At 72.3% G+C, this 50,276-nt stretch carries 49 protein-coding genes and 2 pseudogenes; 20 read left to right on the top strand and 31 right to left on the bottom strand.

Annotation, left to right across the window (positions count from 1 at the left end; translation table 11 throughout):
- From AC5P09_RS39005 to AC5P09_RS38990, 4 genes are all read left to right on the top strand, one after another.
- A partial coding sequence (locus tag AC5P09_RS39005; protein ID WP_493878433.1) for an IS6 family transposase occupies positions 1-543 on the top strand: 543 nt, incomplete at its 5' end.
- A gap of 385 nt (positions 544-928) precedes the next feature.
- Positions 929-1,921, top strand: a complete 993-nt coding sequence (dhaK, locus tag AC5P09_RS39000; protein ID WP_307672755.1) for a dihydroxyacetone kinase subunit DhaK — start codon at positions 929-931, stop codon at positions 1,919-1,921.
- Positions 1,922-1,971: 50 nt separating this feature from the next.
- Positions 1,972-2,571 (top strand): dihydroxyacetone kinase subunit DhaL, encoded by a 600-nt coding sequence (gene dhaL, locus AC5P09_RS38995; RefSeq protein WP_493878432.1) that lies wholly within the window; start codon positions 1,972-1,974, stop codon positions 2,569-2,571.
- Positions 2,564-2,974, top strand: coding sequence for a PTS-dependent dihydroxyacetone kinase phosphotransferase subunit DhaM (locus tag AC5P09_RS38990; protein ID WP_493878431.1), 411 nt, complete (start codon positions 2,564-2,566; stop codon positions 2,972-2,974). Before dhaL ends, AC5P09_RS38990 begins: the two co-directional genes overlap by 8 nt.
- 15 nt (positions 2,975-2,989) lie before the next feature.
- On the opposite strand, the gene AC5P09_RS38985 is transcribed toward AC5P09_RS38990, so the two are convergent.
- The gene (locus tag AC5P09_RS38985; protein ID WP_493878430.1) at positions 2,990-3,628 is read right to left on the bottom strand and encodes a TetR/AcrR family transcriptional regulator; all 639 of its coding nucleotides are present in this window, start codon (positions 3,626-3,628) and stop codon (positions 2,990-2,992) included.
- A gap of 134 nt (positions 3,629-3,762) precedes the next feature.
- Here AC5P09_RS38985 and AC5P09_RS38980 point away from each other — a divergent pair, with 134 nt between their 5' ends.
- Complete coding sequence (locus AC5P09_RS38980; protein ID WP_493878429.1) at positions 3,763-4,524, top strand: SDR family NAD(P)-dependent oxidoreductase; 762 nt, start codon at positions 3,763-3,765, stop codon at positions 4,522-4,524.
- 224 nt (positions 4,525-4,748) lie between these two features.
- Here the strand turns inward: AC5P09_RS38980 and AC5P09_RS38975 are convergent, their stop codons facing one another.
- Complete coding sequence (locus tag AC5P09_RS38975; protein WP_493878428.1) at positions 4,749-5,471, bottom strand: glycoside hydrolase family 75 protein; 723 nt, start codon at positions 5,469-5,471, stop codon at positions 4,749-4,751.
- Between the two features lie 400 nt (positions 5,472-5,871).
- Here AC5P09_RS38975 and AC5P09_RS38970 point away from each other — a divergent pair, with 400 nt between their 5' ends.
- Both AC5P09_RS38970 and AC5P09_RS38965 read left to right on the top strand, forming a co-directional pair.
- Complete coding sequence (locus AC5P09_RS38970; protein ID WP_493878427.1) at positions 5,872-6,876, top strand: fibronectin type III domain-containing protein; 1,005 nt, start codon at positions 5,872-5,874, stop codon at positions 6,874-6,876.
- A 170-nt stretch (positions 6,877-7,046) separates the two neighbouring features.
- Entirely contained in the window at positions 7,047-7,580 is a 534-nt protein-coding gene (locus AC5P09_RS38965; RefSeq protein ID WP_307672762.1) for a hypothetical protein, read from the top strand.
- On the opposite strand, the gene AC5P09_RS38960 is transcribed toward AC5P09_RS38965, so the two are convergent.
- Together AC5P09_RS38960 and AC5P09_RS38955 are read right to left on the bottom strand one after the other, a co-directional pair.
- Positions 7,577-8,128 carry a PadR family transcriptional regulator gene (locus AC5P09_RS38960; RefSeq protein WP_493878426.1) on the bottom strand — a complete coding sequence of 184 codons (552 nt, stop codon included), beginning with the start codon at positions 8,126-8,128 and terminating at the stop codon, positions 7,577-7,579. The genes AC5P09_RS38965 and AC5P09_RS38960 overlap by 4 nt on opposite strands.
- Positions 8,129-8,160: 32 nt before the next feature.
- Positions 8,161-10,176 carry an NADPH-dependent 2,4-dienoyl-CoA reductase gene (locus AC5P09_RS38955; RefSeq protein ID WP_493878425.1) on the bottom strand — a complete coding sequence of 672 codons (2,016 nt, stop codon included), beginning with the start codon at positions 10,174-10,176 and terminating at the stop codon, positions 8,161-8,163.
- A gap of 122 nt (positions 10,177-10,298) precedes the next feature.
- Between AC5P09_RS38955 and AC5P09_RS38950 the strand changes: the two are divergent.
- A pseudogene (locus tag AC5P09_RS38950) lies at positions 10,299-10,541 on the top strand (peptidase dimerization domain-containing protein); the annotation flags it as partial.
- A 377-nt stretch (positions 10,542-10,918) separates the two neighbouring features.
- Here the strand turns inward: AC5P09_RS38950 and AC5P09_RS38945 are convergent.
- From AC5P09_RS38945 to AC5P09_RS38930, 4 genes are all read right to left on the bottom strand, one after another.
- Positions 10,919-11,287: a hypothetical protein gene (locus AC5P09_RS38945; RefSeq protein WP_493878424.1), complete on the bottom strand. Its 369-nt coding sequence runs from the start codon at positions 11,285-11,287 to the stop codon at positions 10,919-10,921.
- 165 nt (positions 11,288-11,452) lie between these two features.
- The gene (locus AC5P09_RS38940; RefSeq protein WP_493878423.1) at positions 11,453-11,722 is read right to left on the bottom strand and encodes a DUF3040 domain-containing protein; all 270 of its coding nucleotides are present in this window, start codon (positions 11,720-11,722) and stop codon (positions 11,453-11,455) included.
- Between the two features lie 251 nt (positions 11,723-11,973).
- A complete protein-coding gene (locus tag AC5P09_RS38935; RefSeq protein ID WP_493878422.1) occupies positions 11,974-13,281 on the bottom strand; it encodes a cation:proton antiporter in 1,308 nt (435 codons plus the stop codon).
- 233 nt (positions 13,282-13,514) lie between these two features.
- Positions 13,515-14,387, bottom strand: coding sequence for a hypothetical protein (locus AC5P09_RS38930; protein WP_493878421.1), 873 nt, complete (start codon positions 14,385-14,387; stop codon positions 13,515-13,517).
- Between the two features lie 293 nt (positions 14,388-14,680).
- On the opposite strand from AC5P09_RS38930, the gene AC5P09_RS38925 reads away from it, so the two are divergent.
- On the top strand, positions 14,681-16,771 hold the full coding sequence (locus tag AC5P09_RS38925) for a SpoIIE family protein phosphatase (protein ID WP_493878420.1): 2,091 nt from the start codon (positions 14,681-14,683) through the stop codon (positions 16,769-16,771).
- Positions 16,772-16,843: 72 nt separating this feature from the next.
- Here AC5P09_RS38925 and AC5P09_RS38920 read toward each other — a convergent pair whose 3' ends face one another.
- A complete protein-coding gene (locus AC5P09_RS38920) occupies positions 16,844-17,668 on the bottom strand; it encodes a putative protein N(5)-glutamine methyltransferase (protein WP_493878419.1) in 825 nt (274 codons plus the stop codon).
- Positions 17,669-17,895: 227 nt separating this feature from the next.
- On the opposite strand from AC5P09_RS38920, the gene AC5P09_RS38915 reads away from it, so the two are divergent.
- A complete protein-coding gene (locus AC5P09_RS38915) occupies positions 17,896-18,354 on the top strand; it encodes a MarR family winged helix-turn-helix transcriptional regulator (RefSeq protein ID WP_266445154.1) in 459 nt (152 codons plus the stop codon).
- Between the two features lie 21 nt (positions 18,355-18,375).
- Here the strand turns inward: AC5P09_RS38915 and AC5P09_RS38910 are convergent, their stop codons facing one another.
- The gene (locus AC5P09_RS38910) at positions 18,376-19,212 is read right to left on the bottom strand and encodes a GNAT family N-acetyltransferase (RefSeq protein ID WP_493878418.1); all 837 of its coding nucleotides are present in this window, start codon (positions 19,210-19,212) and stop codon (positions 18,376-18,378) included.
- Positions 19,209-20,135 (bottom strand): NADP-dependent oxidoreductase, encoded by a 927-nt coding sequence (locus AC5P09_RS38905; protein WP_493878417.1) that lies wholly within the window; start codon positions 20,133-20,135, stop codon positions 19,209-19,211. The genes AC5P09_RS38910 and AC5P09_RS38905 overlap by 4 nt, the downstream gene beginning before the upstream one ends.
- A 216-nt stretch (positions 20,136-20,351) precedes the next feature.
- Here AC5P09_RS38905 and AC5P09_RS38900 point away from each other — a divergent pair, with 216 nt between their 5' ends.
- The 3 genes from AC5P09_RS38900 (at position 20,352) to AC5P09_RS38890 (ending at position 22,535) form a co-directional block, all read left to right on the top strand.
- Entirely contained in the window at positions 20,352-20,957 is a 606-nt protein-coding gene (locus AC5P09_RS38900) for a sulfite oxidase-like oxidoreductase (protein WP_493878416.1), read from the top strand.
- An 88-nt stretch (positions 20,958-21,045) separates the two neighbouring features.
- Positions 21,046-21,765 carry a ferredoxin reductase gene (locus AC5P09_RS38895; RefSeq protein WP_493878436.1) on the top strand — a complete coding sequence of 240 codons (720 nt, stop codon included), beginning with the start codon at positions 21,046-21,048 and terminating at the stop codon, positions 21,763-21,765.
- 185 nt (positions 21,766-21,950) lie between these two features.
- Complete coding sequence (locus tag AC5P09_RS38890; RefSeq protein ID WP_493878415.1) at positions 21,951-22,535, top strand: Rv1733c family protein; 585 nt, start codon at positions 21,951-21,953, stop codon at positions 22,533-22,535.
- Here AC5P09_RS38890 and AC5P09_RS38885 read toward each other — a convergent pair.
- On the bottom strand, positions 22,501-23,931 hold the full coding sequence (locus AC5P09_RS38885; protein WP_493878414.1) for an 8-oxoguanine deaminase: 1,431 nt from the start codon (positions 23,929-23,931) through the stop codon (positions 22,501-22,503). The two genes, AC5P09_RS38890 and AC5P09_RS38885, sit on opposite strands and share 35 nt — an antisense overlap.
- Positions 23,932-24,034: 103 nt before the next feature.
- Here AC5P09_RS38885 and AC5P09_RS38880 point away from each other — a divergent pair, with 103 nt between their 5' ends.
- The 3 genes from AC5P09_RS38880 (at position 24,035) to AC5P09_RS38870 (ending at position 26,677) form a co-directional block, all read left to right on the top strand.
- The gene (locus AC5P09_RS38880) at positions 24,035-25,003 is read left to right on the top strand and encodes an acetylxylan esterase (protein ID WP_493878413.1); all 969 of its coding nucleotides are present in this window, start codon (positions 24,035-24,037) and stop codon (positions 25,001-25,003) included.
- Positions 25,004-25,013: 10 nt separating this feature from the next.
- Positions 25,014-25,418, top strand: a complete 405-nt coding sequence (locus AC5P09_RS38875; protein ID WP_493878412.1) for a nuclear transport factor 2 family protein — start codon at positions 25,014-25,016, stop codon at positions 25,416-25,418.
- A gap of 92 nt (positions 25,419-25,510) precedes the next feature.
- Positions 25,511-26,677, top strand: coding sequence for a serine hydrolase domain-containing protein (locus AC5P09_RS38870; protein WP_493878411.1), 1,167 nt, complete (start codon positions 25,511-25,513; stop codon positions 26,675-26,677).
- Positions 26,678-26,983: 306 nt separating this feature from the next.
- Here the strand turns inward: AC5P09_RS38870 and AC5P09_RS38865 are convergent, their stop codons facing one another.
- From AC5P09_RS38865 to AC5P09_RS38840, 6 genes are all read right to left on the bottom strand, one after another.
- Positions 26,984-27,709, bottom strand: a complete 726-nt coding sequence (locus tag AC5P09_RS38865) for a class I SAM-dependent methyltransferase (protein ID WP_493878410.1) — start codon at positions 27,707-27,709, stop codon at positions 26,984-26,986.
- 68 nt (positions 27,710-27,777) lie between these two features.
- Positions 27,778-30,774, bottom strand: a complete 2,997-nt coding sequence (locus AC5P09_RS38860) for a SpoIIE family protein phosphatase (RefSeq protein ID WP_493878409.1) — start codon at positions 30,772-30,774, stop codon at positions 27,778-27,780.
- Between the two features lie 119 nt (positions 30,775-30,893).
- Entirely contained in the window at positions 30,894-31,061 is a 168-nt protein-coding gene (locus AC5P09_RS38855; RefSeq protein WP_493878408.1) for a hypothetical protein, read from the bottom strand.
- A 51-nt stretch (positions 31,062-31,112) separates the two neighbouring features.
- Complete coding sequence (locus AC5P09_RS38850; RefSeq protein ID WP_493878407.1) at positions 31,113-32,375, bottom strand: RNA polymerase sigma factor; 1,263 nt, start codon at positions 32,373-32,375, stop codon at positions 31,113-31,115.
- Positions 32,372-32,653: a YciI family protein gene (locus AC5P09_RS38845; RefSeq protein ID WP_493878406.1), complete on the bottom strand. Its 282-nt coding sequence runs from the start codon at positions 32,651-32,653 to the stop codon at positions 32,372-32,374. Before AC5P09_RS38845 ends, AC5P09_RS38850 begins: the two co-directional genes overlap by 4 nt.
- On the bottom strand, positions 32,650-33,369 hold the full coding sequence (locus tag AC5P09_RS38840; RefSeq protein WP_493878405.1) for a nuclear transport factor 2 family protein: 720 nt from the start codon (positions 33,367-33,369) through the stop codon (positions 32,650-32,652). Before AC5P09_RS38840 ends, AC5P09_RS38845 begins: the two co-directional genes overlap by 4 nt.
- 109 nt (positions 33,370-33,478) lie before the next feature.
- Here AC5P09_RS38840 and AC5P09_RS38835 point away from each other — a divergent pair, with 109 nt between their 5' ends.
- The 3 genes from AC5P09_RS38835 to AC5P09_RS38825 all read left to right on the top strand — a co-directional run bounded on the left by AC5P09_RS38835 (position 33,479) and on the right by AC5P09_RS38825 (position 37,087).
- Positions 33,479-34,306, top strand: coding sequence for a class I SAM-dependent methyltransferase (locus AC5P09_RS38835; RefSeq protein ID WP_493878404.1), 828 nt, complete (start codon positions 33,479-33,481; stop codon positions 34,304-34,306).
- A gap of 304 nt (positions 34,307-34,610) precedes the next feature.
- A complete protein-coding gene (gene rho / locus AC5P09_RS38830) occupies positions 34,611-35,753 on the top strand; it encodes a transcription termination factor Rho (protein WP_493878403.1) in 1,143 nt (380 codons plus the stop codon).
- A gap of 146 nt (positions 35,754-35,899) precedes the next feature.
- Positions 35,900-37,087: a D-alanyl-D-alanine carboxypeptidase family protein gene (locus AC5P09_RS38825; RefSeq protein ID WP_493878402.1), complete on the top strand. Its 1,188-nt coding sequence runs from the start codon at positions 35,900-35,902 to the stop codon at positions 37,085-37,087.
- 272 nt (positions 37,088-37,359) lie between these two features.
- On the opposite strand, the pseudogene AC5P09_RS38820 reads toward AC5P09_RS38825, so the two are convergent.
- Positions 37,360-37,953, bottom strand: a pseudogene (locus AC5P09_RS38820) (glycosyltransferase family 87 protein); the annotation flags it as partial.
- Between the two features lie 217 nt (positions 37,954-38,170).
- Positions 38,171-39,565, bottom strand: coding sequence for a polyprenol phosphomannose-dependent alpha 1,6 mannosyltransferase MptB (gene mptB / locus AC5P09_RS38815; protein ID WP_493878401.1), 1,395 nt, complete (start codon positions 39,563-39,565; stop codon positions 38,171-38,173).
- Positions 39,566-39,727: 162 nt separating this feature from the next.
- Between mptB and AC5P09_RS38810 the strand changes: the two genes are divergently transcribed.
- A complete protein-coding gene (locus AC5P09_RS38810; RefSeq protein ID WP_493878400.1) occupies positions 39,728-40,498 on the top strand; it encodes an alpha/beta fold hydrolase in 771 nt (256 codons plus the stop codon).
- Between the two features lie 36 nt (positions 40,499-40,534).
- On the opposite strand, the gene AC5P09_RS38805 is transcribed toward AC5P09_RS38810, so the two are convergent.
- From AC5P09_RS38805 to AC5P09_RS38755, 11 genes are all read right to left on the bottom strand, one after another.
- Positions 40,535-41,458: a glutaminase gene (locus AC5P09_RS38805; RefSeq protein WP_493878399.1), complete on the bottom strand. Its 924-nt coding sequence runs from the start codon at positions 41,456-41,458 to the stop codon at positions 40,535-40,537.
- Positions 41,459-41,504: 46 nt separating this feature from the next.
- Positions 41,505-42,914, bottom strand: coding sequence for an aspartate ammonia-lyase (gene aspA / locus AC5P09_RS38800; protein ID WP_493878398.1), 1,410 nt, complete (start codon positions 42,912-42,914; stop codon positions 41,505-41,507).
- A gap of 158 nt (positions 42,915-43,072) precedes the next feature.
- Entirely contained in the window at positions 43,073-44,089 is a 1,017-nt protein-coding gene (locus AC5P09_RS38795) for an asparaginase (RefSeq protein WP_493878435.1), read from the bottom strand.
- A gap of 32 nt (positions 44,090-44,121) precedes the next feature.
- On the bottom strand, positions 44,122-45,576 hold the full coding sequence (locus AC5P09_RS38790; protein WP_493878397.1) for an amino acid permease: 1,455 nt from the start codon (positions 45,574-45,576) through the stop codon (positions 44,122-44,124).
- Positions 45,573-46,250, bottom strand: coding sequence for a FadR/GntR family transcriptional regulator (locus AC5P09_RS38785; RefSeq protein ID WP_493878434.1), 678 nt, complete (start codon positions 46,248-46,250; stop codon positions 45,573-45,575). The genes AC5P09_RS38790 and AC5P09_RS38785 overlap by 4 nt, the downstream gene beginning before the upstream one ends.
- Before the next feature lie 175 nt (positions 46,251-46,425).
- Entirely contained in the window at positions 46,426-47,262 is an 837-nt protein-coding gene (locus AC5P09_RS38780; RefSeq protein WP_329343866.1) for an undecaprenyl-diphosphate phosphatase, read from the bottom strand.
- Positions 47,263-47,369: 107 nt separating this feature from the next.
- Positions 47,370-47,744: a fluoride efflux transporter CrcB gene (gene crcB / locus AC5P09_RS38775; protein ID WP_493878396.1), complete on the bottom strand. Its 375-nt coding sequence runs from the start codon at positions 47,742-47,744 to the stop codon at positions 47,370-47,372.
- Positions 47,741-48,121, bottom strand: coding sequence for a DUF190 domain-containing protein (locus AC5P09_RS38770; RefSeq protein ID WP_493878395.1), 381 nt, complete (start codon positions 48,119-48,121; stop codon positions 47,741-47,743). The genes crcB (AC5P09_RS38775) and AC5P09_RS38770 overlap by 4 nt, the downstream gene beginning before the upstream one ends.
- Positions 48,118-48,573, bottom strand: coding sequence for a fluoride efflux transporter CrcB (crcB, locus tag AC5P09_RS38765; RefSeq protein ID WP_493878394.1), 456 nt, complete (start codon positions 48,571-48,573; stop codon positions 48,118-48,120). The genes AC5P09_RS38770 and crcB (AC5P09_RS38765) overlap by 4 nt, the downstream gene beginning before the upstream one ends.
- A 165-nt stretch (positions 48,574-48,738) precedes the next feature.
- A complete protein-coding gene (locus tag AC5P09_RS38760; protein WP_493878393.1) occupies positions 48,739-49,701 on the bottom strand; it encodes an SMP-30/gluconolactonase/LRE family protein in 963 nt (320 codons plus the stop codon).
- 67 nt (positions 49,702-49,768) lie between these two features.
- Positions 49,769-50,056 carry an ArsR family transcriptional regulator gene (locus AC5P09_RS38755; protein WP_493878392.1) on the bottom strand — a complete coding sequence of 96 codons (288 nt, stop codon included), beginning with the start codon at positions 50,054-50,056 and terminating at the stop codon, positions 49,769-49,771.
- Between the last annotated feature and the right edge of the window lie 220 nt (positions 50,057-50,276).

Here is a 50,276-nt window from a genome sequence, read left to right as displayed (position 1 = left end):
GCTACCAGGTCACACCCCCAGCCACAGCCGCGGCTTGACATCAGCATTGGGAAGCACCTGGACGAGGTCTTCATCAAAATCAATGGGGAGCAGAAGTACCTGTGGCGAGCTGTCGACCAAGACGGCAACGTCCTGGACATCCTCGTGCAGGACCGCCGGGACAAGGCCGCGGCCAAGCGCTTCCTGCACCGCCTCCTGAAGAAGACCCGCACGGTGCCGCGGGTGCTCATCACCGACAAGCTCCGCTCCTACGGCGCGGCCCACCGCGAGGTCATGTCCTCCGTCGAGCACCGTCAGTCGAAGTACCTCAACAACCGGGCGGAGAACAGCCACCAGCCCACCGGGCAACGCGAACGCGCGATGAAAGGCTTCCGCTCCGTGGGCGGAGCACAACGGTTTCTGTCCGCGTTCAGCGGCCTCTCACCCCACTTCCGACCCCACCGCCACCTGCTCACCGCCCCCGACTACCGAGCCGAGATGACCGTCCGCTTCGCGATCTGGGAGCAGATCACCGGCGTCGCCGGCCTACCCACCGCGCCGTGAGCACCCAGCCCGAACCCGACTCCACCACGCCCCGGCACACCGTCCGACACCCCCACACCCAACAACAACGTGACAACGCCGATCCCTTCGATGAATCGCCGCATGGCGCAGCGGTGCGACTCGCACGCGCCCGTTGGCGTCCGCACACGTGACCCCGCGCCCGGTCAGCGTCGATACTTCCGAGAGCAAGCATCTGGAACTGTCAACCCGTGCGTCAACCGCATCTGACATCCCGTCATCAAAGTCAGCATTGAGTCAGCATCACCCCCGCCGGGGCCCGCCCCCGACCGCCATGGACCGCCAAGATCGACAACTGCCGTAACTCACTCTGACCAGCAAAGACACAGGCCAGAGACTCATCTGCTAATCTCCCCAGGAGGTACCCATGAGGATGCTCATCAACGTCCCCGAGACCGTGGTCACCGATGCGCTGCGTGGCCTGGCGGTCGCCCACCCCGAGTTGACCGTCGATGTCGAGAACCGGGTGATCGTACGGCGGGACGCTCCCGTGGCCGGGAAGGTCGCCCTGGTCTCCGGCGGGGGTTCGGGGCACGAGCCGCTGCACGGTGGGTTCGTGGGGCCCGGGATGCTCTCGGCGGCCTGCCCGGGTGAGGTGTTCACCTCGCCGGTGCCGGATCAGATGGTGCGGGCGGCGGCGGCCGTGGACAGTGGTGCGGGGGTGCTGTTCATCGTGAAGAACTACACGGGGGACGTGCTCAACTTCGACATGGCGGCCGAACTCGCCGAGGACGAGGGCATCCAGGTCGCCAGGGTGCTGGTCGACGACGACGTGGCGGTCACCGACAGTCTCTACACGGCCGGGCGGCGCGGCACGGGTGCGACGCTGTTCGTGGAGAAGATCGCGGGCGCGGCGGCCGACGAGGGGCAGCCCTTGGAGCGGGTGGAGGCGGTGGCCCGGCAGGTCAACGAGAACTCCCGCAGCTTCGGAGTCGCGCTCAGCGCGGTCACCACGCCGGCCAAGGGCAGCCCGACCTTCGATCTGCCGCCGGGCGAGCTGGAGTTGGGCATCGGCATCCACGGCGAGCCCGGCCGGGAGCGGCGGGCGATGATGACCTCGCGGGAGATCGCCGACTTCGCGGTCGGCGCGATCCTGGACGACATGACCCCGCGCAATCCCGTCCTCGTCCTGGTCAACGGCATGGGCGCGACCCCGCTGCTGGAGTTGTACGGATTCAACGCCGAGGTGCATCGGGTGCTCGCCGAGCGCGGTGTCGCCGTCGCCCGCACCCTGGTCGGCAACTACGTCACCTCCCTCGACATGGCCGGCGCCTCGGTCACCCTGTGCCAGATCGACGAGGAGCTGCTGCGTCTGTGGGACGCGCCGGTGAAGACGGCGGGGCTGCGCTGGGGAGTGTGAGCAGGACGCGGCTCAGGGGTCACAACGTACCGACCACGCAAGGAGATCCAGTGCTCGACGCCGATTTCTTCCGCCGTTGGATGACGGCGACCGCCGCCATGGTCGACCGCGAGGCGGACCGGCTCACCGCCCTCGACTCGCCGATCGGAGACGCCGATCACGGCAGCAATCTGCAGCGCGGGTTCACCGCGGTCACCGCGTCCCTGGAGAAGGAGGCGCCCGACACCCCGGGTGCGGTCCTCATGCTCGCCGGTCGCACGCTCATCTCGACCGTCGGCGGCGCGTCGGGACCGCTCTACGGCACGTTGCTGCGCCGCACCGGCAAGTCGCTCGGGGACGCCGGCGAGGTCAGTGAGGAGCAGTTCGCCGCGGCGTTGCGCGAGGGCGTGGACGCGGTCAGGACGCTCGGCGGTGCCGCGCCCGGCGACAAGACCATGATCGATGCCCTGGTGCCGGCCCTCGACGCGCTAGGCGACGGCTTCGCGGCGGCCCGGACGGCCGCCGAGGAAGGTGCCCTGGCGACCACGCCGTTGCAGGCCCGCAAGGGCCGGGCGAGTTACCTCGGGGAGCGCAGTATCGGGCACCAGGATCCCGGTGCCACGTCGGCGTCGCTGCTCGTCGCGGGACTTGTGGAGGCGGCCGGTGAGTGACGGGAAGCTGGTCGGGATCGTCCTGGTGTCGCACAGCGCGGCGGTCGCCGAGTCGGTGGCCGAGCTGGCCAAGGGGCTGGCGGGCGGCGGCACCGAGGTGCCCGTCGCGTCGGCGGGCGGCACCGAGGGCGGCGGGCTCGGCACGAGCGCGGAGCTGATCGCCGCCGCGGCCGGCGCCGTGGACCGGGGTGCCGGGGTGGCCGTCCTCACCGACCTCGGCAGCGCGGTCCTCACCGTGAAGGCGCTGCTGGCCGAGGGCGACGAACTCCCGGGCAACACCCGCCTGGTGGACGCCCCGTTCGTCGAAGGGGCGGTGGCCGCGGTCGTCACGGCGGCGACGGGAGCCGACCTCGCGGCGGTGGAGGCCGCGGCGGTGGAGGCGTACTCCTACCGAAAGGTATGACGCCCCCTCGGGCAGCTAGATGACCCCTTCCGCCGCGACGGCGAGGGCCGAGCGCAGGGTTGCCTCCAGCTCGGTCTCCGCCGTCGCGCGGTCGGGCGACGCGTCGGCGCTGCGCCAGGCGTAGTGCTCGACGGCGGCGCGCAGGGCGGCGTTGAACATCGCCGCGCGGATCGTCGGCCGCAGGTCCTCGGCGGGCAGCCCGACCCGGTCGGCCAGGGCGCGGGCGAACGCCGGCTCGGCCTCGTCGTACGTCTGGAGCCAGACGGCGCGCAGTCCCGGCTCGGTGCGGGTCAGCCGGACCAGCGCGCCGACGGTGGCCCGGTCGGGACCGCCGACGACACTGAGCCCTCTCGCGAGCGTCCGGTCGAAGAGCTGCCCCAGGGGCTGCCCCGGGGCCCAGTCACGCAGACAGGCGGCGATCACGTCGATGCCCTCCGAGAACAGCGGCCGTACGCAGCTCTCCTTGCTCGGGAAGTAGCGCCACACGGTCCGTGCCGAGACGCCGACCGCCTGTCCTATCTGCTCGCCGGTGGTCGCCGTGACGCCCTGGGCGACAAACAGGTCGACCGCGGCCCGGGCGATCTCCAGCCTGATCTCGGCCTTGCGCTCCTCGGTGAGGGGCGGTCGTCCCGTACGTCCGCGCAGTGCGGTCATCGAATTCCTCCGGCTGGGCGGCGATCATTCTCCCGGAATTCTCCATCAAGAGTTTATGTCACTCAAGGACATTAAGTCGTAAGGTGTGGGGATACCGGGCACCTCGCCTCCGGAGACACGGACAGGAGCACCTCATGGCCAGCGGACTCGACGGACACAGCGTCATCGTCACGGGAGCGGGATCGGGCATCGGTCGGGCGGCCGCCCTGGCCTTCGCCGCGGAGGGTGCGCGCGTGGTGGTGGCGGATCTCAACGCCGACGGCGCGGCGGCGGTCGTCAAGGAGATCGAGCAGGCGGGCGGGACCGCTGTCGCCGTGACCGGCGATCTGAGCGAGCAGGCCGTCGTCGACCAGGTGACCGCGACCGCCGTGGAGCGCTTCGGCGGGGTGGACGTCCTGGTGAACAACGCCGGGATCATGGACCGCATGTCGGCGCCGGCGGACGTGAGCGACGCGGAGTGGGAGCGGGTCATCCGGGTCAACCTCACCGCGCCGTTCCTGCTCACGCGGGCGGTGCTGCCGCACATGCTCGAGGCGGGCAGGGGCGCCATCGTGAACACCGCGTCCGAGGCGGGACTGCGCGGCAGTGCGGCGGGCGCCGCGTACACGGCCTCCAAGCACGGGGTGGTGGGGCTGACGAAGAACCTCGCGGTGATGTACCGCAAGCAGGGCATCCGGGCCAACGCCATCGCCCCGGGCGGTACGGCCACCTCCATCGTCGTGGACGCCGACCGGGAGGCGCACGGCCCGGCGGCGCTCGGACCGCACTTCGTCAACGTCGGCCGCGTCGCCCAGCCCGAGGAGCAGGCCGCCGCCATCGTGTTCCTCGCCTCGGACGCGGCGAGCAACATCAACGGCGTGGTCCTGCCGGTCGACGACGGCTGGTCGGCGGTCTGACGCAGGCCAGGCGTCGTCGACCGGCTCGCACCAACGGCCTTGCCGGGCAAGCCCGGCGGCTCTGCACCAACTGCCCTGCCAGCCGCGCTCAGCGGCTCTGCCCGAAGGGCCTTGCCAGGCGCTCAGCGACCCCGTACCACCTGCCACGCCAAGCGCTCAGCGACCCCATACCGCCTGCCACGCCAGGCGTTCCGCGGCCCCGTACCACCTGCCACGCCAGGTGTTCACCGGCTCCGCACGAACTGCCTCGCCAGCCGCTCCCCGACCATCACGGCGGCCGCATGGTCCTCGATGGGCGCCACCCGCGTGTCCTTGAAGACGATGTAGGTGACGCCGGAGGCCGTGCCGCCGCCGCGCGGGTCGGGGCGGATGCCGAGGGCCTCGGCGGTGGCGTAGGACGCCTCGCCGATGAGGTCGTGCGGGCCGACGTCGCCGACGACCGCGTACCGCACCCGGTCGCGGTGGACGACGGCCGCCACCGATCCGCCGAGCACACCGTCGTCGCCGTGGTCCCAGATGCGGCTCGGGCCGGGAACGACGACGTACGGGAGGCGTTCGGCGTCCAACTGGCGGCCGTCGGACTGCTGGTAGGCCGTGGTGCCCGAGAAGAGCGGGTCGGTGCGGTCGTTGCAGCGGCGGCCGGGGCGGCCGTCGCAGTCGATGTCCAGGTCGGCCTTCCAGAACACGGCGTCCCGGGTGCCGCAGACCGGGGTCGTCGCGGGCGCGCCGTCGTCGTTGCGGTACCGCCCGCGGGATACGGGGGCACAGTCACGCGCCTTGGCCAGCAGGTCGGCCGCACGGACGTCGGCCACGCGCCGCGGCACCGAATCCTGCCGGACGACCTGAGGCCCGGCGGCGGACGCGGCGACCGGCGTGATGCCGGGCGGTGTCGTCGGGGCGAGCAGGGCGGCTCCTGCCGCGGCCACGGTCAGCGACTGGGCACGCACGATAAGGGACCCTCTCCTGGGGGACAGGTGACGCACTCCCAGCCCAATCTGGCGCGGTACCAACCGTGCGGCCACCACTGGAGGGCCGGACGGTACACGTCCCCAGGTTCCCGACGGGGGGCGGGAGCCCGGGCCCGTGAGGGACTCCGGCCTCCCGGCCACCCGCGCCGGCGCGGGATCAGCGACGACAGCGGCCCGCGCGGCGGCGTGAACTCCCCATTCGTCCGGGTGAGTTCGGCCGCGAGGGATTCAGCATACGAAAGCCCGGACGGGCACCGACCCCATACCCCGACAACGGTCCTCGACCGGCAGGCACCACGGAACGCCCTCTTGATGTGATCGCGTCACCCGCGTCATATTGGTCCGGACCAATATGACGCGGGTCCTGAGGGAGGCAGTCGTGCGACGCGTTCCCGTCCCCGCTTCCCTGCCCCGCCGCCTCGCGCTCTGCGGAGCGCTCACTCTGATTGCCTCCTGCGGAGGGGGCGGGACGGACGACGGCCAGAGCGGCCGGCTCCCCGCCAAGCCGACGGGCGTCACCGCCACCGCGGGGAGCGCGACGAGCGTGCACGTCATGTGGAACGCGGTGTCCGCCGACATCGACGCCTACGAGGTGTATCGGGGCACCACCAAGGTCGAGGAGGTGCCGGGTTCGCGGCACATGGTGGATGTCACCAGGCTCAGCCCGTCCACCAGGTACGTCTTCACCGTGCGGGCACGCGACACCGGGGGACGCCTCGGGCCACCCAGCCGTGAGGTACGGGCGAAGACTCCGGCGGCCGTGGCGGCGGACCACTCGGCCCCGACCCGGCCGGGCAGGCTGCGCGGCCGAACGGCCGGAAGCCGGGCGGTCCAGCTGTCCTGGGACGCCTCGACGGACGACCGGGACGTGGCGTCGTACGACATCCACCAGGGCGCCACGAAGATCCACAGTGTGGGCGGCGACCAGAGGGCGGCCGTGGTCACGGGGCTGCGTCCGGGCACCCGCTACTCCTTCACCGTGCGGGCGAGGGACACGGCCGACAACCTCTCGCCGGCCGGCGGCCCCGTCCGCCTCACGACTCCGGGCACGGACGACGGACGCGACACCGCTCCCACCGGCTTCCGCGCGAGCACCCACCGCGCCGACGGGGCGTACCACCTCGACCTCGCCTGGATTCCGCCGCGCACGGACGGGGTGGTCACGGAGTACCAGGTCCACCTGGACGGCCGCCCGGCCACCTCGCTGGTGTTCGGCGGGACCGCGCCGCGCGACCGGGCGACGTACAGCTTCTACCTGGGACGGGACGCCGGGGTCACCCACCGGGTGCGGATCCGGGCGAAGCTGCCGGACGGCACCTGGGGCGGGTTCTCGACGGAGCGGACGGTGACCACGGGGGCGAGCCCGCAGCCGGAACGGCCCTGACGACCGCTCCCGCTTCCCCCGGACGACGGAATCCGTCACCTGCACGGGGGCCGTCCGCATGCGGGAATCGCCGGGTGCACGTTGGCTTCCCCTGAGGGCAGCACGGTCCTTCCCCGATCCTCGGCGGCGCAAGGGATGTACCGCCGACCGTGCCGCCGGAGGACAGGTCCATGCACACTACTCAGCTACTCCTCCGCTCCGGCCTGACCGTGGCAGCCGCCGCGCTGCCGCTCGCCCTGACCGCCACACCGGCCGCCGCCGTTTCGGGGATCTCCGTGAGCACCACCGGCTCCACGGTCTCCGTCACGACCAGCGCCTGCACCCAGGTCAACGGCAGCTGGGGCACCGCCTCGCTCCTGAACAGCAGTCAGGCGAACTTCTCCCAGGGCCGCCAGGTGGCGCTGTCCGGGACGAGCAACCTCCAGTCGGCGGCCTGGTCGAGCGTGAGCGCGGGTACCTACACCGTCATCGTCCAGTGCGCGAACAACACCACGGCGGGCACCCAGTCGGTCATCGTGACCCCCGTGTCCACTCCCACGGTCTCCCCCACGGCCTCGCCGTCGCGCGGCGTCATGGGCGGCATGGGCGGCACCACGAAGGACTACGGCACGCTCACCCTGGTGGCGGGCGGGACACTGGTGGGAGCGGGCGCCCTGGCCACCGCCTGGTTCCTGCGCCGCCGCTCGAAGCCGTACCGGCTCTAGCCGGGCCCTTCCTCGAGGACGGGCAGCTCTTCCAGGGCCTCGGTGAGCCACTGCGTCCAGAAGGTCTCCAGTTCGATGCCCGCGCGCAGGACCAGGTGCTGGAGCCTGGCCTGCGCGCTGTCGTTGCCGGGCGGGAAGTCGCGCTTCTCGATCTCCTTGTACTCGGCCAACTGCAGCCGGTGCAGATCCAGATGGCGGCGCAGGTCGGCCTCCAGGCCCGCGGTGCCGACGACGGCCGCGGCCCGCAGGCGCAGCAGGAGCGCGTCGCGGTGCGGCTTGGGGTCCTGCGCCGCGGCCGTCCAGCGCCGGAGTTCGGCGCGGCCCGCGGGCAGGACCTCGTAGCTCTTCTTCTGGCCGCGCGTCGGCTGCTCGGCGGGCAGCGCCCGGATGTGCCCCTCGGCCTCCAGTTTTCCCAGCTCGCGATAGATCTGCTGATGCGTCGCCGACCAGAAGTAGCCGATCGACCGGTCGAACCTGCGGGTCAGATCGAGGCCCGACGACGACGGCTTTTCGAGCAGAGCGGTGAGGATCGCGTGCGGGAGTGACATGGAGTCATCCTAGGGAGGCCGCCGTACGGCCCCTACAGTGTCGCCGCCAGCTCGGTGCCCTGCTTGATGGCCCGCTTGGCGTCCAGTTCGGCGGCGAGGTCGGCACCGCCGATGAGGTGGACGCTGCGGCCCTCGGCGAGCAGTGTCTCGTACAGGTCGCGGCGCGGATCCTGTCCCGTGCACAGCACGACGGTGTCGACCTCCAGGACCGTGCTCGCGTCACCGACGGTGACATGCAGGCCGGCGTCGTCGATCCGGTCGTAGCGCACACCGGGAACCATGGTGACGCCGCGGTGCTTGAGTTCGGTGCGGTGGATCCAGCCGGTGGTCTTGCCGAGGCCGGCGCCGACCTTGGTGGTCTTGCGCTGGAGGAGGTGGACGGTGCGCGGCGGGGCGGGGCGTTCGGGGGCCGCGAGTCCGCCGGGGGCCGCGTAGTCCATGTCGACGCCCCACTGGCGGAAGTACGTCGCCGGGTCCTCGCTCGCCTTGTCGCCGCCGTCGGTGAGGAACTCGGCGACGTCGAAGCCGATGCCGCCCGCGCCGAGGATCGCGACGCGGTCGCCGACGGGGGCGCCGTCGCGCAGGACGTCGAGGTAGCCGACGACGCTCGGATGGTCGACGCCGGGGATGTCGGGGGTGCGCGGGGTGACGCCGGTGGCGACCACGACCTCGTCGTAGTCGGCGAGGTCCTCGGCGGCCGCCCAGGTGTTGAGCCGTACGTCGACACCGTGGGCGTCGAGCTGGTGGCGGAAGTAGCGCAGGGTCTCGTCGAACTCCTGCTTGCCGGGGACCTTGCGGGCGACGTTGAGCTGGCCGCCGATCTCGCTCGCGGCGTCGAGGAGGGTCACCTCGTGGCCGCGCTCGGCCGCGCTGACGGCACAGGCGAGACCCGCCGGTCCTGCGCCCACCACGGCCACCCGCTTGCGCAGCCGGGTCGGGGAGAGGACCAGCTCGGTCTCGTGACAGGCGCGCGGATTGACCAGGCAGGAGGTGATCTGGCCGCTGAAGGTGTGGTCGAGGCAGGCCTGGTTGCAGCCGATGCAGGTGTTGATCGCCTCGGGGCGGCCGGCCGCGGCCTTGGCGACGAAGTCGGGGTCGGCGAGCATCGGCCGGGCCATGGACACCATGTCCGCGCAACCGGAGGCCAGCAACTCCTCAGCGAGTTCCGGGGTGTTGATGCGGTTGGTGGTGACGAGCGGGACGGACACCTCGCCCATGAGCCGCTTGGTCACCCAGGTGTAGGCGCCGCGCGGCACCGAGGTGGCGATGGTGGGGATACGGGCCTCGTGCCAGCCGATGCCGGTGTTGATGATCGTCGCCCCGGCGGCCTCGACGGCCTTGGCGAGCGTGATCACCTCGTCGAGGGTCGAGCCGCCCGGGACCAGGTCCAGCATGGACAGCCGGTAGATGATCACGAAGTCCTCGCCGACTGCCTCGCGCACCCGCCGGACGATCTCGACGGGGAAACGCATGCGGTTCTCGTACGAGCCGCCCCAGCGGTCGGTGCGGTGGTTGGTCTGCGCGGCGATGAACTCGTTGATCAGATAGCCCTCGGAGCCCATGATCTCCACGCCGTCGTACCCGGCCTGCCGGGCCAGGCGGGCGGCGCGCACGTAGTCGTCGATCGTCCGCTCGACGTCGGCGTCGGTGAGCTCGCGCGGCACGAAGGGGCTGATCGGCGCCTGGAGGGGGCTCGGGGCGACGAGGTCCCGGTGGTAGGCGTACCGGCCGAAGTGCAGGATCTGCATGGCGATCCGGCCGCCCTCGCGGTGCACGGCCTCGGTGACGGCCCGGTGCTGTTCGGCTTCGGCGTCGGTGGTGAGCTTCGCGCCGCCCTCGTACGGCCGTCCCTCGTCGTTGGGGGCGATGCCCCCGGTGACGATCAGCCCCACTCCCCCGCGTGCCCGGGTCGCGTAGAACTCCGCCATCCGCTCGAAGCCCCGCTCGGCCTCCTCGAGGCCGACGTGCATCGAGCCCATGAGGACGCGGTTGGGCAGCGTGGTGAAGCCCAGGTCGAGCGGGGTCAGCAGGTGCGGGTAACGGCTCATCGGGCCCTCCGTGCGCGGCGGTGTCGTACCCCCTTATTGTAGAGGACCCCACCGCTTTATGCAACTAGTTGCATAACCAAGAGAGGTGATGCCTGCCACGCTCGGCGCCGCCGGGCCGTCGTATGGTCCAGGACGGCCCGGTTGGCGTCGGCCCATGGGAGATGGGGTCGAGTCGGCCGACGGTAGGGGCGGTGTCCCGCGCGGACCGTCTCGTGGGTCTCCTCGACGCGGCCGAACTCCCGGGCGCGGAGGGCGCGTTCCCGCTGCCGCCGAAGCTGTCGGTGACCTCCTGCCACGGCGGGCAGGGCTTCTCGGTGGTCCCCGACCTGTGCGAGGTGGGCGTCGACATCCGCACCACTCCGGCCTTCGACGCCCGGGCCGCCGAGGGCCTGGTCCGTACCGTCGTGGCGGAGTTGGACGCGCGGTGGCCTGCCCCGCGGCCGACCGCGATCACCCCGGTGGCCGCGTGGCCGCCGTTCCGTCTGGCCCGGGACGAGCAGCCCGCCGCCGCGCTCCTCGACGCCGTCGCCCGGGAGGGACTGCGCGTGCGGGCGAAGACGGCAGGGCCTCCAACATCGGCAACCTGCCGGCGGGCGAGGGTATCCCGGCCACCGCGGGTTTCGGCGTGCGGTACGAGGGACTGCACGGCCTGGACGAACGGGCCCGCCTCGCGGACCTGCCCGGCGTCCACGCCGTCTGCCGGCGTGCGGTGCTCAGCCTCCTCGGCGCGGACGGGTAGCGCTCACCGGCTCTCCAGCCGTACGTGCAGTTCCTTCTCCTGGTCTCCGGAGGCCGAGGACAGGTCGTGCACGGAGAACAGCGAGTCCAGAGTGGAGCGGAAGCGGTCGATCGCCCAGTACCCGCCCTGCGCGTCGGCGATGACGGAGGACGAGAGCCGGGCGGGGCGGGCGCCCTCGTGCGGGTCGGCGACGTCGAAGGTGCCGAGCCATACAGTCGGACGGGTCTCCGAGAGCTCCTGGGGTACGTCGTCGGCGCACCGGTCGGACGAGAAGCAGGCACACAGGGTGTCGAACACGATCCGGGCGTCGTCCTTGTCGCATCCGCTGATCTCCACCGAGACGGATTCCGGGTGCGGTCGCTCACCGTCCATCGTGATCGCTCCTCTCGTGGCCGCGGCGCGGTACCACGGCCGCTCCGTGAAACCGCCCCGTATCCCAAGAAAACCACCACATGCCGTGGAGCACTACCGGCCGAGGTGCCCGTTCTGTTCCGCGACCGGGTCGCGCCGGTGGCGGATCGAGTACGCCGAGCGGTGTCAGGGCCGCGGTCGGCCGCGATGGGGGTCGAACAACTCGGCGGCGATGCCGGCGAGGACCAGGCCCGTGGCGATGAGGAGGCCGACGGTCAGGGCCACGCCGGTCGTCAGCGCGGTCACGGCGACGGCCAGCGTCCACCAGGCGCCGGTGCGCCGGTACTCGCGAGGGCGAGCGGGCCGGCCGGCGCCCAGCGCCCGGGCGAACCGGGGATCGTCGCGCTCGAGCCGCGCTTCGAGATCGACCAGACGTTCGTCGTCGGACTGGGGCATGGTTCCTCCGTGTCGCGCCGGCAGGCCGGTCGCAGCGGGCCGGGCGTCGGACCCCCGGGGCGGCGGCGGTGACGCTGCCGGAGACCGTCGTGGAGGCGCCCCACCGCCCCGGCGGGCATCGCTCGGCTCACTCCCCGCGCCGTCCCGTCCTTGCGGCGGCCTCCGGCCCACCCACTGCGGTCCTCTCAGCCGGGCTCCCGACCACCGTCCCGTCTCCGCGGCCCCCGCCACGACAGCGGGCACCAGGGGTGCTACCGGTCAGCCGCCTCCGCCGGCCGGGTGCCGGAGGCCGACGCCGACATGACGTCGTCGTCCGTCCGGTACGAGTCGGCGGCGTCGGCCGGTCCCTGCGCCGTGTCGCCGGGCCGGGCGGCCGTGCCCCGGGACAGCCGGGCGTGCGTGGAGCGCAGGGCGCGGGCGAGCAGGTGGGAGCGTCCGGCGGCGACGGGACCGAGAACGGCCAGCACGAGGACGTAGCCCGCGATGAACGGGGCCAGGCGTGCGTCGAGCCCCGCGCTGGTGGCCATGGCGGCGAGGATCAACGCGAACTCGCCGCGGGCCACGAGCGTCGTGGCGATGTCCGCGGCGGGCTCGGCGCCGTAGCCGTACAGGCGGGCGACGAGCAGGCCCGCGACCACGTTCATCACCAGGGTCAGCGCCGCCGCCGCGGCGACCGGTCCGGCGACGGACGCGACGACTCCCGGGTCGATGGCGAGCCCGAAGGCGAAGAAGAAGATCGCCGCGAAGGCGTCGCGCAGCGGATGCACCAGCTCCCGGATGCGCGGCCCGGACGGCGTGCCGGCCAGGATCAGACCCACCATGAAGGCGCCGATGGCGTCGGCGACCCCGAGCGCCTCGGAGACACCGGCGACGAGGACCGCGGCACCGAGGAAGCTGATGACCAGCAGTTCGTCGTCGCGGACCTGGATGAGCCGGCCGACCCACCGGGTACCGTACCGGGCCGCGGCGGCCAGCACCAGCAGGAAGGCGAACGCCTTGCCCGCCTGCAGGAGCACTTCTCCCATGCCCTGGGCACCGCTGAGGACCGGTTGCAGGGCCGCGAGGTACAGCGCGAGGAAGATGTCCTCCACCACGATCACGCCCAGGATCAGGCGGGTCTCCGGGCGCCCGATACGGCCCAGGTCGATGAGGATCTTGGTGACGATGGCGGACGAGGAGATGCCCAGGACACCGGCGAGCACCAGCGCCTCCCGCGTCCCCCAGTCCAGCGCGAACCCGAAGCCGAGGCCCGCGCCGACGTTCAGCAGCAGATAGGTTCCGCCCGCGGTCAGCAGGCGTTTGCCGCCGTTCCTGAGGTCGTCGAGATGGAACTCGAGGCCCAGGTAGAACAGCAGCAGCACCAGCCCGAGCGCGGAGAGCATCTCGAAGTCGTGGGCGTCCTCGACCAGGACCAGGCCCGGCGTGTGCGGGCCGAGCAGGATGCCGGCGAGCATGAACAGCGGGATCGTGGGCAGTCCGATCCTGCCGCCGAGGCGGGCGAGGAACGCGGCGGCCAGGAAGGCACCGCCCATGGCGAGCAGAGTGTCAGCGTGTCCCACGGGTCACCTCCTCGGACCACGCCGAGCGGCGGACGGGCTTCACTTCACGGGGGTGGATACGGGTCCTCCTTCGTCCGGGGTCGTGCCGGGTGCCGTCGATCGTCGGGCGTCCCGGGGACGCGAGATCTCGGCCTTCCCCGCCACCGTCGCATCTCCGCGACGGGCGCCACCATCGGTGCCGACACTCATTTCCGGACGGGCCGCCGAGGGCCACTCCAGCGCCCCGACGGGCCTCAACTCCGCGTGAAGCGGTACGTCTTGCTGTCGGTCACAACGCAGAATCCGGGCGATACGACGATCACGCGCAGGGTGCCCGTACGGCGGTCGTAGTCGATGCCCTCCGCCTCGAAGGTGCCCGAGCAGGAGCTGCGCAGGGGCAGCTGGCGCAGTGCCGTGACGTGGCCGGTGACGTCGGACGTGCCGTTCGGTTCGGCGGAGAGGTCGATCTGGAGCAGCGGCTTGGTGATGCCGAACAGCGTGCCCGCCGGGTCGTCGGAGGAGCACAGCAGCCGGGTGGCGCTGAGGAAGTCGCAGCCCTGTACGTCACGTACGGCATGATCGAGGCGGACGGTGGACGCCTGCGGGAGGTTCGCCGAGGGCGAGGTGCCCGGATTGACGCCGGGGGTGGGGAAGACCAGCAGCCGGCTCATGGTGCCGTACTCCCCGGCCAGCATCCACTGGCCGCCGGGCGAGACGGCGACCCAGGAGTTGTTCAGCGCCTCCCCGGAGCTCAGCGTGTGGACGTACTCCGCCCAGGTCCCGCCCGGCGACTGCACGCGGAACATCTTCGTGGTGCCGGAGTCCCGCTGGTAGGGCTCGATGTAGTGGCCGTCGTAGGAGGCGTCGGGGTCACCCACGTGGTTCCAGCCGCGGCCGCTCAGGTCGACGGGGATGGTGCCGATTCCCGTGTACCGGTTGACTGCCCCGGCCGGGACCTCGACCGAGGTGAGGCCCTGGCTCTCGGTCAGCGGGTCGGCCCGGTCGGAGCCCACCTCGGTCCAGGTGTCGGCGGCGGAGGCGGGCGACGCGGTGGCCAGCAGGGTGGCGGCGAGGACGACGACGGCGGTGAGGACCGTGTGACAACGTTGCCGGGCACGCAGGGGCATGGGGGCTCCTCGGGGGGTGGACGTGATCGTGGGCGTGATCGGCGGACAGTCTGGCCCGACTGGGTGGTCATGTACAGACCAAAGCGGAAACGCTGGGTGTCGGCTCGGTCACGGAGCAGCGATCCGGCTTCACCGGACGGCCGCCGCCGTCTTGAGGGATGGTGGAAGAAGCCGCCGGGTGACGTCGCAGAGACGGCTGGACGCGGTAGAACTGGGGAGTCGGCACGGGGGAACGACGTGCCGCGAGGACGGCCGAAGGCGGTGCGTGCAATGAGAGCAGCCGGGAGAGTCCGGTGACCGAGGGCGCCGAGCAGCAAGAGCTGCCCGGCGGGCCCGTCGACGGGCCGGTGCGCGGGCCGGTCCAGCCGAGCGGGCTGCTCGACGTGCTCGGAGTGGCCTCGATCGTCCTGGACACCGACGGGCGCATCGTGCTGTGGAGCCCGCAGGCCGAGGAACTGTTCGGCTACCCGGCGCGGGACGCACTCGGGCAGTACGCGGCCCAACTGATGATCCACGAGCAGCACGTCGACCTGGTGGTCAAGCTGTTCGCCGACGTCATGGAGACCGGTCAGGGCTGGGCCGGAGCGTTCCCGGTCCGTCACAAGGACGGCAGCACCAAGCTGGTGGAGTTCCGCAACATGCGGCTGCTTGACGACCAGGGCGACGTCTACGCCCTGGGGCTCGCCGCCGACCAGTCGACCGTACGGCGGCTGGAGCGGGACGTGGCGCTGTCGACGCGGATGGTCGCGCAGTCCCCGAACGGGCTGGCCGTCCTGGACACCGATCTGCGGTACGTCTCGGTCAATCCGGCACTGGAGCGGCTCAACGGCCTCCCGGCCGAGGAACACGTCGGCCGCAGGATCGGCGACCTCCTGCCGGACATCGACGCCGAGGCCCTGGAGTCCGCGGCCCGTCGGGTGCTGGAGACCGGACAGCCGCTGGTCGACCAGCAGAGTGTGGGCCGGACGCCGGCCGATCCGGAGGAGGAGCACGCCTGGTCGGTCTCGCTCTACCGGCTGGAGGACGCGCTCGGCAACGTCCTGGGCGTGGCCTGCTCGGTCGCGGACGTCACCGAGCAGCACCGGTCGGCCGTCGAGGCCGAGGCCGCGCGTCGCCGCCTGGCGCTCGTCGCCGACGCCTCCGCCCGGATCGGCACCACCCTGGACCTGGACCGCACCGCCCGGGAACTGGCCGAGGTCGCGGTGCCCGACCTCGCCGACATCGCGGCCGTGGATCTGCTGGAAGCGGTGGTGCAGGGCCGGCCCTGCACCCTCGGCCCCGCCGAACCCGCCGTCATCCGGGCCCTGGCCGTCGAGGCGGACCGGGCCCCGGACGCCCTCCTCGCGGCCGACCCGCCCGGAGAGGTGGCCCGGTACGCTCCCGACCGCCTGGTCACCGAGTGCGTACGCACCGGACAGCCGATCCTGGTCGCGCAGGTCGAGGCCGCCGACCTGACCCGCATCGCCCGCTCCCCCGAGGCGGTCGAACTGCTGACCCGTGCCGGGGTGCACTCCTATCTGGCGGTGCCGCTGATCGCGCGCGGCGAGGTGCTCGGCGCCCTCGATCTCAAGCGCACCCGCAACCCGCTGCCGTTCACCGACGACGACGTGCTGCTCGCCCGCGAGCTGGCGTCCCGCGCGGCCGTGCAGATCGACAACGCGCGCTGGTACCAGAACGCCCGCGACACCGCCCTCACCCTCCAGCGCAGCCTGCTGCCCAGCCATCCGCCCGTCACCGGCGGCCTGGAGGTCGCCTCGCGCTACCAGCCGGCGGGAGCCACCACCGAGGTCGGCGGCGACTGGTTCGACGTGATCCCGCTGGAGGGCGGCAAGACCGCGCTCGTGGTGGGCGACGTGATGGGCAGCGGCCTCAACGCGGCGGCGACCATGGGCCGGCTGCGCACCGCGACCAACACCCTGGCCTCCCTCGACCTCGATCCGGCCCGGCTCCTGGAGCACCTCGACCGGATCACCGACGGCCTGGACCACTCGATCGCGACCTGTGTGTACGTCGTCCACGACCCGGAGCTGCGGCAGTGCCGGATCGCCAACGCCGGGCATCTGCCGCCCGCCCGGCTGCGTCCGGGACGTCCGCCGGAGCTGCTCGACCTGCCCACCGGGGCCCCGCTGGGAGTGGGCGGTGTCGCCTTCTCCACCACCACCGTCGACCTCGAACCCGGCGACCGGCTGGTGCTCTACACCGACGGCCTCGTCGAGACCCGGCAGCACCCGCTCGACGAGCGCCTGAACGCGCTGTTGGCGCTGCTGGAGGGCCCCGACCGCCCGCTGGAGGAGGTCTGCGACCTCCTGTTGCGCACGCTGCACCAGCCCGACAACTCCGACGACGTGGCGTTGCTCATCGCGCGGGTGCAGACGGCGCCTTGACCTGAGGGGCGTCAAGCACGGCTGGGCTCGGGGTCCGACTCGTGTCGCTGCCGCGGCGTCGCGCCCCGGTCGCTACAGCCAGGTCCCGACGACCACGTTGGCGTACCAGTCCTCCGACACGGCGAGGCGCGGCGTCAGCCCGCTGCGGGTGAACGCCTCGACGGCCGCCGGCGCCTGGCGTTCACTCGTCTCGACCAGGAGACAGCCACCGGGGGCGAGCCACCGGGGTGCCTCGGCCGCGACCCGGCGCAGGACGTCCAGCCCGTCCGTGCCGCCGTCCAGGGCGACCAGCGGCTCGTGGTCGCGTGCTTCGGCGGGCAGGAGGGCGACCTCGCCGGTGGGGACGTACGGCACGTTGGCCGCCAAGATGTCGACGCGGCCGCGCAGTTCGCCGGGAAGGGCGTCGAACAGGTCGCCCGTGTGGACCTGACCGCCGACGCCGGCGACATTGCGGCGGGCGCAGCGCACCGCGGCCGGTTCGATGTCGGCGGCGTGCAGTTCGACGGGGCCGAGCGCGGCGGCGAGGGCGGCGCCGACGGCACCCGAGCCGCAGCACAGGTCCACCACGACGGACGCGTCGGGGACTTGGGCGAGCGCCTGCTCGACGAGGAACTCGGTACGGCGGCGGGGTACGAAGACGCCGGGTTCCACGGTGATGCGCAGTCCCCGGAACTCCGCCCAGCCCAGGACGAGTTCGAGAGGCCGGCCCAGGACGCGGCCGTCGACCATGGCGGCCAGTTCGTCCGGGGTGCGGGCGGCGGCGAGGATCAACCGTGCCTCGTCCTCGGCGAACACGCAGCCTGCGGCGCGCAGCGCGGCCACGACGGAGTCACGGGACGCGGGCGAGGACTGCGGTGAAGAAGGCGAGGAAGGCGAGGACGAAGAAAGTGGAGGCATGAAGCCGAGGGCCTTTCGGGAGCCGAAGGGCGCTCTCGCGGCCGCCTACTAGCGGTGGTCCGCGTCTGTTCGAGGAGAGAGCACCCGACCTGACACAGCGGTAATGGGTCTCACCTCCTCGGTCGTTCACGACGGACACAGCGCGGCAACACTACCCCAACGATCAGCCGCCGAAGCCTCCTTCCGTCGCGAGTTGTATTATGCAACCAGTGACGCGAGGAGGCCCCGTGAACGCATCCGCACCGACCGGCGACGACGCAGCCGTGGAGACCATCCACCGCGAACTGACGTCGTTCGCGCGTCGGGCCCGGGCCTCGGCCGGGCGTATGCACCCCGAGCTGTCGCTGGTGTCGTACACCCTGCTCGGGCATCTGGAGGAGAGCGGCGGCTGTCGCGCCACCGACCTGGCCGCCCACTACGCCCTCGACAAGTCCACGGTCAGCCGCCAGGTGGCCGCCCTGGAGCGCGCCGGACTCGTCGAGCGGCGCCAGGACCCGGAGGACCACCGCGTCCAGGTCCTGGACCTGACCGACGCCGGCCGGCGCATCCTTGCCCAGGTCACGGTGAGCCGCCGGGCGGTCTTCCGGGAGCGGCTCGCGGGCTGGCCGGCGGAGGACCTGGAGCGGTTCGCCCGGTATCTCGTGCGGTACAACGCCGGGTCGGCGGCCGGCTCAAAGGGCGACTGACCGACTACGCCACCTGACCGACTACGCCACCGGTACGGCCGTACGCCCCTCCGGCAGGCGTTCCGGTGCTCGTGCCGCCATGAAGGCGGTGGTGCGACGCAGGCGGAAGCCCAGGGACTCATAGAGCCGGATGGCGTTGGTGTTGCCGGCGCCGGTGTGCAGGAACGGGGTCTCGCCGCGTTCCCGGATGCCGTGGGCGACGGCGAGGATCAGCCGGGTCGCCAGTCCCTCGCCGCGGAAGGCCGGGTCGGTGCAGACGGCGCTGATCTCGGTCCAGCCCGGCGGATGCAGCCGCTCCCCCGCCATGGCGACCAGGGCACCCTCCCGCCGTATGCCGAGGTAGGTGCCGAGCTCGATGGTGCGGGGCAGGAAGGGGCCGGGCCGGGTCCGGGCGACCAGGTCGAGCACCTCGGGCACGTCGTCGGGGCCGAGCCGGATCGCCTCGGGTTCCGGGGCGGTGCTCAGGCCGTCGTCCACGAACTGAACGCCCTCCATTCGGAACGTGACCTCCCAGTCCCCGGGGACCGGCCCCCGGAACCCGAGCAGCGGCACCTCGGCACCGGGCCCCGCGAAGGCCGCGAGGTCGGCCCAGTCGTCGGCATCGGGCTCGTCGGGCAGAGCCAGCCACGGCGTGACGTCCACGGGATAGCGCAGGATCCGACCATGCCGCTCGGCGAAGTGAGCGTGCGGGCCGGTGAGGGCGGCGCGGGCGGGGTTGTCCAGGACCTGGGGCTCGTCGGCGTGCCGCGCCTGACCGGTGGCCTGCGATTCGCTGGTGGTCTTCGGTCCGTCGGCGGCCCGCGGTCGGTCGACGGCCTGCTCTCCGCCGGTGGTCTGCGGGGCTTCTGCTGCGCTCATCGGGCGACCTCGATCACGACCTTGCCGCGGGCGTGTCCGTCCTCGACCGTGCGGAGGGCCTCGCCGGCTCGGTCGAGGGGGAACGTACCGGTGATGTGCGGGGTGAGGTCGCCGTTCAGTACGAGGTGGGCCACCGCCTCCAGGACGGCCGCGTTGCGGGCCCGGGCCACCCGGGCGCCGCCCAGCCGCGCGGCGTCCTCGGGCGGGGCACCGGCGGTGATCAATTTCGTGCGGTCGGTGAGGAGTCGGGCAGCCTCGGACAGCACCTCACCGCCCACGAGGTCGTAGACGCCGTCGGCCCCGTCCGGTGCGGCGGCCCGCGCCCGCTCGGCCCAGCCCTGCCCGGAGGGGACGTGCACGGCGCCGAGCGACTCGACGAAGTCCTTCTTGCTCTCGCCGGCGACACCGACGACGCGCAGCCCGAAGGCCCGGGCGATCTGTACGGCCGCCTCGCCCACGCCGCCGCCCGCGCCGGTGACCAGCACGGTCGCGCCGGAGGGCAGGTCGAGCTGGCGGATTCCGTCGTACGCGGTCGCGGCGGCGACGGGCAGGGTCGCGGCGGCGGTGAAGGACAGCTCGGCGGGCTTGTGCGCGGTCACCGCGGCGGGCAGCAGGGCGTACTCGGCGTAGCCGCCGGCCGCTGTGTTGCCGAAGACCTCGTCCCCGACGGCGAAGCCCTCGACGCCGTCGCCGAGCTCCTCGACGACCCCGGAGGCCTCGCTGCCGAGGACGGCGGGGAACACGCGGTCGCCGCTCTCGCCCGGCCTGCGGAACCCGGTGCGCAGCTTCCAGTCGACGGGGTTGACCCCGGCGGCCCGCACCGCGACCAGGACCTGGCCGGGGCCGGGCACCGGCCGGTCCACCTCGACGAGGGCCTCGGTCTCCGGACCGCCGTACCGCGTGAAGACGTACGCCTTGGGCACTGCTCCCACTCTCCTTGCTGCCGCCGGTCAGACGGTTGTATGGGCCACCGGTTGCGGCATCAGTCGGCAAGGAGGATCGGCGGTCCGCTATTCCCGGAGCGGCGGAGAGTTCATGCGGCCTTAATGATCGTGGGCCGCCCCGGAGGCGGGGCAGGTGTGACGTGCGCGTACGGTTGAACGCGTTAGCCATTGCCGTCGCTGTCACGTTGGACCCATATGAACGTCACCCGAGGCTTCACCGGACGCGCCCGTGTCCACAATCCGGGGCTGCCGCCCGGCCAGTACGACGCGGGCGACGACTGGCCCGTCCTGTCCGCGGAGGTCACACCCGACCTGGCGCCCGCCGACTGGACGTTCCGTGTCGACGGGCTGGTCGAGGCGCCCCGCACCTGGGACTGGACCGAGGCGCACGAGCTGCCCGCGTCGGCCTACGAGGGCGACATCCACTGCGTGACGAGCTGGTCGAAGTTCGGGGTGCGGTTCGGGGGCGTGTCGCTGGACGCGTTCCTGGATGTGGTGCGGCCACATGGGTCCGCCACCCATGCCGTCGCCTACTCGCACACCGGTTACACCACGAACCTCCCGCTCGCCGACCTGACCGGCGGGCGCGCCTGGATCGCCTGGGAGTACGACGGGAAGCCGCTCTCCGCCGAGCACGGCGGGCCGGCGCGGCTGCTGGTGCCGCACCTGTACTTCTGGAAGAGCGCCAAGTGGATCGCGGGCCTGCGGATCCTCGACCACGACGAGCCGGGTTTCTGGGAGCAGAACGGCTACCACGAGCGTGGCAATCCCTGGGAGGAGCAGCGGTACTCCGGTGACTGAGACGTCCGCCTCCCCCGGCTTTGCTTCCCCCGGCTTCACTCCTCCCGCTTTCGCTCCTCCCGGCTTCACTCCCGCGACGCGGTTCGCCGTGCCCGGGCGGATCGCCGTGAGCAAGCAGGCCGCCGCGGTGTGGCAGACCGCCACGCTCACCGAGATCCGCCGCGAGACCCCGCACGCCGCCACGTACCGGTTCGCGGTGCCCGCCTGGGCGGGGCACCTGCCCGGCCAGCACCTGATGCTGCGGCTGACCGCCGAGGACGGCTACGCGGCGCAGCGCCACTACTCGATCGCGTCCGCGCCCGACGACTCGGGGCACATCGAGCTGACTCTGGATCATGTCGAGGGCGGTGAGGTCTCGGGCTGGTTCCACACGGTGGCGGGGCCCGGCGACGAGGTCGAGGTACGCGGTCCGCTGAGCGGCTTCTTCGCCTGGCCCGGCGACCGGCCCGCGCTGCTGATCGGCGCCGGCTCCGGGGTCGTACCGCTGATGTCGATGGTGCGGCACCACCGGGCACGGAACCTGTCCGTGCCGTTGCGGATGCTGGTGTCCGCGCGCAGTCCCGAGGAGCTGATCTACGCCCGGGAGTTGGGCGCGGAGACGATGCCCGTCTTCACACGGAGCGCGCCGGAGGGTGTGCCGGTGGGACGTATGACGGCCGCACATGTGGCGCCGCTCCTGGCCGAGCAGCCGCCTGGTGGGTGGGAGGCCTATGTGTGCGGCTCCAACGCCTTCGCCGAGCATGCCTCGCGACTGCTGGTGGAGGCCGGTCAGCCGGTGGACCGTATCCGGATCGAACGCTTCGGCTGACGGCGCGACCGTTCCGGCCACGCGGCCGTAGCGTTCCGGCCGGCCCGCGCCGCCCCGGCGTTTCGGCACCCCCTTGCTGGGCACTTGTCCGGAGGCCCCGGACGGGGCCGTCGGTGAAGGATGCCGGTGGAACGGGTACTAGATCGTTGGGGGCACTCGCAGTCGTGCGCGGTGCGGAGGTCGACATGCGAACCCGGGTGCGCGGCTGGCGCTGGCGGCGCAGCCCGCTGCGGCGTCGGTCGGACGTCGTCGAGGCGTGGACGGTCCTGGCCGTCACGGTGCTGCTGTGGGTGGGCGCTCCTCTCGTCGGGGCGTTCGCCGCCTCGTGGGCCCACTCCGAGGCCCGCGCGGTCGCCGAGAAGCAGCGTGCCGATCGTCATCGGGTCCGTGCCGAGGTCGTCGGCAGGACCGCCGGCTCGGTGCCCGCGGTGCAGGGCGGCCGCCAGCACGCGTACCGGGCGACCGTGCGCTGGACGGAGCCGAACACCGGTGCGCGGACGGCCTCGGCGCGGGTCCCTGGGGGCACACACCAGGGTGACGTGGTGGACGTGTGGTTCGACGCCCGGGGTCGCAGTGTGTCCCCGCCGCCGGACGGGACCGCGGTGTGGCAGCACACGCTGACCATCGGCGCGTGCGCGGTGGGCGGTGCGGTCGCGGTGGTGCTCCTCGGCCACTCCGTCGTACGGGGTGCGGCCAACCGCCGCCGGATGGCCGAGTGGGAACGCGAGTGGGCCCTCACCGAGCCGCAGTGGACGCGCCGCCGGGCGTGACCGGCCCGCAGCCCGACGGCTGTTTCTGTTGCATCCGCCGCGCGATTCCCCCGTGCGTCCGCAGCGCGTCGGTCAGTCCCGGCAGGACGGGTTCACCGCGGTCGACCAGCACCTTTCCGGCGACCACCGTCGTCCACGCCCGGGCGGGACCGCAGCGCAGCCACGCCTCCACCGGGTCGCTCAACGCACCGGCCAGTGCCACCTCGTGCAGGTCCCAGACGACCAGGTCGGCGCAGGCGCCGGGCCGCAGGTGGCCCAGTTCGTCCGCGCGGCCGAGACAACGGGCCGAGCCGCGGGTGGCGATGTCGAGGGCGTCCCGTGCGGTCATCGCGCCGGGTCCGCCGCGGTAGCGCCCGAGGAGGAGAGCCCCGCGGGTCTCCATCCAGAGCGAGGCGTGGTCGGTGGAGGCGGAGCCGTCGCAGCCGATGCCGACGGGCAGGCCCAGTTCACGCATCTCCCTGACCCGGGCCGTGCCGCCGCCGATGAGCATGTTGGAGCTGGGGCAGTGCGCCACGCCGACGCCCGCGGCGGCGAGGCGGCGCAGCTCGTCGTCGTTCGGGTAGATGCAGTGGGCGACCCAGGTGCGGTCGCTCATCCACCCGGTCTCCTCGAAGTACTCCACGGGCCGGCAGCCGTACGTCTCCAGACAGTAGGTGTCCTCGTCGTGGTCCTCGGCGAGGTGCGTGTGCAGGCGTACGTCGTGGCGCTCGGCGAGTTCGGCGGTCGCCGTCATCAGCTCCTGGGTCACCGAGAACGGCGAGCAGGGCGCGAGCGCGACCCGGACCAGCGCACCGGGTTCGGGGTTGTGGTGCGCCTTGATGAGGCGCTCGCTGTCGGCGAGGACCTCCTCGTCGGTCTGCGTGACGCTCCTGGGCGGCAGTCCCCGGTCCTCGACGGAGCGGGTCATCGAGCCGCGGGTGGCGTGGAAGCGGAAGCCGATGTCGCGGGCGGCACGGATCTCGGCGTCGACGAGGCGGGGGCGGGGGTGGACGTAGAGGTGGTCCGAGGACGTGGTGCAGCCGCCCATCAGCAGCTCGGCCATGCCGACGTACGCCGAGACGTAGGCGGCCTCCTCGTCGAGGGCCGCCCACAGTGGGTACAGGGTGGTGAGCCAGTCGAAGAGGGAGCCGTTCACGGCGGGCGCGTAGGAGCGGGTGAGGTTCTGGTAGATGTGGTGGTGCGTGTTGATCAGGCCGGGGGTGACGAGCCGGCCGGCCGCGGACACGGTCGTACGGGCCTCGGGTTCGGTCCCGGGGGATCCGAGGCCGGTGACCCGACCACCCGTGACGGCCACCCAGCCGCCCGGGATCTCCCGCTCCCCGTCCACGACGAGCAGTCCGGCATCCCTGACCAGCAGGTCCGCTTCCTCGACCGGCATTTCGGCGGCAGACGTCATGGCCTCATCGTAGGCGCGTGACGGGGCAAAGACCTGGCGAGTCGTCCGACCACCCACGTACGGTGTGATCATCCGCACCCACTGCTTACAAAGGCGGTCCTACATGGCCCTGTTCGACCTTCCGATCGACGAGCTCCGCGAGTACCGCAGCAAGTCCGCCGAGCCCGAGGACTTCGACGCCTTCTGGACGAAGACCCTCGAGGAAGCCCGCGAGCACGACCTGAACGCCCGGTTCGAGCTGGTCGACACGGGTCTGACCACGGTGAAGGTGTACGACGTGACGTTCGCCGGTTTCGGCGGGCACCCGGTGAAGGGCTGGTTCACGATCCCCGCCGAGGTCTCCGCGCCGGTCCCGCTGGCCGTGGAGTTCGTCGGGTACGGCGGGGGGCGCGGTCTGCCGCACGAGCATCTGCTGTGGGCGTCCACGGGCCGGGCGCACTTCGTGATGGACACCCGTGGTCAGGGCAGCGCCTGGGGCGGCGGTGGCGGCACCGGGGACCCGGTGGGCGGCGCGCCCGCGTACCCCGGTTTCATGACGCGGGGCATTGACGCTCCGGAGAACTACTACTACCGCCGGGTGTTCACGGACGCGGTGCGTGCGGTCGAGGCCGCCCGCTCGCATCCCCTGGCCGATTCCGCGCGCACGGTGGCGATCGGCTCCAGCCAGGGCGGCGGCATCACGATCGCGGTGGGCGGGCTGGTCCCGGACCTGGCTGCCGTGGCGCCGGACGTGCCGTTCCTGTGCGACTACCCGCGCGCGGCCACGCTCACGGACCGTCACCCGTACCGGGAGATCGGCCTCTACCTCAAGACGCACCGCGGCCGCGCCGAGGACGTCCTGCGCACCCTCTCGTACTTCGACGGCGTGCACTTCGCGGCCCGCGGCCGGGCCCCCGCCCTGTTCTCGGTGGCCCTGGAGGACCAGACCTGCCCGCCCTCCACCGTCTTCGCCGCCTTCAACGGCTGGGCGCACGACGAGAAGGTGATCGAGGTGTACGACTTCAACGACCATGAGGGCGGCGGCCCTTACCACGAGGCGGCCAAGGTGCGCTGGCTGCGGTCGTACGCCTGAGGGGCCGCGCGTGGAGACGGGTGAGGCCGCGGAGCGGTTCGTGCGGGTGTGGGAGCGGGCCTGGGCCGTCCACGACGTGGAGGCGCTGCTGGAGCTGTACGCCGAGGGCTGCGTGCACCGCTCGATGCCGTTCCGCGCGCCGCACCGCGGCCGGGCCGAGCTGGCAGAGTACCTGCGCCGGTCGTTCGCCCAGGAGCAGGTGACGGATGTCCGGTTCTCGCCGCCCGTCGTCGGCCGGGACGGGGTCGCGGTGGCCGAGTTCCGGGTGTTCGCGCAGGAGGGCGGCGAGGCGTCCACGCTGGCCGGTTGTGTCTTCGTGCGGTTCGACGGAGCCGGGCTGGCCGTCGAGACCCGCGACTACTGGCACACGCTCGCGGGCCATCAGGAGCCGGAAGGGGCCCTCTTCTTCCTCTGAGGCCTGCGCCTACGCCGCCTTCGCGTAGGACGCCTTCCGTCCGGTCCGGCCAGTCGGTATGTTCAGGGCTTCCGGCGGACGGCGGAGGGCCCATGTCCCAGAACGAGTCGGCGATCCACGGACACTGCGACGAGCGCTTCGGCGCGGTGCGGGCGGCGTTCGAGGAGAACTTCCGGGATCGCGGGGAGCTGGGCGCCGCGGTGACCGTCGTGGTCGACGGCGAGACCGTGGTGGACCTGTGGGGCGGCTGGTCCGACGCGGCGGGCACCCGCCCGTGGGAGCGCGACACGCTGGTCAACGTCTGGTCGACGACCAAGGGCCCGGTGGCGCTGTGCGCTCACATCCTCGCCGACCGGGGGCTGCTCGACTTCGACGCGCCGGTGGCCGTGTACTGGCCGGAGTTCGCCGCGGCCGGCAAGGAGAAGGTCCTGGTACGGCACCTGCTGTCGCACCGGGCCGGGCTGGCGGGCCTGCGTGAGCCGCACACGCTCGCCCAGCTCTGCGACTGGGAGGTGACCGTGGAGCGGCTCGCCGCGACGGAGCCCTGGTGGGAGCCGGGAACCCGGTCCGGGTATCACGCGCTGACGTACGGCTTCCTGGTCGGTGAGGTCGTGCGGCGTGTGTCGGGGCTGCTGCCGGGGGCGTTCCTGGAGCGGGAGGTGACCGGGCCGCTCGGGATCGACTTCGCCGTCGGGCTGCCGGAGAAGGAGGCCGGGCGGGCCGCCGAGCTGGTGCATCCGCCGGCCGCCTCGAGCAGTGAACAGGCGACGGTCTTCAGCCAGTTGGCGCCCGCCGCACTCGCCTCGCTGGCCAACCCCCTGGTGGGCGCGACCGAGGCCAACACGCCCGAATGGCGGGACGCCGAGATCCCCGCCGCGAACGGCCACGGCACCGCGCGGGCCGTCGCCGCGCTCTACGGCATCTTCGCGGGCCGCGGTTCGTACGACGGTCACCGCGTCCTGTCCCCCGAGGCCGCCGAGCGGGTGCGCGAGGGGCAGGGCAGCTGCCGCGACCTGGTACTGGGCGCAGGTTTCGAGAGCGAGACGGAGGTCGGGCTGGGCCTGTGGCTCAGCGGGCCGAACGGGTCGTACGGGCCCAATCCGCGCGCTTTCGGACACGACGGGTTCGGCGGCTCGTGCGGACTGGCCGACCCGGAGGCGGGCGTATCGCTGGGGTACGTGATGAACCGGATGGGGCCGCACATCGCCGACGACCCGCGGAAGATGGCGCTGATCGACGCCCTGTACCGGGTGCTGTGACCTCACCCGTTCCCTCGAGAGTGCCGGGATGACGTGGTCCGGGTCGCTGCCCAGCCCCACCGCGCCCCTGCCCGCGCCGCCGTAGCGCATGGCGCTGACTACGGCCTCGTGCACCGCGGCCACCAGGTCGCGCGTGCGCTGCTCGGGCAGGCCCAGGCGGCGGGCACGGGCGGCGACGGTGCGGCGGACCGTTGCCGAACTCCCGCGGGCGAAGGGGATGTCGGCCGGTCCGGCGGGCAGCCGTGCGCGGCCCTCGCCGTCGTGCTGCGCGGGTGTGCCTTCGTCCGGAGCTGACGCCCGGCTCGGCTACGGCAGCCTGCGGGCGACGACCATCCGGACCCGCGGGCTGCCGTCCCGCCGGTGCCCGAACTCGGGCAGGGCGTGCAGGTCCACCTCGAAGCCGGTCCGCTCCAGCTCCCGGCGTACGTCCGAGAGCCGGAAGGCCCGGTAGTACATGACGAACGGCGGCCGCCACACGGCGTTGCGCACCCGCATCACCGCGTCGAAGCCCAGCAGCATCCAGTAGGCGCGGGACGCGGGGCGCGGCGGGGCGAGCACGGGGAAGGCGAAGCTCCCGCCGGGTCGCAGTACGCCGTGCACCTGGGCGAACAGTCCCGGCAGCTCGCGCGGGAGGAAGTGCCCGAACGCCCCGAAGCTCACGACGAGATCGAAGACGGGGCCGAACGGCAGGGCGCGGGCGTCCGCACGCACCCAGGAGACGCGCGGTCCGGCGGGCTCGGTCCGCTCCCGTGCGACATCGAGCATGCCCGCGCTGAAGTCGACGCCGGTGACGCGGTGCCGGCACACCCGGCCCAGTACGGCGACGCCCGCGCCGGTGCCGCAGCACAGGTCGAGGCCGGCGTCGAAGGGGCCCATGCGGCGGAGCGCCGAGGCGACGGCGTCGAGCACCGCGTCGGGCGTACGGAAGGGGGTGTGGTCGAACTTCGGGGCGAGCAGGTCGTATCCGCGCTCGACGGACGACAGTGCCTGGACGGCGAGCTCGCGGAGACTGGGGCCTTCGGGGCTGAACATCCGGGTCAGCTTAGGCCTCCCAGGAGGCTCGGGCGCGGCTCGGGTAGCGGCAAGTGGCGCTCGACGCCTCATGAGGCGGGTGGCAGGGGCTGCTCGGTCCAGATGATCTTGGCGTTCGGGGTGTAGCGGGTTCCCCAGCGTTCGGTGAGCTGGGCGACGAGGAAGAGGCCGCGGCCGCCCTCGTCCTCGGTGCGGGCGCGCCGCAGCCGGGGAGATGTGCTGCTGCCGTCGGAGACCTCGCAGATGAGCGCGCGGTCGCGGAGCAGGCGGAGCTGGACCGGGCCGGCGGCGTGGCGGATGGCGTTGGTGACCAGTTCGCTGGCGACGAGTTCGGTGCAGAAGGCGAGGTCCTCCAGGCCCCAGGCGGCCAGCTGCTCGGTGACCGCCGCGCGGGCACCGGAGACGACCGCCGGGTCGCTGGGCAGGTCCCACTGGGCGACCTGCTCGGGCCCCAGGGCGTGGGTGCGGGCGACGAGGAGGGCCACGTCGTCGCTGGGCCGCTCCGGCAGCAGGGCGTCGAGGACCGCCTCGCAAGTGTCCTCGGGGGCGCGGTCGGGGTGGGCGAGGACGGTCCGCAGCAGGTCGAGGCCGGAGTCGATGTCCCGGTGTCGGTCCTCGATGAGACCGTCGGTGTAGAGCACGAGTTGGCTGCCTTCGGCCAGCTCCAGTTCGACGGTCTCGAAGGGCATTCCGCCGAGTCCGAGCGGCGGTGCCGAGGGCAGGTCGACGAACTCCACCGTGCCGTCGGGGGCGACGACCGCGGGGAAGGGGTGCCCGGCGCGGGTGAGGGTGCAGCGCCGGGACACCGGATCGTAGACGGCGTACAGACAGGTGGCTCCGACGATTCCGGAGTCGGCCTGGGTGTTCTCCACCGCCCAGCCCTCGCCCCGGTCGAGGCGTCCGACCAGGTCGTCGAGGTGGGTGAGGAGCTCGTCGGGCGGCAGGTCCAGGGAGCAGAAGTTGTGGACGGCGGTGCGCAGCCGGCCCATCGTGGCGGCGGCGTGCAGTCCGTGGCCGACGACGTCGCCGACGACGAGGGCGACCCGGGCGCCGGAGAGCGGGATGACGTCGAACCAGTCGCCGCCCACTCCGGCCTGCGCGGGCAGATAGCGGTAGGCGATGTCGACGGCGCTCTGCTCGGGCCGGCCCCGGGGCAGCAGGCTGCGCTGCAGGGCGAGGGCCGTGTTGTGCTCGCGGGTGTAGCGGCGGGCGTTGTCGATGCAGATCGCCGCGCGGCCCGCCAGCTCCTGTGCCAGGGACAGGTCGTCCTCCTCGAAGGGGGCGGGCTTCTCGGAACGGTAGAAGCTGACGACGCCGAGGGTGGCGCCGCGCGCCCTGAGCGGCACCGTGATCAGGGAGTGGATGCCGGCCGCGAGGACACGTTCGAGCCGTGCCGGGTCCTGGGCGAGCCAGCCCTCGGCCTCGACGAGGACGGGTTCGAGTACGGACTGCCGGTGCTCCAGGCTGCGGGCCTGCGGGGTGGTCGGGACGTAGTGGACCGGGTCTCCGACGCCGTACAGGTGGGGCACCTCGTGGACGGAGCCGAGCGCGATCCGGCGCAGCGGGGTGCCGGCTCCGAACGGGCCCGGCTCCTCGCCCTGCAGCACCGCGTCCGGGAGGTCCACGGCGGTGAAGTCGGCGAACCGGGGGACGGCCACCTGCGTCAGTTCCTCGGCCGTGCGGGCGACGTCCAGGGTGGTGCCGATGCGGACGCCCGCGTCGTGCAGCAACTCCAGGCGCCTGCGGGCCAGGACGGCGAGCCGGCCGACCCCGGGCTCGCCGACGAGAAGCAGGCGGTCGTCGACGCGGGCGCGGGTGGGCGGTTCCTCGTCGGCGCCTGCGGGAGAGCCGGTGTCTGTTGGAGACAGGGGCGGCGCGGACGGGATGGTCACGGTGGTCACGGCGACCGGTTTGGCGGACGTGGAGGGCCGGGTGGGCGTGGTGGGCAGGAGTGTGGCGGTCCCCGCGGCCGTACCGGTCGGCGCGGTCACCGGTGCCTGTCCGGCCGGCGCATCCGCGAGGGCCCGAGCCGCCGTCGGCGCCGCTTCCGGCGACACATCCGTCACCGTCTCGACAAGACGTGGTTCGACCCGGGTCGCGCCGGTCGCGGACGGTGCCGCCGCGGTCGATCCGGCCTGGCGCAGTCGGGGCCCGCCGAGGATCCGGGCCTCGACGACCACGCCCGTCTCGCCCTCCGCGCCCATGACCGGGCGGCGCAGCAGGGTGGCGACGCGGCCGCCGGACAGGACGACCTCGTCGAGGGTGCGGTGGGGCGAGGCGAGGAGTTCCTCGGCCTTCTCCCGCAGCACCGCCACGTCGATCCGGCCGAGGCCGCCGTAGCCGTGGCCGTCTCCTTGGTCGGGGGCCGCGAGTCGGGGCTGGCGCGGCCACCCGCCGACGTCGGGGCCGGCTCGCCGGTAGGCGGCCAGCAGCGCCCGTTCGCGCTGGGTGGACTGCTCCAGCAACCGTGCCTCGATGCTGTGGGCGGCCTCGCGGACCAGCCGCAGCATGGCGGGGTCGCCGTCGTCGCGCAGGCAGGTCAGGTCGAGGACGGCCTCGATGCGCCCGCTGAAGGGATCGCGCACGGGCGCGCCGGCGCAGGCGAAGGGCTGGAGGCAGTCGGCGAAGTGCTCTCGGCCGGCGACGTAGACGGGGCTGCGCTCGGCGAGCGCGGTGCCGACGCCGTTGGTGCCGACGACCCGTTCGGAGGCGTCGAAGCCGGGGGCGAAACTCACCTCGTCGAGGCGGTCGCGCAGCTGCCGGTCCCCGCCGAGCCGCTCGACCATACGGCCCCGGGCGTCGCAGAGCGCGATGGTGATGCCGACCTGGGTGAGCGACGCGCTCAGGTCCTTCAGGACGGGGTCGGCGGCGCGCAGGAACCGGTCCTCCAGCGTCAGGTCCGGCGCGTAGGGGACCAGCAGCTGGTGCGGCTGAAGCCCCGCCGACCTGCACCGCTTCCAGGAGTCGAGCACCGAGTCCCGGACGGTGGAGTCGACGAGCGCACCCGCCAGAAAACGTTCGTGGGCATCGACGAGGCCGCCGATGTCGTCCCAGGCGACGGACAAGGGGGATCACTTCCCTCACCCGGAGACGGGCCGGGTCGCGTGCCGCTGTTCGACGCGCCGCCCGGCGAAGTACTCCAAGCGACTTCACCGTAGCCCTTTGGTGACTCACATCACAACGTTCAGCCGCCCAGCCGGAGCCCCGCCAGCCAGACATCGGGGGTGCCCGGTCCGTCGTACGGGCCGCGGTCGGCGGGTGCCCGCGGCCGGGCGGCCCGGCGGCCGGGGAGCAGCGGGGCCAGGAACTGCCGGATCCTACGGGTGCGAGGCGGTCGTACGGGGGCGGTCATCGGAACCTCCGGCAGCCGGTGTGAGCAGGTCACCCCACCGACGAACGGCTCCTACGCGGATCGACACTCCGCGAGCCGCCGCTCCAGGAACCTCCGCTCGGCGTCGTTCTCCACGAGCTCCAGTGCCCGCTCGTAGGCCTCGGCGGCCTCCCCCTGGCGCCCGGCGCGGCGCAGCAGGTCGGCTCGGGTGGCGCAGAGCAGGTGGTAGTCGGCCAGTTCGCCCTCGCGTTCCAGCCCGGCCACCAGCGCGAGGCCCGCCTCCGGTCCCTCGGCCATGCCGACGGCGAACGCACGGTTGAGGCGGATCACGGCCGACGGCACGAACCGTTCCAGTTCGCCGTACAGCCCCGCGATGTCGGCCCAGTCGGTGTCCGCCGCGGTGGGAGCGGTGGTGTGGCAGGCGGCGATGGCGGCCTGGATCTGGTACGGGCCGGGCCGGCCGCGCCGCAGGGTGGTCTCCAGCAGGGCCACGCCCTCCTCGGCCTCCGCCCGGTTCCACGCCGTACGGTCCTGGTCCTCCGGGCTCACCGGATCACCGGCCGCGTCCACCCGCGTGGCCCGGCGGGCGTCGTGCAGCAGCAGGAGCGCGAGCAGGCCGAGCACCTCGGGCTCGTCCGGCATGAGCCGGGCCAGGACTCGGGCCAGCCGGATGGCCTCGGCGCACAGGTCGGCACGGACCCGATCGGCGCCGGACGTGGCCGCGTACCCCTCGTTGAACAGGAGGTAGAGCACGCCGAGCACGCCGGTCGTGCGTTCGGGCAGGAGATGGGCGGGCGGCACCCGGTACGGAATGCCGGCGTTGCGGATCTTCCGCTTGGCCCGCACCAGGCGCTGCGCCATGGTCGCCTCGGGGACGAGGAAGGCGTGCGCGATCTCCGGTGTGGTGAGTCCGGCGAGCGTGCGCAGGGTCAGCGCGACCCGGGCCTCGATGGGCAGGGCTGGGTGGCAGCAGGTGAAGATCAGCCGCAGCCGGTCGTCCTCCACACCGCTGTCGTGGCCTTCGACGTCGTACGACGGTTCGTTGCGCACCGGCACCACCACCTCCCTCAGTTTCTCCGCTCCCACCGCCTCGCGGCGCAGCACGTCCAGGGCGCGGTTGCGGGCGGTCGTCGTCAGCCAGGCGCCGGGGCGGCGCGGTACGCCGTCGCGCCGCCACCGGTCCAGGGCCTGGGCGAAGGCGTCCTGTGCGCACTCCTCGGCGAGGTCCCAGTCGCCGGTCACCCGGATCAGGGTGGCAAGGATCTGGCCCCATTCCTCGCGGAAGGCGGCGGCGACTGCTGCCTCGACGCCGCCCGCCCCGGAGATCCCGTTCACTCCCAGACCGGCCGCACCTCCACCGGACCGCCGCCGACGAGGGCGGAGTGCTGTGCGGCGAGCGCGATCGCCTCGTCCAGGTCGCCGGCCTCGACCAGGTCGACCGCGGCCACGTACTCCTCGCCGCCGGTGAACGGCCCGTCGCTGAGCAGGACTTCGTCGCCCAGGACGCGCACGGTGGTCGCGTCGTCCGGCGGGCGCAGGCGCACGGTGGTCCCCTTGCCGGGCCGCGCGTCCTCGTCACCCGCCGGCAGACAGACGAACAGCACGTACTTCACGGCCGTCCTTCGAGTGCCGCCGACACGTGCTCGTGGACGATCACCCAGCGCGGCCCGGTGTTGCGGTAGCCGGTGGTCACGCGCATCACCTCGTCCAGTGGATCGCCGTCCGTACGGGTGGCGCGCATCCGGACGAGAGCGTGACCGAAGGCGATGCTCTCGTCGACGTGGACGCGGAACTCCAGCACCTCGCGGGTCACGGGCCCGGTGACGGACGCGAACATGGCGTCCACCGCCTTACGGAGGGCGTCAATGCCGTGCTGCTCGTGGCCGGTGGCGAGAGGGAACGTCTCGGCGTCCGGCGCGTAGCAGGCCAGCAGACGGTCGACGTCACGCTCGGCGGCCGCCGCGGTCAGTTCGGCGTCGAGCCGACGGATCTCTCCCTCGGCGTCCTCGTCCTCCCAGAACGGGCGGACCTCCATGGCCCCGATGGCCGCCACCGGATGCCTGGCGGCGGCCTCGACGGCCTCCTCCAGGCTGTCGCACTCCAGGACGTCGAATCCGGCGACGTACTCCTTCGTCTCCGCGAACGGCCCGTCGGTGCGCAGCACCTCACCGTCGCGCACCCGGACGGTGACAGCGTCGGAGGGCAGGGCCAGCCGGTGGCCGTGCAGCCGTACGCCGCGGTCGCCGAGCTCCTCGACCCAGGGCTCGACGGGCGTCATGCCCGAGGCGTCAGCGGTGTCGTCGCCGCAGACGAGCAGCATGTACTTCATGGGTCCTCCCGGTCATCAAGAGCTTCCTACACCCCACCGACGAACGGGACCCGGCCGAATCGACATGCCGTTGGCGACAACACGCCATGAGAGTTGGTTGGATACCGTCATGACCACCGACGAGCACGCGCGGCTGATGCGGGTCAACCAGGCGAACTGGGACGCCCGTACCCCCGTCCACCTCGCCAGCCGGTTCTACGGGCTCGACCAGGACCTCGACCCCGAGCGCTGGTTCGCCGCCTTCGAGTGGGACGACCTCGGCGAGCTCACCGGCCGGGACGTGCTCCATCTGCAGTGCCACCTCGGCACCGAGACGCTCGCCTTCGCCCGGCGCGGGGCCCGGGCCGTCGGCCTCGACTTCTCCGAGGCGTCCGTGACGGCGGCGAACGACATCGCGGCGAAGGCGGGGCTCGACGTCGGCTACGTGTGCGCGAACGTGTACGACGCCGTCGAGGCCCTGGAGGGACGGCAGTTCGACGTCGTCTACACCGGCAAGGGCGCCCTGTGCTACCTGCCCGACCTGGAGCGCTGGGCGGGCGTGGTGGCCCAACTCCTGCGCCCGGGCGGCCGTTTGTACATCGTCGAGTTCCATCCCCTGCTCAACTCGCTGGGCCCCAAGCCGGCTCCCGGCGAGGGACCCGAGCTGCTGCTGCGCCACGACTACCTGGGCGGCGACGGCCCCGTCCACCGGGACGCGACCCGCACCTACACCGACGGTCCGGCCGTCGAGGGCGCCACCGACAGCTACGAGTGGATGCACGGAATAGGAGAGGTCATCGGCGCGTTGACGGGGGTGGGACTGACCGTCCGGCGCCTTCGGGAGAGCGACGAGCTGCCCTGGCAGCGCTGGCCGCAGATGGTCCGTACGCCGTCCGGATGGTGGCGGCTGCCCGAGCCGCGTATCCCCCTCCTCTACGGACTGCTGGCCAAGCGCTGAGTCCCGAATCACAGACGTGAGCGCGCATCGCGTGGTACGTTACGGCTAGCACTTGTGTACGCCCCGTTCCGGGCGCCGGTGCCAGTTCCTCTTCAACCAGCCTGATCCGCCCCCCCCCGTTCTCACGGTCGGCGCAGACGGCTTCCCAGCACCACCTCGTCGAGGGCCTCTTCCGCCCTACCCGAGGTGCTGTTCCCGCCGCCGAGGCGTGTTCTTCGCTCCGCCTCCCCTCGCGGCTTCTCCCCTTCCTTCTTCCGCATCCCGAATGCCGAACGCACTTCCGTCCTTGAAAGGACCACCCCTCATGACCACCACACTCGAACACGCCCCTGTCCAGCAGCAGGCCCCGGCCCGGGTCGCCACCGGCGTCCTCGACATCGACGCGCACGGGAAGGGGCATCTGCGCCCCCTGGACCTGCTGCCCTCGCCCACCGACCTCCAGGTCCCTCCTCAGCTGATCCGCAAGTACGGCCTGCGCAAGGGAGACCTCGTCGACGGCGTACGCGGCACCCAGCGCGCGCTCACGGAGGTCGCCCGGATCAACGGGCGCACCGCCGAGCAGCAGCGCAGCCGGCGCCACTTCCGCGACCTGACACCGCTGCACCCGCAGGAGCGGCTGCGCCTCGAACACCCGGCGGCCGGGCTCACCGGCCGCGTCGCCGACCTGATCGCCCCCGTCGGCAAGGGACAGCGCGGGCTCATCGTGGCCCCGCCCAAGACCGGCAAGACCGTCCTTCTCCAGCAGATCGCGGCCGCCGTGGCCGGCAACCACCCCGAGGCCCGGCTGATGGTCGTCCTGCTCGACGAACGCCCCGAGGAGGTCACCGACATGCAGCGCTCCGTGCGCGGGGAGGTGTACGCCTCGACCTTCGACAAGGCGCCCAAGCAGCACATCGCCCTCGCCGAACTCGTCATCGAGCGGGCCAAGCGGCTCGTCGAGGCGGGCGAGGACGTCGTCATCCTGCTCGACTCCCTGACCCGGCTGTGCCGGGCCCACAACAACGCGGCCGCCGCCGGTGGCCGCACCCTCAGCGGCGGCGTCGACGCGACCGCGCTGATCGGCCCCAAGCGGTTCTTCGGCGCCGCCCGGCTGGCCGAGGAGGGCGGCTCGCTCACCATCCTCGCCACCGCCCTGGTGGAGACCGGTTCCCGCGCCGACGACTTCTACTTCGAGGAGCTCAAGAGCACCGGCAACATGGAGCTGCGCCTGAGCCGCGACCTCGCGAGCCGCCGCGTCTTCCCGGCCGTCGAGATCAACCCCTCCGGCACCCGCCGCGAGGAACTCCTGCTCCCTGCCGCCGAGTTGACCGCGGTACGCGGTCTGCGCCGCGCCCTGCAGACCCGCGACGGCCAGCCCAGCACGGAAACCCTGCTGGAGCGGATGCGCGAAACCCCGGACAACGCGACCTTCCTGCGGCGCATCGTGCCGACGCTGCCCGTCGGCTGACACCACGCCGGCTGACGCACCACGCCGGCCGAGAGCCGTACCGACCCCCCGGAATCGCCCGCCTCACGTGTGGCATCCGGGTGCTCGCAGCCCCCTCTCGGCCAGGGCAGCGCCGTGCAGGACCGGACCGTTTCTACGTTTGCGGTATGACAATCGGATTGACTTCCCGGGTTGTTGCGTCAACCTGCGCGATCTGCGCGGCGGGCCTGCTCGCGCTCGCGCCGGCCGCTGCGGCGGCCCGTGCCGGGGCGGAGCCCGGTACGCCCGGCGCACCCGGTGGGCTGCGGACGGCGGCGCCGCATGCCTCCCTGCTGTACCGCCCCGGCACGCAGGTCCGGCCGCAGGCCGGGGCTCCCAAGGTGCCGGACGTCTCCGCAAAGTCGTGGCTGGTGGCCGACGCCGGCAGCGGTGAGGTGCTGGCCGCGCACCACGCGCACCGGAAGCTGCCGCCGGCCAGCACGCTCAAGACCCTGTTCGCCCTCACCGTGCTGCCGGTCCTCCCGGGCGGCATCCGGCACACGGTCCGGGAGAAGGAACTGAGAGGCATCGGGTCCGGCAGCAGCCGGGTCGGGGTCGCCGAGGGGCGCACGTACCGGGTCGCCGACCTGTGGCGCGGGGTGTTCCTCAACTCGGGCAACGACGCCGTGCGCGTGCTGACCGAGCTGAGCGGCGGCTGGCGCTCCACGGCCGCGCGCATGCAGGCCAAGGCCCGCTCCCTCGGTGCCCGCGACACGCGCGTGCTGTCTCCCGACGGGTACGACACGCCGGGCCAGGTGTCGTCGGCATACGACCTCGCCGTGTTCGGCCGGGCGGGGCTGCGCAACACGGACTTCGCGCGGTACTGCGGCACGGTCGAGGCACGTTTCCCGGGCGGCGGCGGATGGTCGTACAAGATCCGGAACACCAACCGGCTGCTGTCGGGCGAGAACGGCGTGAAGCCCTACCCGGGGCTGGTCGGCATCAAGAACGGCTACACCAGCAAGGCCGGCCACACGCTCGTGGCCGCCGCCCGCCGGGGCGGGCGCACGCTCGTCGTGACGGTGATGAACCCTCAGGCGGGCGGCGGCTTCGCCGTGTACGAGGAGGCCCGCGAACTGCTCGACTGGGGTTTCGACGCGGACGGGCGAGTCGATCCGGTGGGCTCGCTGGACGCGCCGCGGGTCGGTTCACCACCGGGACCGGCCACGCTGCCCGTGGCCGTGGCCGTGACGCCACCGGCCGAGGGCGAGGCCGACTGGCCGAAGACGGGCGCGATCGCCGGCGCCGCCGGGCTGGGTGCCGGTGTCATGGCACTCGTGCTGCGGTTCAAGGGCGGTCGGGCTGCGCGCAGTTGACCGACCGGCAGCCACACCAGCAGGCCGAGCGTGATCCACGTGTACGTGTTGCTGCCGAGGAAACCGTCGATGCCGGACGCGTCGTCGAACCACAGCCACACCACGCTCGTGCACAGCACCGCGTACAGGGCGCCCGCGAGCCGCGGGTGCCCGGCGCGGACCAGCACGGCGAAGGACGGCAGCAGCCAGACCAGGTGGTGCACCCAGGTGATCGGGCTGACGAGGCAGGCGGTCAGGCCGGTGAGGGCGAACGCGGTCGTCCACTCCCCCGCGGCCACCGCCCGGCGGGCGCGGATCGCCCACACGCACAGCACCAGCAGCACCGCCCCCGCCCACACCGCGCGGTCCGGTTCGCCCAGCCTGGCCAGGATTCCCTGCAGTGACTGGTTGGAGACGTAGTCCAGACGGCCCACCCGGTTCGTGTCCCACAGCGCCTCGGTCCAGTAGAAGCGTGAGGCGTCGGGCGCCACGCAGGCCGCGAGCGCCGTCGCCGCCGCGGTGACGGCCGTGGCGAGCGCGGCGGCCCGCCGGCGCCGGGCGAGCAGCAGCAGGCCGATGAAGATCAACGGAGTGAGCTTCACCGCCGAGGCGAGACCGATCCCGATCCCCGCCCAGCGGCCTGGGCCGGTGGCGAGCAGCCGGGCGTCGGCGAGCACCAGGGCCAGCAGCAGGATGTTCACCTGGCCGAAGCTGAAGGTGTCACGGAGCGGTTCGAACAGCGCGAGCGCGCAGACGCCCAGGGCACAGCCGTACCAGCCGTAGCGCCGCCAGTCCGCTCCGACGAGGATGCGCAGCACCACCGCCAGGGCGGCCAGATTGAGCAGCAGGGCGACGGCGATCGCGGCGCGCAGCGGGAGCAGCGCCATCGGCAGCATGGCGACCGCCGCGAACGGCGGATAGGTGAAGCCGTACGGCGTGCCGGGCACCCGGTAGTCGTAGATCCGTCCGCCGTGGTGGGCCCAGCTGTCCACGGCTCCGTGGTAGACGCGCAGGTCGAACCAGTCGCGCAGCAGCGGCACGGTCGCCGTGAACGCACGAGCAGCAGCCGGCCGCGGTCGGTGCGGGGACGAGGGCGGGGCAGTCTCATGCCGTACGTCCCGACGCCGGGGCCAGCTCCGCCTGGTGGGCCTGCCACAGGACGACCACGGCGAGTACGCCGCCCGAGACGGCCAGGACCAGCTGCCCGGCGTCCGCGGCACCGCCGCTCGGCAGGGCGGCGAGCGCGAGCACCCCGGTCACGGCCGCCACCCGGTGCCGTACCGACGTGCTGGGCGCGGCGGCGGCGATGAGGAACAGCCCCCACAGGGCGTACCAGGGACGGATCGCCGGACCGAGCGCGGCCACCGCCAGCAGGCTCAGGCCGAGCGCGTACACGGGCCGCAGCCGCAGCCGCAGCCATATGGCGAGGATGGCGACCACCGCGGCCACGATGCCCAGGGTGTGCCACACCGGTACGGCCAGCGGTGCCAGGTCGCTGCCGAGCCGCTCCAGAACGGCGCGAGTCGCGCGGCCGAGAAGGCTGGTGAGGGCCCAGTTCTGCGGGGAGACGGGGGTATTGAGGGCGCCTATCCAGCCGTATCCGGTCCCGGCGGCCGCCGTCGCGGCGGCCGTGGTGGCCGCGGCCGCGACGACGGTCGTCACCACGGCCCGCGCCGGGCTCCGGCCGGCGCGCACCTGAAGCACGACGACCGCGGCGAGCCCGAGGACGGCGGGTGCCTTGACCAGGGCGGCGAGTGTGACGAGCACGGCGCCCAGGACCGGCCACCGGCCCAGTGCCGCGACCAGGCCGAGGCCCAGCAGGCCGAGCATGATGGCGTCGTTGTGGGCGCCCGCGACCAGGTGCAGCAGGACCAGCGGGTTGAGGGCACCGAGCCAGAGTGCCGCGGCCGGATCCGCGCCGCTGTGCCGGGCGAGGCGGGGCAGCGCGGCCGCCATCAGGCCGACGCCGAGCAGGGCGACGAGGCGCATGCCGACGAGGCCGGCGGGGAGCTCGCCCCGGGTCAGCCCGGACAGCGCGGAGGCGAGGCCGAGGAAGACCGGGCCGTACGGCGCTCCGGTGTGCCGCCACAGCGGGGAGACCTCGTCCGCGAGCGGCCCGCCGAGCTGCGCGGGGCCGTGTGCGTAGACGTCGATGTGCGCATCCACCATGGCGCCCTGCGCGAGGTAGCTGTACACGTCACGGCTGAACAGCGGCGGCGCGACCAGCAGAGGGGCCGCCCAGACCGCGAGCACCACCATCAGCGCGCGCGGGCTCGGCGGCTCGGGGCCGCGGACCAGCCGTCCCAGCAGGGCCCAGGCGGCGATCAGCAGGACGAGGCCGAAGTACACGCCCACCAGGCCGAGCGCGGCATGGACGGAGGACGGGGAGAGCAGTTCCCGCACGGGCAGGGCGCCTGCGGTCTCGCCTCCTGCCGCGAGACAGGCGGTTCCAGCCAGACCGAGCACCTGGCAGCGGCGGAGATCGACGGGGAAAGCCATGGCCAACACTCGGGAAGCGTGTCAACGCCGAGTGGCCGGAAAACGACGCGGGACTCTCCTGGCGGCGGACTGCGTGTGACCGGCGTGTGCTCCCGACGGAACCGATGAGTTCCGCACGGCCCGCCGGTCTACCTGGTACCCGATTCCCACAGACCGGACGTGATGACCATGCCGAGCAACGCCGCGTACGCCGAGGTCGACGGCCTCACCATGTACTACGAGACGCACGGCACCGCCCGCGACACCGGGCGCCCCCTGGTGCTGCTGCACGGCGGTGTCCTCACGGTCGGCCTCGCCTTCGGGGCCGTGCTGCCCGCCCTGTCCGCCGCCCGGCACATCGTGGCTCCCGAACTGCAGGGCCACGGGCACACCGCCGACATCGACCGTGCGATCACGGTGCCGAACCTGGCCCGTGACGTGGTGGCCCTGTTGGACGAACTCGGCATCGAGCAGGCCGACTTCCTCGGCTTCAGCCTCGGCGGACTGACCGCCCTGGAGGTCGCCGTTCGCCACCCCGAACGCGTCGGACGGCTCGTGCTCGCCTCCACCCAGTACACCCAGGACGGGTACCACGAGCAGATCCTCGACCCCGCCGCCGACTCGCCGCTGCTGCCGTCCGAGGCCGACTTCAAGGAGATGGCCGACGCCTACGCGGCGGTCGCGCCCCGACCGGAGCACTTCGAGGACTTCATCGCCAAGTGCTCGGTCGCCGCGCACGGCCCGCTGCCCTGGACCGCCGACGACCTGCGGGCACTGGACGCGCCCACCCTGCTGGTCATCGGCGACACGGACTTCGTCCGCGTGGAGCACGCCGCCGAGATGCAGCGGCTGATCCCCGGGGCCCGGCTGGCCGTGCTGCCCGGCACCACGCACATGGCCCTCATGGGGAGGACGTCTCTACTGCTGCCGATGTTGGAGGAGTTCCTCGGCTGAGCAGCCCGCTCGGAACCCTCAGCGTGCTCGGAACGCTCAGAACACCGACACCCCGGTCAGCGTGGTGAAGCGGTCGAGGGCCGCCACGCCCGACACCGAGTTCCCCCGCTCGTCCAGTCCCGGACCCCACACGCACAACGTGCACCGCCCCGGCACCACCGCGATGATGCCGCCGCCCACGCCGCTCTTGCCGGGCAGGCCCACCCGGTAGGCGAACTCGCCCGCCGCGTCGTACGTCCCGCACGTCAGCATCACCGCGTTGACCTGCTTGGCCTGGCTCTGGGTGAGCAGCCGGGTGCCGTCGGCGCGGATGCCGTGCCGGGCCAGGAAGGTGGTGGCGAGGGCGAGGTCGGCGCAGGAGGCGGTGACCGAGCACTGGCGGAAGTACTGGTCGAGCAGGACCGGGACGGGGTTGTCGATGTTGCCGTACGACGCCATGAAGTGGGCGAGGGCGGCGTTGCGGTCGCCGTGGGCGGCCTCGGAGGCGGCGACCTCCTTGTCGAAGTCCAGGGTGGGGTTGCCGGACTCCGAGCGCAGGAAGGTCAGCAGTTCGCCGGCCGCGTCTCCGGTACGGGTCTGGAGGCGGTCGGTGACGACGAGCGCGCCCGCGTTGATGAACGGGTTGCGCGGGATGCCGTTCTCGTACTCCAGCTGGATGAGCGAGTTGAAGGGGTTGCCGGAGGGCTCGCGGCCCACGTGCTCCCAGAGTTCGTCGCCCTCGCGGGCCAGGTCGAGGGCGAGGGTGAAGACCTTGGTGATGGACTGCGTGGAGAACGGCTCGCGCCAGTCCCCGACTCCGTACACCGTGCCGTCCAGCTCCGCGACGGCCATGCCGAAGCTGCGCGGATCGCAGGCCGCCAGCGCCGGGATGTAGTCGGCGGGCCGGCCGTGGCCGGGCGTGCGGCCGATCTCGTGGGCGATGCGTTCCAGGACCGGCTGGAAGGTCATGGCGGAAGTCATGATCGCTATTGTGCCTCCGGGCCGGTCCTGGTGCGCGTCCCGCGGCTCAGGCCAGGGGTGAGCCGGTGCCCGCCACGATCTCCGGCCGCAGCAGGTCGGCAAGGGTGTCCGCGGGCAACAGGCCCTTCTCCAGGACGAGTTCGGCCACGCCACGACCAGTGACGAGGGCCTCCTTGGCGATGTCGGTGGCCGCCGTGTAGCCGATGTGCGGGTTGAGGGCGGTGACCAGGCCGATGGAGTTCTCCACGCTCGCGCGCAGCGCCTCGGTGTTGGCGGTGATGCCGTCGACGCAGCGTTCGGCGAGGGTGAGGCAGGCGGCCCTGAGGTGGGTGATGGACTCCGACAGGGAGTGCAGGATGATCGGCTCGAAGGCGTTCAGCTGAAGCTGTCCGGCCTCGGCGGCCATGGTGATGGTGACGTCGTTGCCGATGACCTCGAAGGCGACCTGGTTGACGACCTCGGGGATCACCGGGTTGACCTTGCCGGGCATGATGCTCGAACCGGCCTGCACCGGCGGCAGGTTGATCTCACCGAGGCCCGCGCGCGGCCCGGAGGACAGCAGCCGCAGGTCGTTGCAGCTCTTCGACAGCTTGACGGCGATCCGCTTGAGCACGCCGGACATCTGGACGAACGCGCCGCAGTCCTGGGTGGCTTCGACCAGGTTGGCGGCGGTGACCAGCTGGAGGCCGGTGATCTCGGCGAGATGACGGCGGACCGACTCGGCGTATCCGGCGGGGGCGTTGAGGCCGGTGCCGATGGCCGTGGCGCCCAGGTTGATCTCATGGATCAACTCGACTGCCTCGGCGAGACGGCTGCGGTCCTCGTCCATCATGACGGCGTATGCGGAGAACTCCTGGCCCAGCGTCATGGGCACCGCGTCCTGCAACTGTGTACGGCCCATCTTGAGAACCTCGCGGAACTCGACGGCCTTGCGCGCGTAGGCGTCCTGCAGTACGGACATCGCCTCGAGCAGTCCACGTACCGCGAAGACCGTCGCGATCTTGACGGCGGTCGGGTAGACGTCATTGGTGGACTGGCCGAGGTTGACGTCCTCGTTGGGGTGCAGGTGCCGGTACTCCCCCTTGGCGTACCCGAGCAGTTCCAACGCCCGGTTCGCGACGACCTCGTTGGCGTTCATGTTCGTCGAGGTGCCGGCGCCGCCCTGGATGACGTCGACGACGAACTGGTCGTGCAGCTTGCCGTCACGTATCTCCCGGCACGCCTCGACGATCGCGGCGGCCTTCCTCGGCTCCAGCAGCCCGAGCTCTTCGTTGGCAAGGGCGGCGGCCTCCTTGACGGCGACGAGGGCGTCGATCAGGTGCGGGTAGGCGGAGATCCGGGTGCCGGTGATGGGGAAGTTCTCGGTGGCGCGCAGGGTGTGGATGCCCCAGTACGCGTCGGCGGGGACGTCACGGTCGCCGAGGAGGTCGTGCTCGCTGCGGGTGACTGCGGTCATGAGGGTTCGGTTCCTCTTTCTGAGGGGTGAGGGTGAGCGCCCCAAGGGGCGCGGGGCTGTATCGACATGCGGCTCCGCCGCGTGGGCGCGACCAGCCACGGCACACCCGCAGCCGGCAGAACACAGCACCCCTACGTCGCTCAGCCGGCCTGCTGCCGTCAGGCGCAGGCCGACAGCGTGACCGGGTCCAGCGCCCGCACCGGCCGTACGCAGCCGACCGGTTCGCCGCCGCCGAGCAGGGGTTCCCCCGCAAACTCCGCGAGCAGCGACGGGTCAACGCCGGCCCGGGCGAGGGCAGCCGCAGCCACCGGAACCCGCGCCCGATTCGCCCCGTCAGCGATCTTCACGGCAACCGCTCGGCCATCAGCCAGCGCAGCGACGTGCACGCCCTCGAAGCCGTCCTTGGCGAGCAGCCCCGGCACGGCCCGCATCTGCGCGGCGACGTCCCGGCCGGAACCGGACGCCATCTCGGCGTGCTCGCGCATCGCGTCGGCGACCCGCGCCTCCGGGGTGCCGGGCGCGGCGGTGGTGATGCGGGCGACGGCCCGGGCGAGGCCGTTCAGGGAGATGGAGAACAGGGGCGCGCCGCAGCCGTCGACGGTCACCTGGGCGATGCGCTGCCCGGTGAGGTCCTCGACGATCTCGGCGATCGCCTGCTGGAGCGGGTGCCCGGGGTCGAGGTAGTCGTCCAGGGACCAGCCGTTGAGCCGGCTGACGTACAGCATGGCGGCGTGCTTGCCGGAGCAGTTCTGGGCGAGCCGGGAGGGCATCCTGCCGTCCCGGACCCAGTCGTCCCGGACGACGGGGTCGAAGGGCAGGTCGGGGACGTTGCGCAGATGGTCCTCGGTGAGTCCGGCGAGCTCCAGGATGCGCCGGGTGCCGGCGAGGTGGCGTTCCTCGCCGGAGTGGCTGGCCGCGGCGAGCGAGAGCAGCTCGCCGTCGAGCGGGAGCCCCGCCCGGACCATGGCGACGGCCTGGACGGGCTTGAGGGCCGAGCGGGGGTGGAACGCGGCCTCGATGTCGCCGAGCTGGAAGTGGACGTGGCCGTCGGCGTCGAGGACGACGACGGAACCGTAGTGGATGCCCTCGACGACCCCGCCGCGTATGAGGTGGGCGACGGGAGCGTGGAGGGGTTCGCGGATCAGGGGTGCGTCCGCAACAGAGCTGCTGTACATCACTGCCTGCTTCTCGGGGAGCGGCGCGTGCCTCACGCGTCGGCTCCGGTGGTGGACGTGCGCGCGGTACGGCGGCGGATGGCGAACCATCCGACGACCAGCGCCCCGACGATCAGCGGGAGGCACAGCACGGTGGTGCGGCCGGCGCCGCCGTCGGCGTACATGAGGACGAGGACGGAGGCGAGGAAGGCCAGCGTCACGAGTTCGGTCCAGGGGGAGCCAGGCAACCGGTAGCCGGGGCGGGCGAGTTCGCCCTTCTGGGACTTCTGCCAGAACATCAGGTGGCAGATCATGATCATGCCCCAGGTGGAGAGGATGCCGATCGCGGCGAAGTTGAGCACGATCTCGAACGCGTCGGCGGGGACGACGAAGTTGAGGCCGACGCCCAGGACGCAGAAGGCGCTGGTGAGCAGGATGCCGCCGTACGGGACCTTGCTGCGGCTCATCACCGACGTGAACTTGGGCGCGGAGCCGGACATCGCCATGGAGCGCAGGATGCGGCCGGTGGAGTACAGGCCGGAGTTGAGCGAGGACATGGCCGCGGTGAGGACGACCAGGTTCATCACGCCGCCCGCCGCCGGGATGCCGATGTTGGACAGCACGGTCACGAAGGGGCTCTCGCCGGACGTGTACGTGTTCCACGGCAGCAGCATCGACAGCAGGACGACCGAGCCGACGTAGAAGATGCCCACGCGCCACATGATCGAGTTGATCGCCTTCGGCATGATCTTCTCGGGGTTCTCGGTCTCGCCCGCCGTGACGCCGACCAGCTCGACGGAGGCGTAGGCGAAGACGACGCCCTGGATGATCAGCAGCATGGGCAGCAGGCCGTTGGGGAAGACGCCGCCGTGGTCGGTGATCAGGGAGGGGCCGGGGGTGGTGCCGTCCACCGGGTGCTGCGTGACCAGCAGGAAGATGCCGATACACATGAAGATGACCAGCGCGCTGACCTTGACGATGGCGAACCAGAACTCCAGTTCGCCGAAGATCTTCACCGAGATCAGGTTCACGGTGAGGACCACGGCGAGCGCGATCAGTGCGATCACCCACTGCGGGACGTCGGAGAACATGCCCCAGTAGTGGGTGTAGGTGGCCACCGCGGTGATGTCGGCGATGCCGGTGGTGGCCCAGTTGAGGAAGTACATCCAGCCCGCGGTGTACGCGCCCTTCTCGCCGAGGAACTCCCGGGCGTACGACACGAAGGCGCCGGAGGACGGGCGGTACAGGACGAGTTCGCCGAGGGCACGGACGACGAGGAAGGCGAAGATGCCGCAGACCGCGTAGGCGATGAAGAGGGAGGGCCCGGCGTCGGCGAGGCGGCCGCCGGCGCCGAGGAAGAGGCCGGTGCCGATGGCCCCGCCGATGGCGATCATGTTGACGTGCCGGGACTTCAGGGACTTGCTGTAGCCCGCGTCTCCGGCGTCGACGTGCGCGGTGTGTTTGCGGGTCGCCCCGGGTGTCGCCTCTTGGAGGTGCTGCTCGCTCACGCCTCGGGTCCGCCTTCCGTGGGGGTGTCCGTGCGCGGGGAACGCACGATGTCGGTGAGGGTCGTCTCGACGCGGTCGAGGTGGTGGGACATGGCCTCCACCGCGTCGGTCTCGGAACCGTCGATCAGCGCCTCGACGATCGCCCGGTGCTCGCGGTTGGACTGTTCCCGCCGGCCGCCCAGTTCGTTGAGGAACGCGGACTGGCGGGCCAGTGCGTCGCGGATCTCCTCGATGACCCGGCGGAAGACCGGGTTCTGGGCGGCCTCGGCCACGCCGAGGTGGAACAGGGTGTCCATCGCGACCCAGGCGGTGGTGTCGGTCTCCCGCTCCATCCGGTCCAGGAGGTGGGCCAGGTGATCCAGGTTCTCCGGGGTGCGGCGCCGGGCCGCGTACCCGGCGACCGGGATCTCGACGTGGCGGCGCACCTCCAGCAGGTCGCTGGCCGCGTAGTCGCCGAAGGTGGGGTCCTCAACGGCACTCGCGACCACGAAGGTGCCCTTGCCGGTCTTGGAGACCGTCAGCCCCATGGTCTGCAGGGCCCTGAGGGCCTCACGCAGCACGGGGCGGGAGACCTCGAGGGTGCGGCACAGCTCCGCCTCGGAGGGGAGCTTGTCGCCGATCGCGTAGTCGCCGCGCTCGATGGCGCCGCGCAGATGCCCGAGCACCGCTTCCATGGCGCTGACGCGTCGCGGGCCCTGACTGGCTGTCTGGCTGTCTGACAGGTTCACGGGAGTGATACTCCGGGGGCGTGAGGTCTCTGTCAAGGCGGCTGAAACAAGAAATTCACGGGGTGTGAGGCCTGAAAGAGACCTCACACCCCACCGGGGCGGCTACCGCTCCCGCGGAAGGTCAGCTGCTCAGCGCGCCCGTGCCCAGCAGCCCGAAGAGCAGCACACCCACGACGATCCGGTAGATCACGAAGGCGTTGAAGGAGTGCTTGGCGATGAACTTCAGCAGCCAGGCGATGGACGCGTAGGCCACGCCGAACGAGACGAGGGTCCCGACGGCGAGCGGCGCCGCGCCCACGCCGGTCCCCAGGGCGTCCTTGAGTTCGTACAGGCCGGCCCCGGTCAGGGCGGGGATGCCGAGGAAGAACGACAGCCGGGTGGCGGCCACACGGTCGAGGTCCAGGATCAGCGCCGTGGACATGGTGGCACCGGAGCGGGAGAAGCCCGGGAAGAGCAGGGCGAGGATCTGTGAACTGCCCACCAGCATGGCGTCCTTGAACGAGGTGTCGTCCTCCCCGCGCTTGTGCCGGCCCATCTGGTCCGCCGCCCACATCACCCCGCTGCCGACGATCAGCGAGCCCGCCACCACCCACAGCGAGGCGAGCGGCCCTTCGATGAGCGGCTTGGCGGCCAGGCCCACGGCCACGATCGGGACGGTCGCGCAGATCACCCACCAGGCGAACTTGTAGTCGTGGTGGTACCGCTCCTCCTTGTCGACCAGCCCGCGGCCCCACGCCGAGACGATCCGCACGATGTCCTTGAAGAAGTACACGAACACGGCGGCGATCGCCCCGACCTGGATCACGGCCGAGAACCCGACGACGGAGTCCTCGTCGACCGGGATGCCCATGAGCCCCTCGACGATCTTCAGATGGCCCGTGGAGGAGACGGGCAGGAACTCGGTCACCCCCTCGACGGCTCCGAGGACGACGGCCTGACCGACGCTGATGACGCTCATGGGATCCAGTTCTGCTCAAGGGACACAGGGGGTGGCTGGGTACGGCGAGCTCCGTCTTACTACACGCAGACGAGAGCCGAGCCGCACACAATCGCGACCCGAGTGCCCTACGCCCACACCGCCTGCGCCACCGCCACGCCCACGAAGGCGGCCCCCAGACCGGCGGCCACGCTGCCGATCGCGTTGACGGCGGCATAGAACCCCGCCCCGGCCTCGGCCAGCCGGAGGGTCTCGTACGAGAAGGTCGAGTACGTCGTCAACGCCCCGCACAGGCCAGTGCCCAGGAGCAGCTGGAGGTGGGAACCGGCGGCTCCCGAGGCGGCCGCGCCGGTCAGCACGCCGAGGATCAGACAGCCGGTGACGTTCACCGCGAAGGTGCCCCAGGGGAAGACCGAGTCGTGCCGGGACTGCACCGCCCGGTCGGTCAGGTAGCGCAGCGGGGCACCGGCCATGGCACCCGCGACGACCAGCAGCCAGTTCACAACGAGTTCTTACCCTTCGCGCCCGGAATGCCCTTTTCGTTCTCCCGTCCGACGTACCTGATGACCTCACAGTCGTCGAGGATCACCAGTCCTTCGGTGACGAGTTCGTCGAGCTGCGGCAGGAACGCCCGTACGCGCTCCTCGTCGTCCACGATCACGACGGCCACCGGCAGGTCCTCGCTCAGCGACAGCAGCCGGGAGGTGTGGATCAGGGAGGAGGCGCCGAAGCCCTCGATGCCGCGGAAGACGCTGGCGCCCGCGAGGCCGGCCGTGTGGGCGCGGTGCACGATCTCGCTGTAGAGGGGCTTGTGGTGCCAGCTGTCGTGCTCGCCGACGAAGACGGTGACGCGCAGGGCGCGGCCGGTCAGCCTCGTCATGACTGCCTCCACTTCAGGACCCGCCGGGTGGCCGCGACCGCCAGCCACACCGCCGTGAGCGCCGCGAGCAGGGTCGCGAAGAGGTACGCCAGCCCGGTGCGGGGATGGCCGGAGTCGACCAGCTTCTGGAAGTCGACCGCGTACGTCGAGAAGGTGGTGAAGCCGCCGAGCACACCGGTGCCGAAGAACGGGCGGACGAGCCGGTGGGCGGCCCACACGTCGGTGATGATCACCATGAACACGCCGATCACGGCACAGCCGACGACATTGGTCCAGAAGGTCGCCCAGGGGAACCCGCCCGGCTGGGCGGGCCACCACAGAGCGGCCACGTACCGGGCGGTGGCGCCCAGGGCACCGCCGAGCGCGACCACCGCGACGACCGGCGCCTGGCCGCGCCAGGCGGGCTGTCGGGGGGCGGGGACGCGGAGGCTGTCGGTCTCCTGGGCTGTCATGGTCGTACGTCTCCTACTCGCCGGGGCCCTGGCATGCGGGCGTGCTCCATCGCAAGTAGGGACCGTTGGCGGCACCTGAGCCGCGGTTCGGGTACGGCGGGCCCCACCGCCGCGCCGCGAGGTGATCGCGGCTGGGAAACAGGTTAACCCCGGGGTGCGCCCGGGTCACTTCGTGCTCGGCGCCTCGCAGACGGCCACGCCGGACTCCCACAGGCTGCCCAGGATCAGGTGGCCGGCGCTCTCGCAGACGCTGGTGACCATGCGGAAACCGGAGCGGCGGCGGGTGAGGTGGTGGACGATCTCGCCCTGGTCGTCGACCGCGAGGACGCCGGTCGTGCCGGAGGGGCGGAAGGGCGCGCGCACGGCGATGCGGGCGGCGGTGCGGCGGACGTCGGGGGTGCCGCGGTGCAGCAGGTCCAGGGGCGGGACGCGGGGTCCGGCCAGCGAGACCCAGATCGGGGAGTCCGGTGCGCCGCGCCAGAGGTTGTCGGGCATGCCCGGGAGGTTCTCGACGAAGGGTTCGCCGCGGCCCGCCTTCGGACCGGTGAGCCAGTAGCGGGTCAGCCGGTAGGCGCCCGTCTCGGCGACGACCAGGAACGTCTCGTCGGCGCTCGGGGCGAGGCCGTTGGCGAACTGCAGCCCCTCCAGCAGGACTTCGGGCTCGTCACTGCCCGGGGCCAGGCGCAGCAGCCGGCCGGTGCCGGTGCGCTCGACGAGGTCGCCGATCCACTCCTCCAAGGGGTAGCGGCGGCTGGAGACGGTGAAGTACACGGTTCCGTCGGACAGGGCGACCACGTTGCTGCAGAACCGCAGCCGCTCCCCCGCCACCGAGTCGGCGATCACCCGTACCGTGCCGTCGGTGAGGTCCACCCCCAGCAGTCCGCGTTCCGCGTCGCACACCAACAGGGCGTCGTCGGGGAGGAGGTGGAGGCCCAGTGGCCTGCCGCCGGTCCTGGTGAGCACCTCGACGTGGGTCGCGCCGGGGTCTGTCAGGCCCTCCAGGCGCAGGATCCGGCCGTCCTCGACGCCGGTCAGCACCCGGCCGCGGGCGTCGGCCACCACGTCCTCGGGGCCGCGGCCGCCGATCGCGACGTAGTGGCGGGGAACCAGAGCCGTGGGACGGTTCATGCGCGCCTGCCCTTCGCTGCCGGAGGACGATCCTCCTCGCAGGCGTGTACCCGCGCCGGCCCGGCGCCTACCAACCCTTCTCGAACATGCGTGCCACCTCGGCGATCCGTACCTCGTCGCGCCGGTAGTGGGTGCGGCGCCGGATCCGCCTGGTGCGCAGCAGGCCGATGTCCGCGAGCAGGTGGAGGTGGGTCTCGGCGAGGGCGCGGGGCACTCCGAGTTTCTCGGCGACGGCGTCGGCGGTCACCCCGTCCGCCACAGGATCGCCGTGCCGCTGCGGCGGGAAGTGCGCGGCCGGGTCCTTCAGCCATTCCAGGATGTCCAGGCGCCTCTCGCCGGTGGGAGTCCTCAGCATCGCGTTCCCCTCCGTCCGGGCTCCTAGTACAGCGTCTTCCCACTGTGGCGCAGCCAATGCCCTCGCGTACGGGACTCCGCAACCTTGTCCGGTAGCAAACTCCCTTGTGAAGCAAGGTCGTTCGGTGCGCGGGGTGCGTCCGGCGGGGGTTCCAACTGTTCGCCGTGAAGCGTGCACGAGGTCGAGTTAGCTCGATCGTGTGATGATCGGCGCCCTGGCT

The organism is Streptomyces sp. a15, from assembly GCF_059026085.1.
The sequence above is the reverse complement of the archived record's forward strand: the minus strand, read 5'-3'. Positions and strand labels throughout refer to the sequence as shown.

Bases quoted from the DNA above. Each gene is read 5' to 3' on its own strand.
- dhaK (WP_307672755.1), top strand. From the start codon at position 929: ATGAGGATGCTCATCAACGTCCCCGAGACCGTGGTCACCGATGCGCTG.
- AC5P09_RS38985 (WP_493878430.1), bottom strand. From the start codon at position 3,628: ATGACCGCACTGCGCGGACGTACGGGACGACCGCCCCTCACCGAGGAG.
- AC5P09_RS38980 (WP_493878429.1), top strand. From the start codon at position 3,763: ATGGCCAGCGGACTCGACGGACACAGCGTCATCGTCACGGGAGCGGGA.
- AC5P09_RS38965 (WP_307672762.1), top strand. From the start codon at position 7,047: ATGCACACTACTCAGCTACTCCTCCGCTCCGGCCTGACCGTGGCAGCC.
- AC5P09_RS38960 (WP_493878426.1), bottom strand. From the start codon at position 8,128: ATGTCACTCCCGCACGCGATCCTCACCGCTCTGCTCGAAAAGCCGTCG.
- AC5P09_RS38955 (WP_493878425.1), bottom strand. From the start codon at position 10,176: ATGAGCCGTTACCCGCACCTGCTGACCCCGCTCGACCTGGGCTTCACC.
- AC5P09_RS38945 (WP_493878424.1), bottom strand. From the start codon at position 11,287: ATGGACGGTGAGCGACCGCACCCGGAATCCGTCTCGGTGGAGATCAGC.
- AC5P09_RS38940 (WP_493878423.1), bottom strand. From the start codon at position 11,722: ATGCCCCAGTCCGACGACGAACGTCTGGTCGATCTCGAAGCGCGGCTC.
- AC5P09_RS38930 (WP_493878421.1), bottom strand. From the start codon at position 14,387: ATGCCCCTGCGTGCCCGGCAACGTTGTCACACGGTCCTCACCGCCGTC.
- AC5P09_RS38920 (WP_493878419.1), bottom strand. From the start codon at position 17,668: ATGCCTCCACTTTCTTCGTCCTCGCCTTCCTCGCCTTCTTCACCGCAG.
- AC5P09_RS38910 (WP_493878418.1), bottom strand. From the start codon at position 19,212: ATGAGCGCAGCAGAAGCCCCGCAGACCACCGGCGGAGAGCAGGCCGTC.
- AC5P09_RS38900 (WP_493878416.1), top strand. From the start codon at position 20,352: ATGAACGTCACCCGAGGCTTCACCGGACGCGCCCGTGTCCACAATCCG.
- AC5P09_RS38890 (WP_493878415.1), top strand. From the start codon at position 21,951: ATGCGAACCCGGGTGCGCGGCTGGCGCTGGCGGCGCAGCCCGCTGCGG.
- AC5P09_RS38885 (WP_493878414.1), bottom strand. From the start codon at position 23,931: ATGACGTCTGCCGCCGAAATGCCGGTCGAGGAAGCGGACCTGCTGGTC.
- AC5P09_RS38880 (WP_493878413.1), top strand. From the start codon at position 24,035: ATGGCCCTGTTCGACCTTCCGATCGACGAGCTCCGCGAGTACCGCAGC.
- AC5P09_RS38870 (WP_493878411.1), top strand. From the start codon at position 25,511: ATGTCCCAGAACGAGTCGGCGATCCACGGACACTGCGACGAGCGCTTC.
- AC5P09_RS38865 (WP_493878410.1), bottom strand. From the start codon at position 27,709: ATGTTCAGCCCCGAAGGCCCCAGTCTCCGCGAGCTCGCCGTCCAGGCA.
- AC5P09_RS38855 (WP_493878408.1), bottom strand. From the start codon at position 31,061: ATGACCGCCCCCGTACGACCGCCTCGCACCCGTAGGATCCGGCAGTTC.
- AC5P09_RS38840 (WP_493878405.1), bottom strand. From the start codon at position 33,369: ATGAAGTACATGCTGCTCGTCTGCGGCGACGACACCGCTGACGCCTCG.
- AC5P09_RS38835 (WP_493878404.1), top strand. From the start codon at position 33,479: ATGACCACCGACGAGCACGCGCGGCTGATGCGGGTCAACCAGGCGAAC.
- rho (WP_493878403.1), top strand. From the start codon at position 34,611: ATGACCACCACACTCGAACACGCCCCTGTCCAGCAGCAGGCCCCGGCC.
- AC5P09_RS38825 (WP_493878402.1), top strand. From the start codon at position 35,900: ATGACAATCGGATTGACTTCCCGGGTTGTTGCGTCAACCTGCGCGATC.
- mptB (WP_493878401.1), bottom strand. From the start codon at position 39,565: ATGGCTTTCCCCGTCGATCTCCGCCGCTGCCAGGTGCTCGGTCTGGCT.
- AC5P09_RS38810 (WP_493878400.1), top strand. From the start codon at position 39,728: ATGACCATGCCGAGCAACGCCGCGTACGCCGAGGTCGACGGCCTCACC.
- AC5P09_RS38805 (WP_493878399.1), bottom strand. From the start codon at position 41,458: ATGACTTCCGCCATGACCTTCCAGCCGGTCCTGGAACGCATCGCCCAC.
- aspA (WP_493878398.1), bottom strand. From the start codon at position 42,914: ATGACCGCAGTCACCCGCAGCGAGCACGACCTCCTCGGCGACCGTGAC.
- AC5P09_RS38795 (WP_493878435.1), bottom strand. From the start codon at position 44,089: ATGTACAGCAGCTCTGTTGCGGACGCACCCCTGATCCGCGAACCCCTC.
- AC5P09_RS38785 (WP_493878434.1), bottom strand. From the start codon at position 46,250: ATGGAAGCGGTGCTCGGGCATCTGCGCGGCGCCATCGAGCGCGGCGAC.
- AC5P09_RS38780 (WP_329343866.1), bottom strand. From the start codon at position 47,262: ATGAGCGTCATCAGCGTCGGTCAGGCCGTCGTCCTCGGAGCCGTCGAG.
- AC5P09_RS38770 (WP_493878395.1), bottom strand. From the start codon at position 48,121: ATGACGAGGCTGACCGGCCGCGCCCTGCGCGTCACCGTCTTCGTCGGC.
- crcB (WP_493878394.1), bottom strand. From the start codon at position 48,573: ATGACAGCCCAGGAGACCGACAGCCTCCGCGTCCCCGCCCCCCGACAG.
- AC5P09_RS38760 (WP_493878393.1), bottom strand. From the start codon at position 49,701: ATGAACCGTCCCACGGCTCTGGTTCCCCGCCACTACGTCGCGATCGGC.
- AC5P09_RS38755 (WP_493878392.1), bottom strand. From the start codon at position 50,056: ATGCTGAGGACTCCCACCGGCGAGAGGCGCCTGGACATCCTGGAATGG.